Annotated in this window: 49 protein-coding genes, 1 tRNA gene and 1 pseudogene (1 of these 51 running past the window's edge); 18 read left to right on the top strand and 33 right to left on the bottom strand. The window is 56.1% G+C overall.

Going from position 1 to position 57,671, the window contains the following annotated elements:
• The 4 genes from pilB to IPM21_04535 form a co-directional block, all read right to left on the bottom strand.
• On the bottom strand, positions 1-547 hold the 5' end (the start) of the coding sequence (pilB, locus tag IPM21_04520; protein MBK9163166.1) for a type IV-A pilus assembly ATPase PilB. The gene continues 1,286 nt to the left of window position 1, outside the view; 547 of the gene's 1,833 nt are visible here — the first part of the coding sequence; it begins with the start codon at positions 545-547; its stop codon lies off the left edge, out of view.
• 195 nt (positions 548-742) lie between these two features.
• Positions 743-1,699: a tetratricopeptide repeat protein gene (locus tag IPM21_04525; protein ID MBK9163167.1), complete on the bottom strand. Its 957-nt coding sequence runs from the start codon at positions 1,697-1,699 to the stop codon at positions 743-745.
• The gene (locus IPM21_04530; GenBank protein MBK9163168.1) at positions 1,674-3,062 is read right to left on the bottom strand and encodes a DUF389 domain-containing protein; all 1,389 of its coding nucleotides are present in this window, start codon (positions 3,060-3,062) and stop codon (positions 1,674-1,676) included. Before IPM21_04530 ends, IPM21_04525 begins: the two co-directional genes overlap by 26 nt.
• A 16-nt stretch (positions 3,063-3,078) precedes the next feature.
• Entirely contained in the window at positions 3,079-4,320 is a 1,242-nt protein-coding gene (locus tag IPM21_04535; GenBank protein ID MBK9163169.1) for a cation:proton antiporter, read from the bottom strand.
• A 136-nt stretch (positions 4,321-4,456) separates the two neighbouring features.
• Between IPM21_04535 and IPM21_04540 the strand changes: the two genes are divergently transcribed.
• Positions 4,457-4,533 (top strand) — tRNA-Met (locus IPM21_04540).
• A gap of 807 nt (positions 4,534-5,340) precedes the next feature.
• On the opposite strand, the gene IPM21_04545 is transcribed toward IPM21_04540, so the two are convergent.
• Positions 5,341-6,528, bottom strand: coding sequence for a serine hydrolase (locus IPM21_04545; protein MBK9163170.1), 1,188 nt, complete (start codon positions 6,526-6,528; stop codon positions 5,341-5,343).
• A 48-nt stretch (positions 6,529-6,576) separates the two neighbouring features.
• Positions 6,577-7,317, bottom strand: coding sequence for a YebC/PmpR family DNA-binding transcriptional regulator (locus tag IPM21_04550; GenBank protein ID MBK9163171.1), 741 nt, complete (start codon positions 7,315-7,317; stop codon positions 6,577-6,579).
• A gap of 148 nt (positions 7,318-7,465) precedes the next feature.
• Here IPM21_04550 and IPM21_04555 point away from each other — a divergent pair, with 148 nt between their 5' ends.
• Positions 7,466-7,711 carry a hypothetical protein gene (locus IPM21_04555; protein ID MBK9163172.1) on the top strand — a complete coding sequence of 82 codons (246 nt, stop codon included), beginning with the start codon at positions 7,466-7,468 and terminating at the stop codon, positions 7,709-7,711.
• Here the strand turns inward: IPM21_04555 and IPM21_04560 are convergent.
• Genes IPM21_04560 through thrC form a run of 5 tightly spaced genes read right to left on the bottom strand, consistent with a single transcriptional unit; the run spans position 7,674 to position 13,031 of the window.
• Positions 7,674-7,961: a DUF167 domain-containing protein gene (locus tag IPM21_04560; protein ID MBK9163173.1), complete on the bottom strand. Its 288-nt coding sequence runs from the start codon at positions 7,959-7,961 to the stop codon at positions 7,674-7,676. The genes IPM21_04555 and IPM21_04560 overlap by 38 nt on opposite strands.
• Positions 7,958-8,548 carry a YggT family protein gene (locus tag IPM21_04565; protein MBK9163174.1) on the bottom strand — a complete coding sequence of 197 codons (591 nt, stop codon included), beginning with the start codon at positions 8,546-8,548 and terminating at the stop codon, positions 7,958-7,960. The genes IPM21_04560 and IPM21_04565 overlap by 4 nt, the downstream gene beginning before the upstream one ends.
• Positions 8,549-8,565: 17 nt before the next feature.
• Complete coding sequence (locus tag IPM21_04570; GenBank protein ID MBK9163175.1) at positions 8,566-9,264, bottom strand: YggS family pyridoxal phosphate-dependent enzyme; 699 nt, start codon at positions 9,262-9,264, stop codon at positions 8,566-8,568.
• Positions 9,265-9,297: 33 nt separating this feature from the next.
• A complete protein-coding gene (thrA, locus tag IPM21_04575; GenBank protein ID MBK9163176.1) occupies positions 9,298-11,742 on the bottom strand; it encodes a bifunctional aspartate kinase/homoserine dehydrogenase I in 2,445 nt (814 codons plus the stop codon).
• A complete protein-coding gene (gene thrC, locus IPM21_04580) occupies positions 11,739-13,031 on the bottom strand; it encodes a threonine synthase (protein MBK9163177.1) in 1,293 nt (430 codons plus the stop codon). Before thrC ends, thrA begins: the two co-directional genes overlap by 4 nt.
• A gap of 66 nt (positions 13,032-13,097) precedes the next feature.
• On the opposite strand from thrC, the gene IPM21_04585 reads away from it, so the two are divergent.
• Both IPM21_04585 and clpA read left to right on the top strand, forming a co-directional pair.
• A complete protein-coding gene (locus IPM21_04585) occupies positions 13,098-14,015 on the top strand; it encodes a homoserine kinase (GenBank protein ID MBK9163178.1) in 918 nt (305 codons plus the stop codon).
• A gap of 65 nt (positions 14,016-14,080) precedes the next feature.
• Positions 14,081-16,339 (top strand): annotated as a pseudogene (gene clpA / locus IPM21_04590) (ATP-dependent Clp protease ATP-binding subunit ClpA).
• Positions 16,340-16,424: 85 nt separating this feature from the next.
• Here clpA and IPM21_04595 read toward each other — a convergent pair.
• Both IPM21_04595 and IPM21_04600 read right to left on the bottom strand, forming a co-directional pair.
• Entirely contained in the window at positions 16,425-16,784 is a 360-nt protein-coding gene (locus tag IPM21_04595; protein MBK9163179.1) for a hypothetical protein, read from the bottom strand.
• A gap of 217 nt (positions 16,785-17,001) precedes the next feature.
• Positions 17,002-18,405, bottom strand: coding sequence for a beta-lactamase family protein (locus IPM21_04600; protein MBK9163180.1), 1,404 nt, complete (start codon positions 18,403-18,405; stop codon positions 17,002-17,004).
• Positions 18,406-18,478: 73 nt separating this feature from the next.
• Here IPM21_04600 and IPM21_04605 point away from each other — a divergent pair, with 73 nt between their 5' ends.
• Positions 18,479-19,012, top strand: coding sequence for a hypothetical protein (locus IPM21_04605; protein MBK9163181.1), 534 nt, complete (start codon positions 18,479-18,481; stop codon positions 19,010-19,012).
• A 9-nt stretch (positions 19,013-19,021) separates the two neighbouring features.
• Complete coding sequence (locus IPM21_04610; protein ID MBK9163182.1) at positions 19,022-19,816, top strand: ZIP family metal transporter; 795 nt, start codon at positions 19,022-19,024, stop codon at positions 19,814-19,816.
• 2 nt (positions 19,817-19,818) lie between these two features.
• Here IPM21_04610 and IPM21_04615 read toward each other — a convergent pair whose 3' ends face one another.
• Both IPM21_04615 and IPM21_04620 read right to left on the bottom strand, forming a co-directional pair.
• The gene (locus IPM21_04615; GenBank protein ID MBK9163183.1) at positions 19,819-21,222 is read right to left on the bottom strand and encodes a sigma-54-dependent Fis family transcriptional regulator; all 1,404 of its coding nucleotides are present in this window, start codon (positions 21,220-21,222) and stop codon (positions 19,819-19,821) included.
• A gap of 59 nt (positions 21,223-21,281) precedes the next feature.
• Positions 21,282-22,937, bottom strand: coding sequence for a PAS domain-containing protein (locus IPM21_04620; protein ID MBK9163184.1), 1,656 nt, complete (start codon positions 22,935-22,937; stop codon positions 21,282-21,284).
• A 193-nt stretch (positions 22,938-23,130) separates the two neighbouring features.
• On the opposite strand from IPM21_04620, the gene IPM21_04625 reads away from it, so the two are divergent.
• Together IPM21_04625 and IPM21_04630 are read left to right on the top strand one after the other, a co-directional pair.
• Entirely contained in the window at positions 23,131-23,817 is a 687-nt protein-coding gene (locus tag IPM21_04625) for a hypothetical protein (GenBank protein ID MBK9163185.1), read from the top strand.
• Positions 23,818-23,873: 56 nt separating this feature from the next.
• Positions 23,874-27,596, top strand: a complete 3,723-nt coding sequence (locus tag IPM21_04630; GenBank protein ID MBK9163186.1) for a VCBS repeat-containing protein — start codon at positions 23,874-23,876, stop codon at positions 27,594-27,596.
• Between the two features lie 3 nt (positions 27,597-27,599).
• Here the strand turns inward: IPM21_04630 and IPM21_04635 are convergent, their stop codons facing one another.
• The 8 genes from IPM21_04635 to IPM21_04670 are packed head-to-tail and all read right to left on the bottom strand — an operon-like array spanning position 27,600 to position 34,592.
• Positions 27,600-28,208, bottom strand: a complete 609-nt coding sequence (locus IPM21_04635) for a bifunctional phosphoribosyl-AMP cyclohydrolase/phosphoribosyl-ATP diphosphatase HisIE (GenBank protein ID MBK9163187.1) — start codon at positions 28,206-28,208, stop codon at positions 27,600-27,602.
• A complete protein-coding gene (gene hisF / locus IPM21_04640; GenBank protein ID MBK9163188.1) occupies positions 28,205-28,960 on the bottom strand; it encodes an imidazole glycerol phosphate synthase subunit HisF in 756 nt (251 codons plus the stop codon). Before hisF ends, IPM21_04635 begins: the two co-directional genes overlap by 4 nt.
• Positions 28,950-29,672: a 1-(5-phosphoribosyl)-5-[(5-phosphoribosylamino)methylideneamino]imidazole-4-carboxamide isomerase gene (gene hisA, locus IPM21_04645; protein ID MBK9163189.1), complete on the bottom strand. Its 723-nt coding sequence runs from the start codon at positions 29,670-29,672 to the stop codon at positions 28,950-28,952. The genes hisF and hisA overlap by 11 nt, the downstream gene beginning before the upstream one ends.
• A complete protein-coding gene (gene hisH / locus IPM21_04650; GenBank protein ID MBK9163190.1) occupies positions 29,669-30,253 on the bottom strand; it encodes an imidazole glycerol phosphate synthase subunit HisH in 585 nt (194 codons plus the stop codon). The genes hisA and hisH overlap by 4 nt, the downstream gene beginning before the upstream one ends.
• Positions 30,250-31,353, bottom strand: a complete 1,104-nt coding sequence (hisB, locus tag IPM21_04655; protein MBK9163191.1) for a bifunctional histidinol-phosphatase/imidazoleglycerol-phosphate dehydratase HisB — start codon at positions 31,351-31,353, stop codon at positions 30,250-30,252. The genes hisH and hisB overlap by 4 nt, the downstream gene beginning before the upstream one ends.
• Positions 31,350-32,444 carry a histidinol-phosphate transaminase gene (gene hisC, locus IPM21_04660; protein MBK9163192.1) on the bottom strand — a complete coding sequence of 365 codons (1,095 nt, stop codon included), beginning with the start codon at positions 32,442-32,444 and terminating at the stop codon, positions 31,350-31,352. Before hisC ends, hisB begins: the two co-directional genes overlap by 4 nt.
• Positions 32,437-33,732 (bottom strand): histidinol dehydrogenase, encoded by a 1,296-nt coding sequence (hisD, locus tag IPM21_04665; protein ID MBK9163193.1) that lies wholly within the window; start codon positions 33,730-33,732, stop codon positions 32,437-32,439. The genes hisC and hisD overlap by 8 nt, the downstream gene beginning before the upstream one ends.
• Before the next feature lie 5 nt (positions 33,733-33,737).
• Complete coding sequence (locus IPM21_04670; protein ID MBK9163194.1) at positions 33,738-34,592, bottom strand: ATP phosphoribosyltransferase; 855 nt, start codon at positions 34,590-34,592, stop codon at positions 33,738-33,740.
• A gap of 249 nt (positions 34,593-34,841) precedes the next feature.
• On the opposite strand from IPM21_04670, the gene IPM21_04675 reads away from it, so the two are divergent.
• From IPM21_04675 to IPM21_04690, 4 genes are all read left to right on the top strand, one after another.
• Positions 34,842-35,069, top strand: coding sequence for a hypothetical protein (locus tag IPM21_04675; GenBank protein ID MBK9163195.1), 228 nt, complete (start codon positions 34,842-34,844; stop codon positions 35,067-35,069).
• Positions 35,070-35,085: 16 nt separating this feature from the next.
• Complete coding sequence (locus IPM21_04680) at positions 35,086-36,669, top strand: FHA domain-containing protein (GenBank protein ID MBK9163196.1); 1,584 nt, start codon at positions 35,086-35,088, stop codon at positions 36,667-36,669.
• 61 nt (positions 36,670-36,730) lie between these two features.
• Positions 36,731-39,865: a VWA domain-containing protein gene (locus IPM21_04685; protein MBK9163197.1), complete on the top strand. Its 3,135-nt coding sequence runs from the start codon at positions 36,731-36,733 to the stop codon at positions 39,863-39,865.
• Between the two features lie 6 nt (positions 39,866-39,871).
• A complete protein-coding gene (locus IPM21_04690; protein MBK9163198.1) occupies positions 39,872-40,591 on the top strand; it encodes a spermidine synthase in 720 nt (239 codons plus the stop codon).
• Here the strand turns inward: IPM21_04690 and IPM21_04695 are convergent.
• From IPM21_04695 to IPM21_04730, 8 genes are all read right to left on the bottom strand, one after another.
• A complete protein-coding gene (locus IPM21_04695) occupies positions 40,588-41,310 on the bottom strand; it encodes a VIT1/CCC1 transporter family protein (protein MBK9163199.1) in 723 nt (240 codons plus the stop codon). The genes IPM21_04690 and IPM21_04695 overlap by 4 nt on opposite strands.
• A gap of 45 nt (positions 41,311-41,355) precedes the next feature.
• Positions 41,356-41,751, bottom strand: coding sequence for a DUF302 domain-containing protein (locus IPM21_04700; GenBank protein ID MBK9163200.1), 396 nt, complete (start codon positions 41,749-41,751; stop codon positions 41,356-41,358).
• Positions 41,752-41,938: 187 nt separating this feature from the next.
• Positions 41,939-42,745: a sulfite exporter TauE/SafE family protein gene (locus IPM21_04705; GenBank protein MBK9163201.1), complete on the bottom strand. Its 807-nt coding sequence runs from the start codon at positions 42,743-42,745 to the stop codon at positions 41,939-41,941.
• Positions 42,745-43,137 carry a DUF2202 domain-containing protein gene (locus IPM21_04710; protein ID MBK9163202.1) on the bottom strand — a complete coding sequence of 131 codons (393 nt, stop codon included), beginning with the start codon at positions 43,135-43,137 and terminating at the stop codon, positions 42,745-42,747. The genes IPM21_04705 and IPM21_04710 overlap by 1 nt, the downstream gene beginning before the upstream one ends.
• Before the next feature lie 307 nt (positions 43,138-43,444).
• On the bottom strand, positions 43,445-44,824 hold the full coding sequence (locus tag IPM21_04715) for an MBL fold metallo-hydrolase (GenBank protein ID MBK9163203.1): 1,380 nt from the start codon (positions 44,822-44,824) through the stop codon (positions 43,445-43,447).
• A 25-nt stretch (positions 44,825-44,849) separates the two neighbouring features.
• Positions 44,850-45,368 (bottom strand): rhodanese-like domain-containing protein, encoded by a 519-nt coding sequence (locus IPM21_04720; GenBank protein ID MBK9163204.1) that lies wholly within the window; start codon positions 45,366-45,368, stop codon positions 44,850-44,852.
• 28 nt (positions 45,369-45,396) lie between these two features.
• A complete protein-coding gene (locus IPM21_04725) occupies positions 45,397-45,732 on the bottom strand; it encodes a winged helix-turn-helix transcriptional regulator (GenBank protein MBK9163205.1) in 336 nt (111 codons plus the stop codon).
• 943 nt (positions 45,733-46,675) lie between these two features.
• Positions 46,676-47,251, bottom strand: a complete 576-nt coding sequence (locus IPM21_04730) for a Spy/CpxP family protein refolding chaperone (GenBank protein ID MBK9163206.1) — start codon at positions 47,249-47,251, stop codon at positions 46,676-46,678.
• A gap of 219 nt (positions 47,252-47,470) precedes the next feature.
• Between IPM21_04730 and IPM21_04735 the strand changes: the two genes are divergently transcribed.
• From IPM21_04735 to IPM21_04755, 5 genes are all read left to right on the top strand, one after another.
• A complete protein-coding gene (locus IPM21_04735; protein ID MBK9163207.1) occupies positions 47,471-49,402 on the top strand; it encodes a 1-deoxy-D-xylulose-5-phosphate synthase in 1,932 nt (643 codons plus the stop codon).
• Between the two features lie 22 nt (positions 49,403-49,424).
• On the top strand, positions 49,425-50,207 hold the full coding sequence (locus IPM21_04740; protein MBK9163208.1) for a thioredoxin domain-containing protein: 783 nt from the start codon (positions 49,425-49,427) through the stop codon (positions 50,205-50,207).
• 32 nt (positions 50,208-50,239) lie between these two features.
• Positions 50,240-50,674, top strand: coding sequence for a vitamin K epoxide reductase family protein (locus IPM21_04745; GenBank protein MBK9163209.1), 435 nt, complete (start codon positions 50,240-50,242; stop codon positions 50,672-50,674).
• Between the two features lie 125 nt (positions 50,675-50,799).
• Positions 50,800-51,360 (top strand): sigma-70 family RNA polymerase sigma factor, encoded by a 561-nt coding sequence (locus IPM21_04750; protein MBK9163210.1) that lies wholly within the window; start codon positions 50,800-50,802, stop codon positions 51,358-51,360.
• Positions 51,357-52,217: an anti-sigma factor gene (locus IPM21_04755; GenBank protein ID MBK9163211.1), complete on the top strand. Its 861-nt coding sequence runs from the start codon at positions 51,357-51,359 to the stop codon at positions 52,215-52,217. Before IPM21_04750 ends, IPM21_04755 begins: the two co-directional genes overlap by 4 nt.
• Before the next feature lie 70 nt (positions 52,218-52,287).
• Here IPM21_04755 and IPM21_04760 read toward each other — a convergent pair whose 3' ends face one another.
• Entirely contained in the window at positions 52,288-54,249 is a 1,962-nt protein-coding gene (locus IPM21_04760; GenBank protein ID MBK9163212.1) for a DUF3857 domain-containing protein, read from the bottom strand.
• Between the two features lie 58 nt (positions 54,250-54,307).
• Complete coding sequence (locus tag IPM21_04765; protein ID MBK9163213.1) at positions 54,308-56,152, bottom strand: DUF3857 and transglutaminase domain-containing protein; 1,845 nt, start codon at positions 56,150-56,152, stop codon at positions 54,308-54,310.
• Between the two features lie 414 nt (positions 56,153-56,566).
• On the opposite strand from IPM21_04765, the gene IPM21_04770 reads away from it, so the two are divergent.
• A complete protein-coding gene (locus IPM21_04770) occupies positions 56,567-57,643 on the top strand; it encodes a class I fructose-bisphosphate aldolase (protein MBK9163214.1) in 1,077 nt (358 codons plus the stop codon).
• Positions 57,644-57,671: the final 28 nt, after the last annotated feature.

The raw sequence follows: 57,671 nt of genomic DNA on the forward strand, positions 1-57,671 counted from the left end.
CATCGGAGATCCGCTCGCTGCTTTTACCTTTCTTGGCTGTCTTTGAACTACCGTTCTTGCCGTTGCGGCTTCCAGGTGTAAAGCTCTCGGCAAATGCGGCGTCGAAGACATCGATGTCCATCGTGCCGCTATAATATTTGCCGATCGACATCTGGATCGAGGCCTCAGATGCGATCACCGGCTCGACGTTCAGCCCCGTCATGAACTTGATATCGTCCATGGCGAAGACGTTCGTCGGGTCGGCCATCGCGAGCGTTAGCGTCGCCCCAACCTTTGAGATCGGCAGAACTGTGTATTTGAGAGCGACCTCCTGCGAGATGAGTTTGATAACGTCCGTCTCGATATGAAAGAGATCGAGATTGATGGAGGGCACGCCGTATTGGCGTGAAAGTACGGCCGTTATTACGTCATCGGAGATCATCCCGAGCTTGACTAGGCTGGACCCCAAGCGGCCGCCGTTGGTGCGCTGATAGTCGAGCGCTTCGCGGAGCTGCTGAGGCGTCAAGAGGTTCTCGCGGACAAGGATTTCCCCAAGTTTAGCTGACATTTATTTGCGTCGGGTACCTGAAAAAGGGAACCGGATCAAGGGTAGAAGTGAAGAGTCTTTCTTTGACCAATTCAAATGAAGAGACGGCGTTACAACAGTGGTAAACACCGTTGTAAAATGATAATACGCATTTATTCTGACCGTGTCAAGGCACTTTTTTGACACAAAACAGGTCAAATTGAAATGTGGCGTTCTTTATTGCTGGCGCTCGAGCTGTTCAATGAAGGAGCGGACAGCCGTCGCCTCAACGCTATCGGGAAAGATCTGAAGAAATTTTCGGTAAAGCGCGATGGCCTCGTCGGCCTTGCCCTGCCGCTCGAGAAGGCGGCCAAGATATTGGAGAACGACCTTTGCATCCGGAGCTCCGGCAAGCTGCTCGGCCGCCATTCGCAAGTTCTTCTCTGCAAGTGTGTAGAATTCGAGGGTCGCCGCCAGCGTATCTTCCTCACGCGGAGTTTCGCCGCGGTCGGCGTAGAGCATTCCGAGCCCCGTCAGAGCTTCGGGCTGAAAACCTTTGCCTTCGATGATCGAGCGCTTGAACGCGGCCTCCGCTCTTGCAAAGTCGCCTTCCTCGCGATAGATCCGTCCGGCGATCGCCGAGATCTCCGGATTCGACGGCTCAAGCTTGCGTGCCGCGGCGAGCGATCGCTCGGCCTCAAAAGGATCGATGATCTCGATCAGCATCCGGGCACGGGCAAGATGAGCCTCAGTGAAAGTCGGTCGAAGTTCGATCGCTTTTTCATACAGCTTTATCGCCTCGCGGCGGTCGATCAGCGACTGCCGTTCGGCATCCTGAAATGCGAGTTCGGCGGCATCTTCAGTCGGCTTGAGAACTACATTTACGGTTCGCGACGTTCCGGCCTTCACCACGGCCGGTGCAAATCCCGCTGCCCTCGCACGCACCTCGATCGGCGGCTTGGGCGGAAGCTTGATCGTAAGCTCGCCATTCTCGCCGGCCGTCCCGAAATAGATATTGTTGAGCCAGATCTTCGCACCCGGTTCGGTTTTGACCGTCAAAGCCGCCGTTGGAGCCGAAGCGGTTCGCTGGGCGAAGCCGATGCCCGCAAACGCGCACGCGATCAGCCCGAGAGCGAGAAGCCGCGCCGCTCCCGCCAAGATGGATATGCTACTTTTCAGGTTCGGTAACCGCATTCTCCTGCTTCTCTTCAACCGCCGAAAGCCCCCGCTTTGGCCAACGTTCCGTAAGTGTCCGGGTGATCGAACGCAGGTCGCGGACGCGCTCGGCCTCGGCAGCCTCGGGCCGAAACTTCACCGAGAGCACCGTCTTTTCAGTTGATGCCTCAGCTTCCTCCGAGGTTGTCGGCGGCCGCCACAGCGCGGTCTCAACTGTCGAGTATCTGTCGGTGACCTCCATCGCAAACGCCTCGAGCGGGTCCGTCTTTTTCGTCAGGTCAGCAAGTGCATTCCGAAGCTCTTCGAGCTCTTTGGAGCGGTTCTGGTCAACCTCACTAAGCGCTCGCAGGCCATCGACAAGGCTTGCTTCAAATTCGCCGGTAATATTCTTGAATTCCGAAGGTGACACGTTCATCTTATAGATCTTCAGATCTAAAGCTGAGAGTCCGAATTCATTCTTGACTTGCCGGAGCCGCTGCTCTTCTGCGATCGATATTGGAGCACCGAACGTGTAGATCTTCAGCAGCGTGCGGCCATCCTCGTTTACGATCGACCAGCGGAAAGCCTGCCGGTCGTCCTTTCGAAACTCTGCGGTGATCAGGTTTCGAATACCCCGCTCGACCCTCAGACGATCTAAGACGCCCCACATTATCAATGCACTTGGGATCGAGACAATTACGGCAAAGGCGATGACGGATTGTCGAACGCGCGCTCCGTGTTCTTCGTCGAGTTTGGCTTTTTTCGGAAATTTCAGCCATAGGGCAAGCAGGTATGTTGCGAGCGAAATAAAGAACGCATTAATAAAGAAGAGATAGAAGGCACCGAGAAAGGTGGTCCAATCTCCGGTCGCCAGCCCGAACCCGGCCGTGCATACCGGCGGCATCAATGCGGTTGCGATAGCGACGCCGGGAATGGCATTTGTCTTTCGCTTACGTGAGCCAGCAACGACCCCCGCCACTCCGCCGAAAAAGGCCACCCCGATGTCCAAAATGGTCGGTGTTGTCCGTGCGCTTAATTCGGACGTTATTTCTGCGAACGGCGAGATGAGAAAGTAGAGCAGGCTGGTCAAAAGCGAGACAAATGTCGCGATTCCAAGACTTCCGAGCGAGGTCTTCAGTAACTGCCTGTCGAGCGTTGCAACACCGAGGCCGACGCCGAGGATCGGCGACATAAGCGGCGAGATCAGCATTGCGCCGATGATAACGGCGGTCGAGTTTAGATCAAGGCCGATCGAGGCCAGCAGTGCCGAGCAGACAAGCAACCAGGTGTTTGCCCCACGAAGCCTTACATTCTCGCAGATCTCCTCGATCGTGCCTTCGACGTCTGTCCCGCCGCGGATCGAGAGCAGAAAGCGCAGATAGCGGAACCACCGTGTCAGCATCCCCGGTTCCTTCCTCTTATCCGATTCTTGTGAACTCTCCTGAAACATCCTGTTCTTCAAATGTATCCGGGACTCCATCCTTATCCTTGTCCTCCGTAAAAGCCCACTTGATCAGCGGTGGAGCGATGAGCGTCGTCGCGACCGCCATAAAGAGCACGGCGGCAAAAAACTTCTCTGTTATAACCGCAAGACTGAGCCCGATCTGTGCAACGACGATACCGACCTCGCCGCGGGGTATCATACCGACACCGACCTGTGCCATCTCTCGCCGCGAGAGCCCCCAAGCCCCGAGCCCGCAGCCCACGAATTTAGTGATGCATGCGAATAGCGTAACCACGCCGGCAAGTGCGACGACCTCCCATTCCCTGAAAACGGAAAGATTGAGCTGCATTCCGATATTGACCAAAAAGAACGGCACCAGAAACTCCGTGACGCCCGCAGTCAACTTGTGCATACCGTGGTTCTCTTCGGTTGGTTCGGCAAGGGCCATACCGGCAAGAAAAGCTCCGATGATCGCCGCCACCCCGACATATATGGAGGCGACCGAAAGCCCGAGGCATAGTATAAGCCCGGTGTTGAAAAACGGTTTGTTGATCTTTAGGGCTGCGATCCGCGGTGCGAGCCGCTTCATCGCACCGGTGCCAAGCGTTGCTACCAGCGCAGTAAATCCGATCGCGAGCACGGCGGTCTTGCCAAGCTCCAGAAAGTTCACGTCGCCCGTGCTGACCGCCGAGACTATGGAAAGTATGATCAATCCGAGAATATCGTCGATAACCGCCGCACCGAGAATGATTTTTGACGTTTCGCGGTCAAGCAACCCGAGCCCGCCGAGCACGCGGGCGGTTATCCCGACCGAGGTCGCAACCAGCGCGGCCCCAATGAACATCGCCTCGACAAACGACCCGTCCCAGGCCATCGCGATGAAGTAACCGGCGACGAAGGGCAAGATCACGCCTAGCGTCCCAACAAGGAATGCCTTTTTCCCGACGCGAAGTATAGACTGCGGCTTGGTCTCAAGCCCGACCATGAAGAGCAGAAAGATAACGCCGACCTCGGCCACGATGCCGATTATCTCGCTTGGCTGTACCCAACCGAGAATACTTGGGCCGATGATCACACCCGCAAGTATCTCTCCAACGACGGCTGGCTGACGGAGACGCTCAAAGATCTCCGCCATCACCTTCGCGGCGGCGATCATCACAAAAAGCGCAAGCAAGACCTGCGCGTGCTCAACGGCTGCTCCCAAGACAAGAGGCATGTTCTGGTAGTCTACTCCCGGACGAAACTCAAATCGGAATTCTAACAGTCTCGGGCATTATGCAATACCCGCCGCCGCAGCGACCAGCCAAATTCGCTTGATTTTTTTTCAGCGACATTTATACTCTTTACTTTCAGGCTGGGTAGCTCAGATGGTTAGAGCGTGGGATTCATAACCCCAAGGTCGGGAGTTCGATCCTCCCCCCCGCCACCACTTTTAGAAACAACGGGCCCGAACTCGGGCCCTTTCTGCGTTCATAGGCGGAACCATCCGTTCCAGAGCCGGCTAAAGCCGGGACTCCGAACTTCGCAACTTCGAAACCTCGCAACTTCGCAACTGCGAAAGACCTTCCATATCATCCATATCTTTCATATCTAACGGATCACCATACCCTTTCTGCAGTAGAGAAAAGAAAATGGAAAGCGGAGGAAAGAACAGTTGGCAGACGCCGGTCGTCAGTCGCCATCCGTCGGAAAAAGGTCGAAGACCAAAGCCTCCTCAATTACCAATTAGAAACCAGCCAATTATCAATTAACAATGGAGAGAAATGCAGAGATCGGACGAACACATGGACCTGAGACGCAAGGTGTCAACTTTTTTCAGGACGACACACGTTGTTCACGATGTTCGCGATGTTCACGGTGTTTTCGCGAACGCGCGATGCCCGAAAAAACAGAACACCACGAAATTCAGAATCCGGAATGTCGTGTCGGAGGCCCGCGCGTCAGCAAGGGCTCATCGTCGAATTCGGAATCTGGTATTTGGAATCCGGAATTCGACCGAGCCGGGACTCAAAACCCAAAGCCGATTCACGCGTTTCAGGAGTTTCAGGCGTTTCATTCCTTTCATCCGTTTCAACCGTTTCAGCAACACATGGTCTCTCCAAAAAATGAAACAAAAGAGGTCCGATATGGGGAATCTCGACCAGCTTTCCGTAAGGTGACGATGGGTGCCGAAGCGCATTTCGGAAGTTCGGGGCGTGCGGGCAGGACGCCCATTTACGCCGGCGGCGACCGCACCCTACGGTTGACGGCGAGCGAGGTAGATCTTTTCAAGGAACTCGTTGATCTTTCCGTTCTCTATCCAGCGGGCGACGATGACGAGGTCGCTATCGGGGTCAACGTAGATCAGGTTCGTGCCGTTGCCGATGTGGGCAAAGGCCGAGGCCGGTGCCGCGGGGTAGAACTTGCGGTCCGTGTTGAGGAACCAATTCATAAAGCCATAGTTCGGTTGGGCGACAGTCGGCGTGCGGGCCTGGCGGACGAACTCCTCGGAGAGAAGTCGCCGCTCGCCCCAGCGGCCGCCGCGGGCGGTCAGCAGGCCAAAGCGGGCCATGTCGTAGGCGTTGATGAACATCCCGCCGCCCCAATGGCCGCCTCCGCTGACCGATTGGACAATGCGGCCATCAAGCACGACGAAAGAGTTCTCGTAACCGAACCAACGCCAGGTATTCGAAGCTCCTATCGGATCCATCAGGTTCTCACGCAGAACCTCGGGCAGTGGCCGCCGCCAGACGTTCAGCGCCGCAAGGGCAAGGACGTTGACACGGACGTCGTTGTATTCATAGACCGCACCGGGCTCGTTCCGCTTGCGCGTAAGCCAGGTGGTCGCGTCGCGGTCCGGCCGGTCGGCCCAATCGGGCTTGCCCCAGAGCGTTCCTTCCCAGTCGCTGGTCTGGCGGAGAAGGTGCTCCCAGGTGATCTTACTGTTGTGCGGGCCGGCAAAGAGATCGATGTACTGCTGTTTGCCAAAGTCTTCAGCCCGGTCGAAGCGTTGGCCGGGAACATAAGGCAGCGTGATCGTCGAGTAGTCGGCCGTGCGGTCTTGCAGCGAGCGGATCAGCTTGCGGTCAAATGCGATGCCGACGACCGACGAAAGAAAGCTCTTCGTCACACTGTGCGACATATCGACGCGGTCCAGCGAGCCCCATTCGGCGACGATGCGCCCGCCGCTGATGATCAGCCCGGACGCGTCGCCGCGATCTTTGAAAAGCCCGATGCCCTCGCCAAAAGGCTCGCGGCCAAAGGTCTGCGCCTGCCCGAGCTCCTGGCTCCGCGGAGCCTTTGCCTCATTGGCAATCGCGAAATCGACCGCTTCTTTAAGCTTCGCAGCGTCAAATCCGCTCTGCTCCGGAGAGCGGCGTTCCCAAGCCCCGGCGGGCGGAAAGTAGGCGCTCTGCGGGAATGCAAAACCGGCCTGAAAAAGCATCAAGGCCGGCAGCAGAAAAAAGATCGGAGTGATTCGTTGTCGCTTCATCTATTCCATCTCGCTTTCGTCGATGTCAAAATTCGCGTAAACCTTTTGCACGTCATCATTGTCGTCGAGAGCGTCGTAGAGTTTCATCATCTGCTTGGCATCAGCGCCCTCAAGCTTGATGTAGTTCTGCGGGATCATCGACACCTCGGCGGCCTGCGGCTCGATCCCGGCGGATTTTACCGCCTCGAGCACGCCATCGAAAGCATCGGGAGCGCTAAAGATCTCGAAGACCTCGCCATCGTCCTGCATGTCGTCGGCACCTGCTTCGATGGCGATCTCGAAAAGCTCTTCCTCGGTCTTCGGGGCCTTATCGACAACGATGTAGCCCTTCTTGTCGAACATCCAGGCGACCGAACCGGCCTCGCCAAGGTTGCCGCCGTTCTTCGAAAAAATATGCCGGATCTCGGCGACCGTCCGGTTGCGGTTGTCGGTCATTGTCTCGATCAAGACGGCAACGCCATTCGGGCCGTAGCCCTCGTAGGTGATCTCGTCGTAGTTGACGCCCTCGAGTTCGCCGGTGCCGCGCTTGATCGCACGGTCGATGGTGTCGTTGGGCATGTTCTGCCCTTTGGCGTCCTGAACCGCCTTGCGAAGCCGGGCGTTGGTATCGATGTCGCCGCTGCCGCCGGTGCGTGCCGCGACCGTGATCTCCTTGATTAGCTTGGTGAAGATCTTGCCGCGTTTTGCGTCGAGCGCACCCTTCTTATGCTTGATTGTGTGCCACTTGGAATGTCCTGACATAACTGATCTTTGAAGGCCCTTGGGCCAAATAACGAAAAAAGAACTATATCACGCGGAAATTTTCGGCAACAAACGGGCCGCAGATTTCAAAATGATTTCACTTCGCGGTCACAGCGAATTCATACCGCCGTTGTGAAATAGGAGGCGTATGAAAAGAAACACTACGGTGCTTTTTCTCTGCGGTCTGTTCATCGTTGCCGATGTGATCATTTTTCGGCAAACGATGGCACTCCGATCGGAACTGAGTTGGGCGTTTCTTTCTTCGGTGCTTTTTATGGAGACGCTGGCCGCACTGCTGCTCGTGTGGCTTGGTTATATCGTCTTTCGTAAGAGCTACCGAAGACAGAAAAAGCCAGTTAGCTCAAGAGAGCGTCTTGCAGTCGCTCGGCCGTAACGCCGCTGACCCGAACGAGCTTGGTCCTCGAAGCGGCACCCGTGACTATCTCGACCGCCGACCTGGCAACCAACAGCCGTTTAGCGATCAGCCGAATAAGTTCATCATTTGCCGCTCCGTCCACCGGCGGTGAGGAAACTCTCACCCTCACCGCCCCGCCCATCTCACCCGCAAATTCGGTCCGCGATGCTCGAGGAACGACCTTGACCGAAAAGGTCACTACGCCATCGGATTCGGTTACTTCGATCATCGGACAAAGACCGCCATCACGACCGCCTGCAGTAGGAAGATCAGGATAAGAACGACCATCGGCGAGATGTCGAACATACCGATCGGCGGGATCAACCGCTGAACCGGCAGCATTATCGGGTCCGTCACCCGGCGGGCGAAGGCAAAGAGCGTGTTGCTCGTGTAGACAAACCACTGCGAAACGAACCGCAGCACGATCATCAACACGAATAAACTGAGCAGGCCATAAAGGATATAGCCGATGGTCGCCTTTACGTTTCCGCCGACGATGGAGGCAGAAAGCCCGTCGATGACGAAGAACGCATTGCCGATGATCTGCGTGCTCAAGTATGTAAGGACGAGAGCGATGAAGATAACGACGAGCGGTGCGAGCTTTATGTCAACGCGATAATTCGCCAGCAAGCGAGCCGCAGGATATACAAACCGCTCGGTGATCTTGCGGATCTTGAAGCTAAATCTGCCAACCGTGCCAAACGGGTTCGGATCGGCATAGTTAAAGATAAGTCGGAGGATCAGCAGGGCCAGAAAAAGGAGAAACGCTCCCCAGATGACAAGCCGAACGATAGGATAAACGGTCAATGAAAGCATCGCGTTACTCAAAATACTCAATTTCTTTCGCCGAAGATCGCAGTTCCGACGCGAACCATGGTCGCACCCTCTTCGATCGCGACCTCAAGATCGTGGGTCATTCCCATCGAGAGTTCGCCATCGCCGGCGGTGAACGCTCCTTCGTCCCGCAGACGGTCGCGAATTGCTCGAAGCCTTTGGAAGAACGGGCGCGCATCTTCTGGATCATCAAAGAACGGAGGCAAGACCATCAAGCCAATAAATCGCAGATGTTCGCACCGCTTCAAAACCTCGACCAAGAGCTGAAGCTGAGTTTCTGCAACGCCGGACTTTGTCTCTTCGCCTGCAAGATCGACCTGAATAAGAACGTCGAGCGACCGCTTGCCCTCCTCGCCACAGATGCGTTCGAGACGATGGACAAGCTCGGGCGAATCGATGGAATGAATGACGTCGAAAAGCTGAACCGCAGAACGGGCCTTATTTTTCTGCAGATGGCCGACGAGGTGCCATTCGGCGTCCTCGTGGCCGATCTCGGCGATCTTTGCTTCCGCCTCCTGCACCTTATTCTCGCCAAAGGCGTGGCAGCGAGCGGCGAGCGCGTCACGCACCGCAGCGGCAGGTTTGGTTTTGCTTACGGCAATCAGCTTGACCTCGGCGGGGTCGCGTCCGGCACGTTTGGCCGCAAGCGTAATACGCCTTCGCACCTGAGTCAGATTTCTTGCAATATCGGTCGTCACGGTTACATCTTAGCAAAAACTCACGCTGAGCATTCAGGTCCGGGCCGCGCGGATGATATCGGCAAAAACGCCCGCGGCCGTGACGTCGGCACCCGCACCGGCACCTTTGACGACCAAGGGTTGCTCGGAATATCGCGAGGTATAGAACAGAACCGCGTTGTCTTTTCCAGAAAGGCGGGCGAAGTCGTGCTCGGGGCCGATCGCACGCAACCCGATCGACGCTCTGCCGCCATCGAGCGAGGCGATGAACTTGAGCATCTTTCCCTCGGAAGCGGCCGATTCGAAAAGCCCCTTGAAAACACTTTCTTGCTTGAGCATTTCGGAATAAAAATCTTCGACCGAGCCGGAAAGGCAAGTTTCGGGGAGAAAGCCATCGATCGCGACGTCTTCCATCTCGATGCTGTTGCCGGACTCACGGGCGAGTATCAGGATCTTTCGGGCGACGTCTGTTCCGCTCAGGTCAAGCCGCGGGTCGGGCTCGGTGTAGCCCTCGGCCTGCGCTCGCCGGACGACATCGGCGAACGGTTCGCTGCCGTCGTAATTGTTGAAGACAAAGTTCAAGGTGCCGGAGAGAACTGCCTCGATGCGATGGATACGGTCGCCGCTCCTTATAAGGTCATTGAGAGTGTTGATGACCGGCAGACCGGCACCAACGTTCGTCTCGAACAGAAAGTTGGAATTGAACTCGGAGGCGAGCGACTTAAGTTCGCGGTAGCGCTCAAAGCCGGAGGAACAGGCGATCTTATTGCAGGCAACGACCGAGATGCTCTTTGCGAGCAAACGCGAATAAACGGCTACAACATCTTCGCTCGCGGTTACGTCGACAAAGACAGAGTTGCGAAGATTCAGGCCGATTATTTCATCGGCAAACTCCGAGATCGACATCTCGCCGGCATTCTCGATTCGCGAAGTGACGTCCTCGAGCTCGATGCCTTCATCGGCGACCACTGCCCGGTTGCTCCGAGCGATGCCGACAACGCGTATGTTGAGCCGAAGCGTTTCCGAAAGATGCTCGGTCTGCTGCCTGATCTGGCCGATCAACCGGCTGCCAACGGTTCCGACGCCTGCAATGAAAACATTCACCTGCTTGCGGCCATCGGAGAAGAACTCTTCGTGGAGGGAGTTGACTGCCTTGCGGACGTCGGATGTTGCGATGACGGCGGAAATGTTTCGCTCCGAGGAACCCTGCGCAATTGCGTGTATGTTGATGCCGTTATGGCCGAGCGTCATGAACATCCGGCCGCTGACGCCGGTGTGTTCTTTCATATTGTCGCCGACGATGGCGAGGATGGAAAAACCGCTCTCGACCCGCAGCGGATCGATCTTGCCGAAGCTGATCTCGCCCTCGAACTCAGTGTCGACAACCTCCTTCGCGAGCGTGGCGAATCGCTCTTCGACCGCAACGCAGATCGAGTGTTCGGAAGAGCTTTGAGTGATGAGAACCACGTTTATGCCGGCCCGGGAGAGAGCGTCGAAGAGCCGCTTCGAGAACCCCGGAACGCCGACCATTCCGCTGCCTTCGAGGCTCAGGACGGTAATGCCGTCGATACTGCTGATGCCGCGGATAATGTCGTTTCGGTCAGTGGAAACTGCTTCTACGAGCGTCCCTGGATCGGCGGGCTGAAAGGTGTTCTTGATCCGGAGCGGAATGCCCTTCGCCATCACGGGCTGGATCGTAGGCGGATAGAGAACCTTCGCGCCGAAATGCGAGAGTTCCATTGCCTCGAGATAGTTGATGCTTGGGATCTGGCGGACGTTTCGCACGTAGCGCGGGTCGGCAGACATCATTCCGCTGACGTCGGTCCATATCTCAAGAAGATCGGCATCAACCGCAGCGGCGACGAGAGCGGCCGTATAATCCGAACCGCCTCGGCCGAGCGTCGTGGTCGAGCCGTCCGCGGCGGAACCGATGAAGCCCGGAAAGATCAGGATACGGGATTCCGATGATGCAATATGCTCTTGTAGATTTGAATAGGTACGGTTGATGTCGACCACGGCCGAACCATACCGCTTATCCGTCCGGATCATCTTGCGCGAATCGACCCATTCAACGCTGAGGTGTTCGTTCGTGAGCCTTTCATAAAGAATGCGTGACGAGACAAGTTCGCCAAAGCTGAGGATGCGGTCGAGCGTCCGGCCCGAAAGTTCGCCGACGCGGCGGACACCCTCGCATATGCTTTCGACCTCATCAACGGCATGGTCTATGAATTCGCTTAGCTCGACCGGCACAAACGCGGGAAACAGCGTCGAAACCGCGGTTTCGGTTTGCGATGCGATCTCATGAATCTTCTCAAGGTACCCGTCGTCGCCGGATTCCGCGAGCCGGCCGGCCTCGATGAGCCGGTCGGTCGTTCCCTGCAAAGCCGAAAGCACGACGGCGATCCTGTCTGTTTCGGAAGCCGCTTTGACCAGCGTGGCTACATTAGAGATACGCTCGGCCCCGGCGACCGACGATCCGCCAAACTTTAGCACTTTCATAGCGACTCCTTGATCATTTCGACCATTTCTTCGTAACTGCTGGTGATCTCAACCGCCCTTCGCTCGAGCATCTCGAGTTTTGCAACAGACTCGGGCACTGAAATGTTATTACCAAGTATGTCCGCGACTGAATCGAACTTGACCGGATGAGCGGTTGAAAGAACAACGCCAACCTCATCTCGGGCCCGAGTGTGCGATCTCGTTAGGGCTCGGTAAGCAACGGCAGTGTGCGGATCCATCGTGTAACCGCAAACTTCGTGCACTTTTTTGATGGTCGCAGCCGTCTCTTCGTCCGAAATGCTGACCGCCGCCATATTCTCCCGAATACGGCCGATGTCATTGCCAAAAAGCTCACAAATCCTCGCGAGATTGCTGGGATCGCCCACATCCATCGCATTTGAGAGCGTCCTTCGGGAGGGCTCGGCATTGTAGTCGCCGGTCAAGAGATACCTCGGCACGACATCATTCGCATTGCACGCCGCGATGAAAGACTTCGCCTCCAACCCCGAGCTTTGTGCAAGCAAACCCGCGGCTATGTTGCCAAAATTGCCGCTCGGGACCGAAAAAACGACCCTTTTGCCTGCCAATTGCCGGATAGTCGTAAAATAATAGGTCTGCTGGGGCAGCCATCGGGCAATGTTCATCGAGTTTGCTGAGGTCAGGAAGTAATTGTGGCGGAGTGTCGGGTCCGCAAGAGCGGTTTTAGCGAGTTTTTGGCAGTCGTCAAACGAGCCCTGTACCTCCATTGTAATTACATTCGAAGCAGTTCGCGTTAACTGGAGCTCTTGAACGCGGCTTACCCGTCCTTTCGGGTACAAGATGACCACCGAAACACCCTCAACGCCAGCAAATCCGTGGGCCACGGCCCCGCCCGTATCTCCTGAGGTTGCGACGATGACTACCGCCCGTTTACCGATCGAATGGGAAAAATGGCCTAAGCACCTGCTCATGAACCGAGCGCCGACGTCCTTAAACGCAAGTGTTGGCCCATGAAAAAGCTCAAGAACGAAAACGCCGGGTGTTATCTCAACCAGCGGGAAAGGAAAATTGATCGCTTCCCCGCAAATGGCCCCAAGATCGGCATCAGGGATCTCTCCGCCAACATAGGGGTGCATCAGACGAAATACGGTCTCGGCTTCGCTGCCGGGCGACCAAGCCGACCCGGAGAGTTCGGAGAGATCCGGAATTTGCGAGGGAAAATATAGTCCGCCGTCCTCCGGCTGGCCCATAAGTAGTGCTTCCCGGAAACCGACGACGGCCGCTCGGCCGTTTGTGCTAAAGTATTGCATTCAAAAATGAGTGGGTGGCGTCTGCTCCGGAACAATGATATTACGAACATCGGGGAATAAGGAAATATGAAAGAAGTAACGGTGCGAGCCCCGGCGACGGTCTCAAATGTTGTCTGCGGATTTGACTGCCTCGGCTTTGCGATCGACGAACCGTTCGATGAGGTGACGGTCCGCAGGAGGGACGAGCCGGGCATAGCGATCGTTCACAAAGACGAATTTGGGTTGCCGACCGATCCGCGAGAGAACGTAGCCGGAGTTGCCGTCGAGGCGATGCTGGCAGAGGCGGGTGCGGACTTTGGGGTTGAGATCGAGATCGAAAAAGCGATCAAGCCGGGAAGCGGTATCGGATCAAGCGGGGCAAGCTCTTGCGGAGCGGTGGTGGCGACGAACTGGCTGCTGGAAGAACAATTCCCAGCGGTGAAGTTGATCGAATTCGCGATGGAAGGCGAGCGGCTCGCCTCTGGTGCTCGCCACGCGGACAACGTTGCGCCGTGTATACTCGGCGGCTTTGTCTTGGTGCGTTCGATCGACCCGATCGATGTTGTTCGGCTCGATTTTCCGCCGCTGTTTGCGACCGTCATCCATCCGCAGATCGAGGTCAAGACCGCCGAGGCACGAGCTGTCCTGCCCGACCTAGTGCCGCTCAGGTCGGCGGTCAGGAACTGGAGCAATCTCGGGGCTCTTGTTGCGGCGCTTGAGAAGGGTGATTACGAACTCATCGGCCGCAGCCTTGTGGACGAAATCGTCGAACCGGCCCGGCGAGGGTTGATACCGCATTTTGACGAAGCAAAAGCTGCCGGGCTCGCGGCCGGGGCGATCGGCGGCGGCATCTCGGGTTCAGGGCCTTCGATATTCATGCTCAGCAAGACACGCGAGCGGGCGGAGATAGTCCGGACGGCAATGGGTGAGGCGTACGAATCAACGGGAATTCCGTTCAATACCTACCTCTCCGAGATCGGTCCGCAAGGGGCTTCGCTCCGGTAAAATGACAGCGGTCGATTTTTCCCGTGATGATCGTGAGCGGAATTGGTAGACTATAGCTATAAGACATGTTGACGAAAGAACTCGAAAACACGCTCAGCTTCGCGGTCGATCAAGCGGTTACACATCGCCACGAATTTGTTACGCTTGAGCACTTGCTTTACGCACTGCTTCACGACGGTGCTGCTCAAGAAATACTTTTCAATTGCGGCGCTCGGACCGACGAGATCGCAAATGCCCTGGAAGAGTATTTCGAGGGCGTGTTGGAAAAGCTGCCCGAGGGCGTAAAGGTACTGCCCGAGCTCACCGGAACTTTTCAATCAACGATAAATTACGCGATCCTTCAGGCCGAAGGTAGCGGCCAAAGAGCGGTAGATGCGGGAAATGTTCTCGCCGCTTTTTATCAGGCCGAGCAGAGCTACGCCGTATATCTTCTCTTGCAACAGGGTATAACCCGACTCGACATTCTCAACTACATCTCGCACGGCATCTCGAAGGTCGATACGTTTCGGGCCGATGGATGACGAACCGGATTTTGACGACGATGACGACGAAAATCCGTTTGGTCCGCGGCGGCAAAAGCAGGCGAACCCGATCGAGAGCTTTACGGTTGAGCTCGTGGCGAAAGCAAAAGAGGGTGCGATCGATCCGATCGTCGGCCGCGACGCAGAGATCGAGCGCACGATCCAGGTGCTCTGCCGCAGGAAAAAGAACAACCCGCTTTACGTTGGCGAACCCGGAGTTGGAAAGACGGCACTGGCCGAAGGCCTCGCACTAAAGATCGCAAACGGAGACGTGCCCGAGGTCTTGGCAGACGCAAAAATATTCGCCCTGGACATGGGAGCGGTCGTTGCCGGGACGCGCTACCGCGGGGACTTTGAACAGAGGTTCAAGGCGATCATCACCGAGCTCAAGAAACAAGAGAACGCCATCCTTTTTATTGACGAGATCCACACGATCGTCGGAGCCGGAGCGGTTTCGGGCGGAGCGATGGATGCCTCGAATATTCTGAAACCGGCCCTTGCAGCGGGCGAACTTCGCTGCATTGGCTCGACGACTTTCGCTGAGTATAAAGCGGCATTTGACCGCGATCGAGCGCTTGCTCGCAGATTTCAAAAGATCGATATCGGTGAACCTACGATCGAGGAGACCTACAAGATACTCAAGGGCCTCAAGCGATTTTACGAAGAGCACCACGGCGTAAAGTATCCGAACGCGACCCTTCGGACGGCGTCTGAACTTGCAGGCAAATATATCAACGACCGCTTTCTTCCTGACAAGGCGATCGATGTTATCGACGAGGTCGGTGCTGCCGTCAAGCTTTTGCCCGAGAGCCGAAGGCCAAAGCGCGTCTCCGTGCAGATGGTGGAGAACACCGTCGCACGAATGGCGAAAATACCGCCGAAGACCGTAGTGGGCGATGAGAAGGAGCGGCTGAAGACGCTTCGCGAGGATCTCAGGCGACATATTTTTGGCCAGGACGCGGCGATCGACCGTGTGGTCGATGCGATCCAGATCTCGCGTGCGGGGCTCGGCCATGAGACGAAGCCGGTCGGCTCATTCCTTTTCTCGGGTCCGACCGGTGTCGGCAAGACAGAGCTTTCGAAGCAGCTCGCCGAGCAACTCGGCATCGAGTTCCTACGGTTCGACATGAGTGAGTATGCCGAACCGCATACGATCTCGCGATTGATCGGCGCGCCGCCGGGGTACGTCGGGTTTGATCAGGGCGGTTTGCTGACCGAGGCGATCATGCGGACGCCGCACGCCGTGCTGGTGCTAGATGAGATCGAAAAAGCACACCCGAACCTTTTCAACCTTTTGCTCCAGGTGATGGACAACGCGACGCTTACCGACAACAACGGCAAGAAGGCGGACTTCCGAAACGTTATCCTGATAATGACGACCAACGCCGGTGCTCGCGAGCTTTCTAGCGGTGGCATGGGTTTTAGGAATCAATCCGAAACGAAAGGACAGGGAAAGGGAGCGATCGAGCGGACCTTTACACCGGAGTTCCGCAATCGGCTCGATGCCTGGGTAGCTTTCAAGCCGCTGGATCTCGAGGTCATCAAGTCGATCGTTGATAAGTTCATCAAGGAACTGAATGGCCAACTTGCTGAGAAACGCGTTGTTGTAAAGCTTGATGATGCGGCTCGTGAATGGCTTGCTAAAAACGGCTTTGATGGCCGCTATGGGGCGCGTCCGATGGCACGGCTGATACATGAAAAATAAAGCAGCCGCTCGCGAACGAGATCCTGTTCGGAAAGCTTACCGAAGGCGGGAGCGTGATGGTCGGAGAAGAGGGCGGCGAACTGTTACTTACATTCTGATCGACGCCTGAAGTAAAAATAAGAATGCCCGGCGAAGTCCATCGTTCGTCGGGCATTTGTGTTTTCCTTGGGGTGAAGTAGCGAGCTACTTTTTCTTTGCGGCCGGCTTCTTGGCCGGAGCTGCCTTCTTAGCAGGTGCTGCCTTCTTCGGAGCCGCTGCCTTTTTGGCAGGAGCTGCTTTCTTAGCAGGTGCTGCCTTCTTCGGAGCCGCTGCCTTTTTAGCCGGAGCTGCTTTCTTAGCAGGTGCTGCCTTTTTGGCCGGAGCTGCTTTCTTAGCAGGTGCTGCCTTCTTCGGAGCCGCTGCCTTTTTGGCCGGAGCCGCTTTCTTAGCAGGTGCTGCCTTCTTCGGAGCTGCGGCCTTTTTAGCCGGAGCTGCTGCCTTCTTCGGAGCTGCGGCTTTCTTTGCCGGAGCTTTCTTTGCTGCTGGTTTTTTTGTTGCTGCCATATTTTCTTCTCAAGTCAAAGTTTGGATTAGGGTAAAGCAAAAACGGAACACGTATAACGTAACATAAATTTATTCTTTTGTGTAAAGTTTTTCTTTAAGTTTTAACCCGTATGTATAACTAAAAACGTGAGGTTACGTCGCAGGCGTCTTCGTTTCATCTGTTGCGCGTCGGTCTTCTGTGCTATCACAATCTGATATCGTCCGAATCCGTCCGTTTTCATTCGTCTTCCTCGAGTGTCATCTCACTTATCCGGCCATCGCTATCAAGAGAAAAACGCCAAAGCATAAGCCGTCTATCGGCATCGGCAACGTACCGGTAAATACTTTTATTTTCAACGGTTTCCGTCCCTATGAACCGCAGTTTCCGAACCTCGCCAAACTTCGCGATACGATCGTTTGCGGCCTTGGCCCGCGGCGAGGTGATCGCCCGCAAGATCTCGGGCGTTAACATCGAAGCATCCGGCCGGTTCGCAATTCGCGCTCGCAGTGCTTCAAGAAGAAACGCATTTCGCTTTTCATCGTCGCCATTTGCCAAGCGAATATTTTTTAGTGAAAGTGTTGGAATAAAATCTTTCGCGATCGATGTTGCGATCAAACTTCCCATTCCGAGTTCGCCGAGATTGGTAAGAACGATGACCGTTATGTTCGAATCAACGTAACGAAAAATGGCGGCACCGAAGCCGGCCGTTTGACCGGTGTGTCCGATCAGCTTGTGTCCGCGAACGTCGCTAATGCGCCAGCCAAGACCATAGGCCGACCGCTCGCCGTTGTTGAAGGTGAACGGTGTCCACATCTCGCGTTTTGTTTCCGGCCGGAGGAACGCATCGCCGCGAAGCGCACGTTCCCATTTGATCATGTCCTCGATGGTTGATGTGATCGAACCGGCACCCATCAGGTCCGTGAGGTTTCCGTCGCGTCCGGTATAACGGTCGATGCGCCACTCGTATCCCGAAGCCCGCAACGGAATGATGAACTGCGGATCGCGTTCGCCGGTCCGGTTCATCCCAAGCGGGCGAAAGATTCGCTCCCGCATGAAGTCCAGGTACTTCTTTCCGCTTTGCCTTTCGATTATATGGGCGAGGAGGTTGTACCCACTATTGCTGTAGGTGTATCGCTCGCCGGACTCGAACTCCAGAGGGAGCGGCGAAAGCTGCGCTATGAACTGCTCAGCCGATAGTCGGCGGGAAAGCTCAAAGCCGGAAAGCCCCGTGTAATTTTTAATGCCGGATGTATGCGAGAGGAGATGCCGAACGGTGACACTTTTCCAAGACTCGGGAGTTCCAGGAAGATATACTGATATCTTTTCATCGAGCCCGACCTTTCCGTCTTGAACGAGCAAGAGAATCCCCGCGGCGGTCATTTGCTTTGAGACAGAACCGATCTCAAAGACCGAGTCGGGCGAAACAGGCGCCTGAAATTCAAGGCTTGCGAGCCCATAGCCTTTCACCTTCTCTACCTTTCCATTGCGTATAACGGCGACAGCCGCTCCGGGGATATTCCTCTCCTGCATTCGTTCGCGAACGATGCGATCGACCGCGTCCGCATTTACGCTTGCCGAAGCCAGCAACAAAAGGAATAATGCTCGAAGAACTGTCCCGGTTTTGATTTTGTTCGATACCATAATTGCATACAAGGATAAGGATTTTTCGGGCACCTACAAAGCACCCGCTGCGGTACCGTTCCTATAAACAAACATGAAAAGACTGACCTCACTCACATTTTTGTCTCTTGCGTTCGCCGCTTTCGCGTCCGTTGCCATTGCTCAGCCGGCATTTACCGACGGCAAAGCGGCAGGACTCACCTCGGAGCAGATAGCGGAACTGAAAGGGCTGAATGCCGCAGTCGGCGTTCCGACCTACATTCCGGCGGGCTTCAAACTTGACGCCGTTGTGATCGAAGAACCTCCGGCACCGGAGATCGTCGGTTACACTCTGACCTACCGCAATACAAAGGGTCGTTCGTTTATGATCCAATCGATCAACGACGGTCTCGGAGACGTCAGCACGCCGCAGGTCTATGGACGGAATTCTTATTTCGACGGACGGATCCAAGCAGGCTATTCGATGGACGATGAGAAGAGCCTTTTCGTTTCCTGGGTCGGCTCGCTTGAACGCTATCAGCCGAAGAACACACTTCAGCAATGGTATTCGCTTGTTGCTGACCGCGGTGACATCACGCTTCGCGAGGCAGTGAAGGTAATGGCGTCTCTCAGGTACTTGAAACGCTAAAAAGGCAGAATGCAGTTCACATCCGAGCCATTTTTCAATGCGATCATTGCAACGCTCATCGCCGGGCTCGGAGCGACCGCGCTTGGCGCGGTCCCGGCACTTTTTCTCCGGAAACTGAATGAGCGGTTGAACAACAACCTTCTTAGCTTCGCAGCGGGAGTAATGCTTGCAGCGACAATATTCTCGCTACTTCTGCCGAGCATCGACGGTTTGCGAAACGCGGGTTCTGAAACAACGAGCGCGGTAACGCAGGCGATCGCCTTCCTATTTATCGGCGGCTTCGCTCTCTGGCTGGTCAACGAACTTGTACCGCACGAACACTTTGGAAAGGGACCGGAAGGGCCAACGGACGCCGGCCGACTGAGAAAGATCTGGCTATTTGTGATCGCTATCGCAATACACAATTTTCCCGAGGGAATGGCGGTCGGGGTCGCAAACGCTACCGACAATGTCGGGACCGGATTCGGGGCAATGATGGGTATCGGCCTGCAGAATCTGCCGGAAGGACTTTCGGTCGCCGTTGCGCTGCAATCGCAAGGTTACTCGAAGCTCTATGCCTTCATCGCAACCGCACTTACTGGAGCGATAGAAGTAATAGGAGGCGCGATGGGAGGCTCGGTCGTGCTTATTTCGGCCGGGTTGCTCCCTTGGGCCTTGGCGTTTTCGGCCGGTGCGATGCTCTTTATCGTCAGCGACGAGATCATTCCGGAGACACACCGGCCGGGATTCGAGAACGGCGCGACGCTCTCGCTATTTATCGGCTTCGGACTGATGATGTTCCTTGATGCCGCTCTCGCGACCTAACCCTACCGGCGAATTTCGAGATCATATTCACGAAGCCTGCGATAAAGTGTCGAAGGCGAGATGCCGAGTATTTCCGCCGTCTTGCCGCGGTGCCAACCCGTGCGTTCGAGAGCGCTAAGGATCTGCTGTCGCTCGGAGTCGCGAAGGTTGACCGGGCTTGTGTATGTGAATGCATTCGCCTGTGCCCCGTTCGAGCCGTTTGAGCCGTTGTAGTTGACCGAGATCTGTTGACGCTCAACTCCGTGAGCGACCTCCGGGGGCAACTCCTTAAGCGTGACCCGGCCGTTATCAGAGAGTAACGAAGCACGCTCGAGTGCGTTGCGGAGATGGCGAACGTTTCCTGACCAACTGAAGCGTTTAAGTGCGTCGAGCACGGGTTCGGTAAGGATCGGAGGATTTGCTCCACCGATCTCCCTCATGAGATGAACGGCGAGCGGTTCGACATCTTCGCTTCTTTCGCGAAGAGGAGCGATCGGTATCTCGAAACTATTCACCCTATATAAGAGGTCTGAGCGAAAGACGCCGTCCGCTACTGCCTGAAGCGGATCGCGATTGGTTGCCGCGACGACGCGAACATCGACCTCGACCTTTTTCACACCGCCAACGCGAAAGAAGGTTCGCGTTTCAAGAGCTCGTAGAAGCTTCGACTGAAGCTGCGCGGGCATCTCCATTATCTCATCGAGGAAAAGCGTGCCGCCATGGGCGAGTTCAAAGAGTCCAAGCTTGCGGGTTCGCGCTCCGGAGAACGCACCGGGCTCATAACCGAAGAGTTCGGATTCGAGAAGCGTATCCTGGATCGCCGCGCAGTTGAGATCGATGAACGGCTTATCAGCCCGCTGGCTGAGGCGGTGGATCGCTTGCGCTACGAGTTCCTTACCGGTACCGGATTCGCCCGTGATCAGCACTGACGTATCTGAAGGAGCGACGCGGCGAACAAGGCGCAGAACTTCTTTCATCTGCGGAGATTCGGCGATGATCTCGGGCATCGGGCCCTTGGCGTGTTCTATTTGCGCCCGAAGCCGCTGGTTATCCGCCCGCAGATCGCGCTTCTCGGTGGCGTTCTTGACCAGGGCGGCGAGCTCGGCGATCCGGTACGGTTTGGTCAGGTAATCGTACGCCCCGAGCTTCATCGCGGTGATAGCGGTTTCGACCGTACCCTGTCCTGTGAGCATTATTATCTCGGGCGGGCTAGGACTCTTTTCGCGGATGCGCTTTAAGAGGCCGATGCCGTCAAGCCGAGGCATATTGATATCGCAAAGCACGACGTCAAACTCTTCGGCCTCGAGTTTTTCCCATGCGGCCTCGCCGTCTTCAGCGGTTTCGGCCTTATGCCCATGACGGCCCATTTCTTTTTGAATGACCGTTCTTAGATTTTTTTCGTCGTCGACGATGAGGAGGTTAGCCATGTTTTCTACCTAGGGGGAGCGGGAGTTGTTTGCGGGCCGACGTCCGGCCCGGCATTCGATCAAGCCAGTTCTTTCACGACCGGGAGAGCGATCGTGAATGTTGTTCCTTTACCGACATTCGAACGGACAGAAAGACGTCCGCCATGGTCGGTGATAATTCCGTAACAGACCGCGAGGCCGAGGCCGGTTCCTTTCCCGACGTCCTTCGTGGTGAAGAACGGTTCGAAGATCTTAGACATATCCTCGGCGGGAATACCGATGCCCGTATCGCTGATCTCTACCGAGACGCGCCGATTTCCGGCGAACGCACGAAACGTAAGCGTGCCGCCCTCGGGCATCGCGTCGATAGCGTTTGTCGCAAGTGCGATCACCGCTTGCTGTATCTGGCCGCCATCGGCATTGACCGGAGGGAGACCGTCTTCAATGTCGATGTCGATCGCAATGTTGTCCCCGCGACGCTGGTGTGAGATCAGGTTGACCGACGAGCGAAGGATCTCGCCAAGATCGATCGGCGACCTTTCACCGGTCCGCATCCGGCTGAAGTCAAGCAAGCCGGTTGTTATCGATTTGCAGCGGAAAGCTTCGCTCTTTATGAGCTCAAGATATTCGTGCAGATCAACGATCGCATCGCTGCCTGCGAAGGAACCGTCGTCTGCGCGGTGCTCGAGAGCTTCGGCACAGGCGGCGATCGTCGCCAGCGGATTGTTTATCTCGTGTACAACGCCGGCCGCAAGCCGGCCGACCGCTGCGAGCTTTTCTGCACGGCCAACGGCGTGAATGGCCTCAACGCGCATCGTCACATCCTCTCCGACCGTGATCACGTGCGTGACCTCATCGGTATCGGGGTTCCGCATGGGTATCTTGCTTACCATCCAGTGCTTCGTTGATCCGTCTTCGGCGGTGGTTTGTTGCTCGATCCGCTGGATATCTCCGGTGCGGAATACCTCTTCAAATTCGTGTCGTACGCGGCCTTCCGGGTAGCGGGCAAGCACTGTGAATACATTCCGGCCGATGGCTTCGTCACGAGGTATGCCCTGCAAGCCGACCTCACGTTGGCGGTTCCAGGTGACGATGCGGTAATCGCGATCGATGACATAGATCGAAACCGGAAGCGAATCGAGGATCGCTTCGGTAAACCGGCGATGCTCTTCTTTCGCCCGCGTTATAGAGGTATTGATCGCGGCCTCATAATGGGCCGAGAGGTTGATGCTCATGGCCGCCATTCGGGTTGCGGCTTCGATGAGATTGGCCTTTACGTCGTCAAAGTCGGCGGTATCGTTAAAGCCGACCGCTATCAAGCCCTTTACCTTTCCGTTGATATGCAGCGGCGAAACGTATTCGACCGAATGCTCGATGCTGTCGATCATGAACTCCGCCCGGTCGTCCTCCGGATGCCCAACCTGCGGCGGAAGGAGCTCAAGCCATCGCTCAAATCTTGGGCGGTGGAAAAAGCTGGTCAGCAATTCTCCGCGGCGATCAACACCGAAACTGACGACCCCAATATTCTCCAACTCCGAAAGAAATACGCACGCCTCTGCATCAAGCCGCTGCCTGAGCGCAACGGCAACGCGAGCCGCGACCTTCTTCGGATGAACCATGAAGAGAAGGCTCCGCCCAAGCTCCGAGATGAACTTGAGCTCGTCTGACGCTTCGGACCCGCGGCGCACTTGTTCCGCTCTGGGTACAGTTCGCTTTCTTGCAGATGTTTGAGCCATTTAAGCCATAAGACCAATCGCAAATTGCCCGACAGGAAAGATGAAAGGGGCGGGAACGAAAAGATGAGGCTCGAAGGTACAAATTGCCTCACTTTGATATTAAAGAATGTTTTAACATTTTTGTCAATTGTTTATTCCCATCGCAATTTGCTTGACCTTGGGCCGGGGTAGGATAAAGTATTAAGAATACTGAATGAGAGTTTTTTTCACACAGATCAGGGTCTTCCTCATTGGCTTGGTGCTTGTCATCGGCATCGGACCTGCAGTTTTGGGCCAGCAGGTGGTCGATAAGACCGTAGCGACGGTTGGCGACGGGATACGAACCGAGTTGATCACACTATCCGGCCTGAAATGGCAACTGGCACTTCAACCGGGCGTTCCGCTCTCTCCTCCAAGTTCCGAAGACCTTAATCAGGCGCTGCAAACGCAGATCGATCAACGGCTTTTTGCTCTCGAGGCTGAACGGCTTCCGAGCCGCCCGCCAACCGAGAAAGATGTAGCGGACAAGATACAAGAGATCCTTGGCTATTTCCCTTCTTCTGCGGATTTCGAGTCGCGGCTTCGCGCGGTCGGCTTTACCTCGATTCGGGACGACAATTTCGAGCGGATGATCTTTCAGCGGCTCGCGATCGAACGCTATCTCGATTTTCGTTTTCGGTCGTTTGTTGTTGTAACTCCCGAAGACGAAGAGAACTACTATCGCGAGGTCTTTGTGCCGGATTTTCGTCGTCGTTTTCCTGGTCTCCTAATGCCAACCCTCGACGAGAAACGTGAAGAGATACGCACCGAGCTTACCGAAGACCGTGTCGCCGCCGAGATCGAAGCATTTCTGGACGACGCACGCCGCAGAGTGGAGATAACTATCCTTCTCCCGGTCTGATCCAACAGGAATTCGCTGGAATCTCTCGGTTCTCTGATAAAATCGAGCTTTCAATCATGTCTTTTCGAACGGTAGTTTGTTCGCTTTTGGTGCTGCTGAGTATCTCGGTGGTTAGTGCACAGCGCCCTAGCGATACCGAAGTTTCATCGCCGACGGCGATCACGGGGCCGGAGTGGCGGAGTGTGAATCGGTTTGCGATCGGGAGTTTGACGGCGGCGGCATTGACCGGGCCGAGCGTTCCCGCAGGAAAACGCGAGATCGTTTCGAAGGGTTTCGACCGATTCATGCGCGATGGCTTGTCACACGGATTGACGCCATCATTCGGCGACGATGTTGCGGAGCGTTCGCAGCTCTTTGGGCAAATGCCTCCGCCGTTGCTCTCTTTTGACGGCATCAACAACATCGACAACGGCCTCGCCTACAATCTGCTATTCATTCCGCCGGATATGGTCGGGGCGGTCGGGCCCGAACATTACGTTCAGGTCGTGAATGCTCTGATAAGGGTTTATGACAAGGCCGGCAATCCGCAAACACCGCCGGTGCGGCTCAATTCGCTATTCGCTCCCCTTCAGACCATTTGCTCGAACCGTTTCGATGGCCTTCCTAACATCATTTACGACCAATACGCTGATCGATGGCTGATCAGTCAGGTCTGCTCGGCCTTTCCGCCATTTAGGCAGATGATCGCGGTCTCGCGGACGGGCGACCCGGCGGGCGAATATTACTTGTACGAGTTCGTGATGCCGAATGTGAGGATCAATGACTTTCCTAAGTTCGGTTTGTGGCCATCGGCGTACATGATGACGACCGACGAGTTTCTCGGTTCCGACTACGTTGGTTCGGGGATGTTCGCGTTCGAGCGTGCAAAGCTGCTTGCCGGTGACGCATCGGCCAAATACGTCTACTTTAACTCGCCTGTATCGGTACAGCCTCGAAGGCGGGGAATGCTTCCCGCGGATAGCGATGGGCTTCGTCTTCCGCCGGCGAATGCTCCGGCTCTGTTCGCTAGTTACACAGCGACGGAATATGGCGATGCATCAGATTCGCTTCGGCTCTTCGCGTTCGCTCCGGACTTCATCGAGCCCGGAAACTCGACCTTTTCCGAACTATCAGAAAGCCCGGTTTTGCTCGAACCTTTCGACCCAACGAGCCCCGATGGCCGCACCGACATCGCCCAACCGCCGCCGGGAGAATTCCTTGATTCGCAGAGCGACCGGCTCAACAATCGGTTGACTTATCGAAATTCGGGAACTCACGAATCGCTTGTTGTTGCAAAGACTGTTCGGATGACGCCCGCGTCGCAAACGTACCGGGCGGGTGTGCGTGTGACAGAACTTCGAAGAGCTTCGGCGGGATTTTCTCCGGCGGTTCAAGCGACGCTTGGCGACACGACGAGCTCGCGTTGGATAAGTTCCGCAGCCCTTGACCACGGAGGGAATTTAGCCGTTCAGTACAATTTTGTCAGCGAAGAGAAGAAGCCCTCGATCCTTTACTCGGGCCGGCTTGTTAATGACCCGCCGAATACACTCCGCAGCGAGGGGCAGCTTGTCGAAGGCACGGGAGTACAACGGACGTTCGGATTTCGGTGGGGCGATTACGCCTCGATGACGCCGGACCCGGCGGACGACTGCACTTTTTGGTTCACAGGTGAGTATTATTCGCAGGCAAGCCAAGACCAGAGCGAGCTCGGATGGTTGACGCGGATAGGCGCGTTCAAGTTTGATGAATGCACCGCGGCGCCGCGAGCGGCGATCTCCGGCGGTGTAACAGACAAATCAACCGGACTCCCGATCGCGAATGCGCGCGTCATGGCGGGCGATTATTCCCGAGCAACGAACGCAGCCGGCAGCTACGGTAGCCTGACCGTTCTCCCGGGTAGCTACGAACTTCGTGCGGAGGCGAGCGGCTATAGGGCCGAAACGGGGCAGATCACTCTTTCATCCGGACAGGTGGAGCCGAGGAGCTTTTCACTCGAACCGATTGCCGAGTTTCAGATCGAATCTACTGAATTGATCAACGATTCGTGCCCGACCTCGCCGGCACCTCGGCCAGGCGACAACGTCACTCTGCGACTGACTCTGCGGAACACCGGTGCCCGAGATTCGCTTTCGGTCACGGCGGTCGTCGTCGCGGATGATATTGTCATTCAGCCCGGCCCTCCGCAGGTGCTTGGGGTGGTTCCGCGGAACGCGGTCGTCACTGCCGACTTCACATTTGCGGTGCTGAGCGGATCAAAATGCGGTGTCGCGATAACCCCGACGATCACGCTGACCGAAGGCACAGAGCCGCTTGGGGAACTGAGCGTTCCGCATCGAGCGGGCGGCGAGCGAATCGCGTTTAGCGAAAGCTTTGACGAAGTGACAGCACCTCAGCTACCGGCCGGATGGACCACCTCGACGACCGAAAACCATCAGCTTTGGCGAACGTCGTCTGCTAGAAACGAATCTGCTCCGAACGCGCTTTTCTCACCGGCTCCGATACAACGCGGCGTAAACGCGGTGACCTCGCCGGCATTTCAAGTGAGCACGGTCGCTGCCGAAGTTCGCTTCCGGCTGTGGTATGAACTTGAGACGACTTTCCTCCGCAACCGCTTGTATGACGGTGCCGTGTTTGAGGTGAGTATCGCGGGCGGCGACTGGCAGGATATTCTTGCCGCCGGAGGGACGTTCCTCGCAGGCGGTTACGATGGGACCATCGACGGCTGTTGTCAGAATCCGCTCGCCGGCCGGCTCGGATGGTCAGGCCGGAGCGGTGTCAACCAAACGCCCGAATGGATAGACAGCGTCGTCCGTTTGCCGGCAGCCGCGGCCGGCCAAAGCGTAAGTCTTCGTTGGCGGGTCGGAACAGATATTGGCACCTTTCGGGAGGGAATCTACATTGACGACCTTAAGGTCGTCGATGGCTTCATTTGCGATTGTCCGCCCGCAACTCCGAACGCAGCACCCTTCGATTTCGATGGCGATGGCCGGACCGATATCGCCGCCTATTCGTTTACGGACGAAGCGGGAATTGCTGACATAAGACTGATCGAAAGTGGCTCGGGGAATGTAGTAGGTGTCAGTTTTGGCTCGGCGGGTGACCGTTCAGCCGCGGCCGATTATGACGGCGACGGGCGAACGGACATAGCCGTCTACCGTCCCGCGACCGGCGTTTGGTACATATTGCGGAGCAGCGACAGTGTGGTCGAAATTCGACAATTCGGCATCAGCGAGGATGTTCCGATTCCGGCAGATCTTGACGGAGATGGAAAGGCCGATGTCGCGGTTGTTCGTCCGTCCACCGGAGTATGGTTTGCGGTCAGGAGTTCGGACTCGCAGGTCGTAATAGTCCAGTTCGGCATTACGGGCGATATTCCTACGCCGGGTGACTACGATGGCGATGGCCGGTCTGATTTTGCGGTCTTTCGGCCCTCGAACGGTTTTTGGTACGTTCTGCGGTCCGGTGACGGCGGCGTGACCTTCACGCAGTTTGGCCAAAGCGGTGACATTCCGGTCGCGGCTGATCTCGACGGTGACGGCAAAACGGACAATGCGGTCTATCGTCCGACGAACGGCGTTTGGTACATTCTTGGGTCGCAGGCGGGTTTCTCTGCGGTGGCTTTTGGAACATCTGAAGACGTGCCGCTGCGTGCCGACCTTGACGGGGACGGACGCGCAGACATCGCTGTCTTTCGGCCCTCAACGCGAGTGTGGTACGCGATCCGGAGTAGCGACAGTCAGGTGGCAATTACCGAATTTGGCCAACCGGGTGATCAGCCGATACCTGCGGCCGTTAGATAGCCTTTACTTTTTGTGGCGCTCGGCGAGAGTATCGGCGATCTCGCCAAGCGTTACACCTTTTTCGTTTAGCAAGATCATCAGGTGAAAGAGCAGATCAGCTGCCTCACGCTTAAATGCTTCGATGTCCGTATCCTTTGCGGCAATGACCGTTTCAACGGCCTCCTCGCCGACCTTTTGGGCGATGCGGTTGATGCCTTCTTCGAAAAGCGAAGCAACGTAAGAACCTTCGGATGGTTTCGCTCGCCGGTCGGCGATGACCGCCTCAAGCTCAGTAAGAAAAGCGATCTCGGTCGCGCCGTCGCCGACTTCATCTCCGAAGCATGTCACCATTCCCGTGTGACAGGTCGGGCCATGCGGCTTTGCCTGAACGAGCAGCGTGTCGTTGTCACAATCCGGCGTGATGCTTAAAAGTTCAAGATAGTTACCGCTCGTTTCGCCTTTGGTCCAAAGCCCCTGCTTCGAACGCGAATAGAACGTGACCCTTCCGCTCGCCTGGGTTGCGGCAAGCGCTTCACTGTTCATAAAGCCGAGCATCAGGACCCGGCCACTCGCGGCATCTTGGACGATGGCCGGGATAAGGCCATCGGCGTATTTCTGGAAATCGAGATTCATATACGTACCGCGATGCCTCGCATCTGAAGAAATAATTTGAGCTCCGGAATGGCGATCTCGCCAAAGTGAAAGACACTGGCCGCAAGGGCCGCATCCGCATGCCCGGCGACGAAAACGTCGGCGAAGTCATCCATTGAACCGGCCCCGCCGGACGCGATCACCGGGATGCCAGCCGACGTCGATATCTGACGCGTCAGGCCATTTTCAAAACCGGCCTTTGTTCCATCAGCATTCATCGAGGTCAGCAGGATCTCGCCAGCCCCGAGCTCCTCGCCTCGCTTCGCCCATTCTGTAGCATCAAGGTCGGTCGCAATGCGGCCGCCATTAAGGAAAACGCGCCAACCTGCTTCGGTCTGCTTTGCATCGATCGCGAGGACGACGCACTGCGAACCGAAGTTCTCGGCCGCCCGCGTAAGGAGATTCGGGTCGCGGACCGCGGAAGTATTGATCGAGACCTTGTCGGCCCCGGCGTCAAGCATTGCCGCGATATCATCGACCTCCGAGATGCCGCCGCCGACGGTAAAAGGGATATTGATCTCTTTCCCAACACGGCGGACCAGATCGACGAGCGTCTTGCGTTTGTCGTTGGTCGCGGTGATATCAAGAAAGACGAGTTCGTCGGCACCCTCATCGCTGTAACGTGTAGCAAGTTCTACCGGGTCGCCGGCATCGCGAAGGCCAACAAAGTTCGTGCCCTTCACTGTACGGCCATCCTTGACGTCAAGACAGGGGATGATGCGTTTAGCCAGCATATTTTGCAAGCTCCTCGATCGGGATACGGCCCTCGTAGATCGCTTTGCCGATAATCACGCCGCTGCAACCCGCCGCTTCTAACCTTTCGATATCTTCGATCTCAGCGACGCCGCCGCTTGCTATCAGCTTGAGCTCGGGCAACTCGGCGGTGATCTTTTCGTATAGTTCGAGCCCCGGGCCTGCGAGTCCGCCGTCCTTACCTATATCTGTCACAAATGCTTGCGTGATGCCTTCGTCCATCCATGCTCTCAGAAACGAGATAACCTCAAGTTCGGTCTCGGTCTGCCAGCCGTCTATGGCGACGCGGTCATCGCGGGCGTCCGCGCCGAGGAGGATGCGTTCACCTTCGTACTCGGCAAGCCAACGCAAAAATGTCTCTGGTGACCTCGCCGCAACGCTCCCGATGCTTGCCATTGCAGCACCGGCCTCAAAAACGGCTTTGATGTCCTCGTCGTTTTTGATACCGCCGCCGAAGTCGACAGTAAGTCCCGTCGCAGAGGCGATCAGTTCGAGCACGGTCAAGTTGGCAGGATGCCCGACCTTTGCGCCGTCGAGGTCAACGATGTGCAGTCGGGTGACCCCTGAATCCTCGAACCGCTTCGCCATGTCGAGCGGGCTCGCGTCGTAGATCTTCATCGACCTGAAATCGCCTTCCGTCAGTCGCACACAGCGACCGCCAATGATGTCGATAGCCGGAATTACTTCGATCATATGTTCAAAAAGTTCCTCAAGATCTGTTCGCCAATGGCACCCGATCTTTCTGGGTGAAACTGAACAGCGAAAAAGTTCTCGTGCTCAAGGGCAGCGGCAAACTCGACGCCATAATGTGAAAGAGCAATCGCCGAGCTCCCGCTCTCAACATAATATCCGTGAACGAAGTAGACGTAAGAGCCATCGCTTACGCCATCAAAGAGTTTGCCCTTAAGGTCGCCGATCGTGTTCCAGCCCATGTGCGGCACCTTAAGCTCGCCCGCAGGGAATCGCCGAACGCGGAGAGGTACGATCCCAAGACACTCCGTATCATTCTCTTCGGACGAAGAACACAGAAGCTGCATCCCGAGGCAAATGCCCAATACCGGCACGCTAAGCGAGCGGAGAACTTCGTCGAGTCTCCGTTCCTTTAAATAGCGCATTGCAGACGAGGCCTCGCCGACGCCCGGGAAGATCACCTTGTCGGCAGAGGCGAGTTCCTCCGCCGAATCCGTGATCAAGGGCTCGACGCCGAGACGGCCGAGAGCATTCACAACCGACGCCGTGTTGCCGGCATTGTAACGGACGATGGCGACTCTCACAGCACTCCTTTCGTCGACGGAAGCTCACTGCCCTCGCGTCTTACGGCCATCTTGATCGCCCTCGCAAATGCCTTAAAGATCGATTCGATCTTGTGATGTTCGATCGTACCTTCCGCCTTTATGTTGAGGTTGCACCGGGCACCATCGGCAAAGGATTTGAAGAAGTGGAAAAACATCTCGGTCGGCATTTCGCCGATCCTTTCGCGTTTGAACTCCGCGTCCCATTCCGTCCAACTGCGGCCGCCGAAATCGACCGCGACCTGTGCGAGGCAATCGTCCATCGGAAGACAGAAGCCGTATCGTTCGATCCCGCGTTTGTCGCCGAGTGCCTCGGCAAATGCCTCGCCGAGCGTTATAGCAACGTCTTCGATAGTGTGGTGTTCGTCAACCTGCAGGTCGCCGCTAGCTCGAATGTCGAGATCGACCGAACCGTGCTTCGCTATCTGCTCGAGCATGTGGTCGAAGAATGCGATGCCGGTATTCATATCCGCGCGCCCCGAACCATCGAGGTCGAGGGTGACCGTGATGTCCGTCTCCTTCGTCTTACGCGATTTGGAGACACGCCGCGGACGCGAGCGGAGTAGATCGTAGATCTGCTTCCATGTAACGACTGTTTCGGCATTACCTCCAAGCTCCTCAGGCAACGGAAAGTTTTCGTTCTTTATATAGATCGCCTTCGAGCCGAGGTTCTTGGCTAGCTCGACATCCGTCGGCCGGTCGCCGATAACGAAAGAATATGCGAGGTCGTAATCACCCTCGATGTATTTTTTCAGCATCGCGGTGCCCGGCTTTCGCGTCGGGGCGTTTTCGTGCGGGAAAGTGCGATCCACATAAACGTCCGCAAACTCGATGCCCTCACCCGCAAGTGTTTCGAGCATGAAATTTTGGGCGGGCCAGAACGCGGATTCGGGAAAGCTCTCGGTGCCCATGCCATCTTGGTTGGTAACGAGCACAAGGATGAAATCAGTCTCGCGGGCGATCTTTGATAGGTACGTGATCGCTCCCGGAATGAACCGGAGCTTGTCTAGAACATCTACCTGAAAATCTTCAGGCTCGCGGATGATAGTCCCGTCGCGGTCGATAAAAAGAACTCGTTTCATAATCCTCCGAGCAAAATTGGCACGACTTCGTCTGCCGATGCCGCGGCCTCGATCGAGCGAAGAGCATTCATCAGCCGGTCGTTCTCCTCAGGCGTTCCGACCGTGATGCGTAGGCATCCTTCGCATAGCAGGACGCGACTCCGGTCTCGGACGACGATGCCCGAGCTAAGCAATTCACGATAGATCTGTGTCATATCGGTCGTCCGGACAAGCAAAAAGTTGGCATCCGAGGGATAAATGGTTTCTACAATTGAAAGCCGAGAAAGCTCATCCGCAAGCCTTGCGCGTTCGCGGACGGTTTCGGTTACCCAGCTTGCGATCTGGTCAGCCGATGCAAGAGCATTGAGCACGGCTCGCTGAGCGATGCCGCTGACGTTGTATGGCGGCTTGACACGATTCATGAGTTCGATGATCGCCGCGTCGGCAAAGGCCATTCCGACACGCAGTCCCGCCATTCCCCAAGCCTTCGAAAATGTCCGCAACACGACAACGTTCGGCTGCCTTGAGATCTCTGAGATCAGCGATTCCGCATCAGCGAACTCGGCATAAGCTTCATCGACGACGACGATGCCATTGAAACTCTTCGCGATGCGGACAATGTCGTCGCGGTCCACTAGGTTGCCGGTCGGGTTGTTCGGCGAGCAGATGAAGATCAGCTTCGCCCGTGGCCCGACCGAGCCGATTACGGCATCTGCATCCAGCGAGAAATCTCCCCGTAGCGGGACTTCACTTATAGCAACGTCGTTGATCTCCGCCGAGACCCGGTACATTCCATAGGTCGGCGGGCAGATGATGCACTTGTCGCGGCCGGGCTCGCAGAATACTCGAAAAAGCAGATCGATCGCTTCATCGCTGCCGTTGCCGATAAAGATATTCTCCAGCCGGACGGTACGCATCTCGGCAACTCTCTCCTTCAACTCCCTTTGGAGCGGATCGGGATAGCGGTTATATCCCTGGCCGGCGGGCGAGCCGAACGCGTTCTCGTTGGCATCGAGAAATATCTCCGCCTCGCCTTCAAACTCGGACCGCGCCGACGAATACGGCTTGAGCCTGGCGATGTTCGGACGAACTATCTGGTTCAGGTCAAACATCTTTCGCCTCCACGCTCTTACGCCTGACGGCTGCCGCAAAACGGTGTGCCTCAAGCCCCTCGGCGGCCGCCATCGTCTCAACTACCGGAGCGAGATTTTTGATGCCGTCGGCGTCGAGCCGCTGATACGTGATCGTTTTTGTAAAGCTCGCTGTCGAAACCCCGCTGAACGCTCGGGCTGCACCGCCGGTCGGAAGCGTGTGGTTCGTGCCCGAGGCGTAGTCACCCGCGCTTTCGCACGAGTAGTTGCCGATAAAGACCGAGCCCGCATTTGTAATTTGGTGTGCGACATCTTCCGCATCGCGGACGGCGAGGATCAGGTGCTCGGCTGCGTATTCGTTGAGGATCTCAACGCCGGTCTGGATCGAATCGACCAGGATCGCCTTGGAGTTCTCGATCGCCCGCGAGGCGGCCTCTTTTCTAGGAAGCCGGTCGAGCTGTTCGCCTAGCTGTGCGATAGCATCGTCTATCACTTTCCGCGAGATCGAGACGAGAATGACCTGGCTGTCCGGCCCGTGCTCCGCCTGCGAGAGCAGATCTGCGGCGACGAATTTGGGAATGCAAGAATCATCGGCGAACACGGCGACCTCGGACGGGCCGGCCGGCATGTCTATGGCGACGCCGGCTCGCATTACCTGCAACTTTGCTTCGGTCACGAACTGGTTTCCCGGCCCGAAGATTTTGTATACGGCCGGGACTGTTGCTGTGCCATATGCCATTGCACCGATCGCTTGTGCCCCGCCGATCTTGAAAACGCGCCGAACGCCGCAGAGCCGGGCTGCATAGAGCGTCGCAGGGTCTATCTTACCCGACGCATTCGGCGGCGAGCACATTATCACCTCGCCGCAGCCCGCGATCGCCGCCGGGATTGCGAGCATCAGGACTGTTGAGAAAAGCGGCGCACTTCCGGCGGGAACGTAGAGCCCGACCTTATCAATCGGCAGCGTTCGTTTCCAGCATAGGACACCGGGCATCATCTCGATCGGCTGGCTGTCGTCAAAAGCGACCGCATGAAACTTCTCGATATTAGCCTTCGCCGCGGCGATCGCTTTCTTTAAGTCGGCGGAAACGGTCGTTTCGGCTTCGGCAAATTCTTCCTCGGTTACTTCGAATTCCGTTACAGGATACGGATCGAACTGCCGCGAACAGTGGCGGAGAGCTTCATCGCCGCCGCCCCGGACGTCGGCTAAAATATTCGCGACGGTACGCTCAAGAAACTTGGTGTCCATCACTGGCCGTCTAAGAAGTTCGGCCCATTCGTCTCGCTTTGGATATTCAACGATCTTCATAACGTTCACTTGATCATTTGATCGATCGAGAGCACAAGGATGCCCTCCGCTCCGGCCGCCTTCAGGTTCTCCACTACTTCCCAAAAATCGTGCTCGCCTATAACGGAATGCAGCGAGACCCAGCCGGGCTCGGCGAGCGGCATAACGGTCGGGCTTTTTATGCCCGGTAGCAGCGAAGCGATCTCCGCCACTTTCTCATTTGGTGCATTAAGAAGAATATATTTGTTTCGCTCGGCGGCAAGAACGCTTCGTATTCGAAACAGCAACTGATCAAGAAGTGCTGCTTCATCGCCGCCAATACCGCGGCGGGAGATGAGCACCGCCTCCGATCTCATGACGGTCTCGATCTCCCGGAGCCCGTTCGAAAATAGCGTGCTGCCGGAGCTGACAAGGTCGCAGACGGCATCTGCTAGTCCGATCGACGGTGCTATCTCAACCGAGCCGCTGATCTCGTGGATCTCCGCCGTTACAGAATGGGTCGAGAGAAACTCAATGAGAATTCGCGGATAGCTTGTGGCAATACGAAGTCCGCTGAGGTCCGCCGCATCTCTGTATTCGAACGCCTTTGGAACGGCGATCGAAAGACGGCAGCGGCCGAACCCGAGTTTCTCAACAACATCGACCGGCTTGGGACTCTCGGCAAGAATGTTTTCACCGACAATGCCGAGATCTGCGACGCCGTCAGCGACGTAATCCGGGATATCGTCATCCCGCAGGAAGAAAAGCTCGAGCGGGAAGTCTTCCGCTTCGGCACGCAGCTTACCTTGGCCGTTCGAGAAACCGATCCCGCACTTCTTGAGCAGAGCGGTCGAGCCCTCAGCCAATTTGCCTTGTTTTTGTATTGCGATCTTTAATTTCATGATTACAAAATAAAAAACGACGCCTCGGAAATTCCAGTTGAATTTCGCGTCGTCGATATGAAGGTTTAGTTTCGTTACTGAGCTAAAACGAGATTCACATCACGCGCAAATGGTGCACATGATGGTGATGGTTGACGTGGATGTTGGGGCTCGAAAGCTGCATCGCTTTCACTATAAAAGCGCATCCGTCGCCCGAACGCAAGCAGAGGCGAGGGCAGCGTTGTGATAAAATCTTCCGAGTTTATGACGATGGAAAGCGAAGAAGAAAAGGAGCTTATGCAAGCAGTTGGCAAGCGTATTCAGCGGTGCTACGGATGCTTCATAGCCTATCATTTGAAGGATATGTACCTCGGTGAGGACGCGACGTTCTTTTGCGAAAACTGCAAGGACGAGACAATGTTCCACTTTGACGACTTTGCGAAACTAATGGATGCCGCGAAGCTCCGCGAGGCTCAAGAGGAAGGCCATCATCATTGATATTGACTAAAGAATAGTGGACGTAACTCTACACATTACCGCGCCCTATGACAGCCGGTCGGTCGCGGTCGAGAATGAGGTCTCGATCGGCCGGACGGAGCTTGCCGATGTTGTAATTGACGACACCGGACTCTCAAAAAAGAACACGACGTTTTTCGTTGATGATGGCGAGCTCTGGGTTGCGGATGAGGGCTCGACCAACGGCACGTTCGTTAACGGAGCAAAGGTCGAAGGGCGGCCTCGTGTTGTTCGGAGCGGCGACGAGGTGACGCTCGGGAGCGGCACAACGATCCGCGTCGAGATCGCAGGTGCGGCCATTTCTGCCGTGAGTCCGGCTGCCGAGGTGCGACAAACGCCGCCTGCCGAACCGGTCTTTCAGGAATCAGGGTCTCCGCCGTCTGCCCCGCCGGCCAAGAGCGGTGTACCGATGATGCTCGTAGCTTCGGGCATTTTCACTTTTATCATCTTACTTTTTGGCGGGGCCGCCTTACTTTTTATAGCGCCGTGGGAAGAACCGGGCCCGACACGTCCGGGAGGCGGTTCGCGTGTAACGGCATCGGCCCTTATTCCGGTCCGCGTCATCGATCCGCTTGGCGGCGAGGACGAGAACGATCTCGACGATCTGATCTCTTCTTGGGAGGTTGCCGAGGACGAACTTGTTGCTTCAGACGTTTCGGACATCAAGGTCGTATCCCCTGAAGCTGAAGAAGCTGAGCTGAACGTTTCGGCTACGTTTCTGGCCGACCGTCAGCGGCTTGCGCTTGAGGGCCGCCCGCCCGTCAATATCAATCCGCCTGGGCTCAATGTGCCGAAAGAGCTTAGAGGCGACGGTGTGATAAAGCAGAAGCGAAAGCTGGCGGAAATGAGAAGCGGTGGCTACCGCCAGCCACTGGATTTTGCCGATCTTGCCGAAAAGCGCATGAGCCGCGAGTTTTTAGAGATGCCGATGGCGAAGGAAAGTTATTACCTCGATGTAGGTGGTTCGGCCCAGGACAAGCAGTTCTCATCTTTCAGCTTCAGCGAAGGAGTTTCGGAAATAGTCCCCGGCCATCCGAAATATGAAACGCTCAAACGGCTCGCGGACAACTTTGCCGGACAGAAATACGACCTCAACATTGCGGGCGATAGAAAACAGATTCGGCGGCGACTCCTCCGAATGTTTCAGCCGCCCGCAAAGCCGATCCTGGAAGAGCTTGCCCTTGCGTATTTTCAACAGTACAAACGTCCTCTTCGCGTGACCTCGCTCACGCGCTCGATGGATTATCAGATCCTTTTGAATCAGGGAAACGCCAATTCTTTTGTGGTTCGTGGCGAGGGATCGCTCCCGCCGCACACTTCGGGAGCCGCCTTCGACCTCGCCCGCAAGCATATGCCTGTGGACGAACAGAATTTCCTGATGCAGAAGATGGCCGAGATGGAGCAAGCGGGACGACTCGATGCCCTGATCGAATACGGCGTCAATTCCTGCTTCCACGTCTTCATTTATCATGACGGGAAGCCGCCTAATGCGCTGAACCTTTACGAGAATCAGTACGAGAACTTTCCATTCCTGACCTCGCTCCGCCGAACCGGCCGTGACGAGGATGAGCACATCCATTAACACGACCCGCGTTGAATATGCCGCAAGCACTTCATAAACTGAATGTGTGGCAGAACCGAGTTTGGACAACAAGCAGACGCTGACCGACCTTGCGAAGCATCTCTCGCGGCTTCCGGCCGATAAGCGTCGGGCGGCGGTTGAGGTCAGTGCTGCGCTTGCGGGCGTTAGCCTTCGCGTCAGCCGTGATTTTGTCGAAGCGGTTCCCAAAGCGGCGAAGCTGCTATCGGCGGAAGACCTCAGAGCCTGGGGCGAGCTCGGCCGCCGCGTTGCGATGGGCAATGCGGATCTCGGGTCAAAGTTTTTTGAAATGGGAGTCGAACGGCTGTCGGCAGTGCCCGCCGCCTCTCGCCAAAACGTTTTTCAGATCTGCACTCGGCAGTTGGTTCTTTCAAGCTCGGTCGCCCTCGAGACCTACAACTTCATTCCGGAGCTCGCCGAGCAGATAAAAGATTCGGACTTTCTTTCCGCAGTGTTGACGCTCGCCGTAGATATTGCAAACCGGTCGGCAAAGCACAGTGCGGAGTTTCTAAAGAGTTCACCTGCGGTCGCGCAAGCGGTCGCAGAGATCGGCAATCGATCCAAGTCGCTCGATAAGGAGATAACCGATGCGATCATCTCGCTTGCCTCGACCTTTGCGGCGCGCACCGGCGGAATGGCTGCCGACCTTTGGGCTCATCTGCCGGATGCACTCGAGGGGCTCGATCGTGACGCAGCTGTTCGGCTCGCAACTCAGGCCGCGAAGATGCTGGAGCACGGCGGGAGCGTAACGCTGCATTTTCTTACGGCCGGAAGCACCGTTTTGAGGACAGATGCCAGGGTATTCGACGATTGGTGCTCGGTGCTCAAGCGGATCGCGCCGCAGGGAAACGCCGTCCATATCGCATTTCTCCGTGCCACGCCGAAATTCTTTTCACAGATCGCCGCCGTCAAGCTCGAGGGCGCCGATGACGGCAGCATCAAGACCGCCGCACTTCGGCGAGTTCTGGGCCGTATCGGCGAGATAGCAGAGACGGATGCCGAGAGCGCTCTCGCTGCATTTCGTTCGTCCGCCGCGACGCTTCGAACGGTTTCTTTGGATCAATTTGAAGAGTGGATCGAAAACGGCCTCGTTCAGTTTCGTGACGAAAGTGTAAAGGCACGGCGAAGCTACTTCGCTCTCGAAACCCGACAATCCAACGACCAGCTTCAGCAGACCCGGTCGGGCCTTCATCTTGAGGCGGTTCAGCACGTGCTGCGGCTATATATCGAGGCGCTTACGGGCCGCGAGGTCGAGATAGCACCGCAATCGGCAATGCCGCAGGAGTCGCGAATCGGCGACGGCAAGACCATTTATCTGCCGAACGCAATAGCAGAATTTGATACAGAGGAAAAAGACTTCCGGCTCTACAAGGTGCTCGCGGCCTATGGTGCCGGGCAGATCGAGTTTGGCACATTTGCAAAGGACACTACCGAACTAAAGGCAGCTTTCACCGACCTAGCCGATCTTTACTCCGCGACCGCTGAACAGATAGACGCATTTTCGCTTGCTGGTTATATCGAGGACGTCCAGAAGGGCGAACGGGCACTGACTGATGAGGAGATAAGCGCTGAGATAAAACGCAAACGGACTGCCCTCCCGAAAAATTCAGACTACCGAGCGGTGCTGAACATTTTTCCCGAGCCGCGGCTCGCACGCAGGGTCTTTACGACGATGGAGAACGCGCGGATCGACGGATTGCTTCGGCGAAACTACCGCGGGCTGAGGAAAGACCTTGACCTGATGCAGGCGTTTCTGCAAAAGAGCCGGCCCTTCATCTTCGACGTGCCCTATCCTCAGGTACCGTTCGAGTTGTTGTTTCAGATAACGCTCTGCGGCGGGGCGACCGATGATGCCCGGAGCTTTTACGGGCAGATCGTATCAGAGATAGAAACCGTGGTGGAGAGCTATGTCCGCGGGACGCATGCAAAAGACGCAAAACCTCCGACGGTCGCTGATTCGCTTTTTGCGACTAGCCGCGTTTATAACCTTTTCCAGAACATTACACCCGAGCAGGTGCAGGAAGCGGAAAGCGAAGAACCGGACGAAAAGAGCGACTTTGCCTATGAAGACAAGCTCGCTGAAGAGGCGATCACCGAGGATAAGGCGAAGCGCGACGAGCGGCCGCAGACGATGCAGGACCTTCGCGACCTTTTCAACGCATGGAACAGCGACGAGGAGGACGGAGAGCCCGACGACCTTCAGGGCTCAGAGGCGTGGTCAAGCAATGAAATGCCGGAGATTCCGCTCGAACCGGGCGACGAGGCGTTTGCCTATGACGAATGGGACCGCGAGCTAAGTGATTATCGCGTCGGGTGGAGCCGTGTTATCGAAAAGCGGGTAAAGCAGGGCGATCGCACATTCGTCGAGCTCGCCCGGTCGCGATATCGCGGAGTGATATCATCCATCAGGCATCAGTTTCAGTTGATGAAACCGGAGAACCTTACGAAGATCAATCGCGAGCTTGATGGCGAAGATTATGACCTTAACGCATTGGTCGATTTTGTCATCGACCGAAAAGCTGACGGTCGGCAGTCCGAAAACATCTATACAAAGCGGCTCCGGCGTCAGCGTGATGTCGCGGTCTCGCTCTTGCTTGACCAATCATCATCGACCGCCCGGACGATCACGCGAAATCCGCTGCAGCCTTACACCTATCCTGGACGCCGGATCATCGAGATAGAAAAAGAGGGCCTTGTGCTCATGAGCGAAGCGCTTGAGGCGGTCGGCGATGTTTACTCGATCAATGGATTTACTAGCGAGGGCCGGCGAAACGTTAAGTTCTATGTAGTCAAGGACTTTGACGAGAAATACTCTGCCGAAACCGAGCGACGTATCGGCGGGATCACTTTTCAAAACAATACTCGACTTGGGGCCGCGATCCGCCACGCCGCACATAAACTGCTCCGGCAGGAGAATCGCACGAAGCTGCTTTTGATCCTTACCGACGGCCGGCCCTACGACCATGACTACGGCGATGCCCGCTACGCCCGCGAGGACGTCCGCGAGGCTCTGATCGAGGCGAAAACGAACGGCATCACGCCCTTTTGCATCACCATCGACCGCGAGTCCGAGGCCGAACTCCGCGACCTCTACGGTGACGTCGGCTACACCATTATCGACGACGTTCTCTCGCTCCCAGAGCGGATGCCGAATATCTACCGGCGGCTGACGAGTTGAAACAGAATGAGCGTTAAAGAACTCGGATTCCAGCAGACACCTCTCGGCGAGCTAACGCTTCGCCAAAGGGCCGAACCGCGATTGGGTGGTTTGGAAGTGTTTGAGGTCAAGCTTGGCGATGAATACTTGATGTCGAGCCTGTTCACCGAGAGCGAACGGCAGCTTGCGACGCTTGGACTCGCACCTCTCACCGGCGATCTCAATGTCGTAATCGGCGGCTTGGGGCTTGGCTATACAGCCGCCGAGGCCTTAAAGGACACGAATGTTTCCAGCCTGGTCGTCATCGATCTCTTTCAGGCCGTTATCGACTGGCACCACGCCGGCCTCGTTCCAAATGGAGAATTGCTCGCGGGTGATCCGCGATGCGAACTCCGCCAGGGTGACTTCTTTGAGCTGGCCCGCACCGGCTTTGATGCCTCGGCACCCGAGCGAAAGTTTGACGCTGTCTTGCTCGACATCGACCATTCCCCTGAGCATCATCTCGACCGCGGCAACGCGTCTCTCTATACCTTTGAGGGGCTTACCTCTGTCAAAGATCAACTAAAACCCAACGGCACCTTTGCCTTTTGGTCAAACGACCGTGCCAGCATTGCCTTCACCGAAAGACTCCGCGAAGTGTTCGCCACCGCTGAGGCCCACGATGTCGAATTCCCAAATCCCTACACCGGAGCAACCTCGGTGAATTCTGTTTACGTCGCCCAAAAGAATGGCCCGCTGAAAAGCTAACCAGCGATGCCTTTCAGCAGCACTCCGACGCCATACGCAAGGCTTGCTGCTAAGGCTCCGACGAAAAGTGTTTCGAGCCCCGAGCGGTACCACGAGTGGGTCGACCAACGGCTCTTGAAAGATCCGATCAGAAAGAATGTAACTCCCGTCATCACACAGGCGACCAAGAACGACGATCCCCACCCGAGAAGATACGGGACGAGCGGAACGAGGCCGCAGACGACGAACGCACTGAACGTGCTCCCGGCGGCGAGCCAGGGCGAGCGTATCTCTGCCGGCAGGCCGTATTCCTCGGTCATCATCGTCTTCACCCAGCGGTTCTTATCGGAGGTGATGAGCTCGACCGCCGTTTCGAGCTCGGTGCCTTCAAAGCCTTTCGCTCGGTAGATCTCGCGGACCTCTTCGCGTTCGCCTTCCGGCTCGAGCTCGATGTGCCGATGCTCGATCTCCTCGATCCGGTGGTAGTCATCTATCTCTGCACGCGTGCCGAGAAAGTTGCTCGCGGCCATCGAAAAGCCGTCCGCAACCAGATTCGCAAATCCGAGGATCAGCACGATCTTGGTCGAAAGCTCGGCACCGGCCACTCCGGAGACAACAGCAAAGGTCGTCACGGCCCCGTCAACTCCGCCATAGATAAAATCCCGGACGTAGTTGTGGCTCGCGCCGGCAATCCGGGCCGCGATCGCCTCTCGGGTGTGTTCGTGTTCCAGGTTCGTCACGTCGCGATGATATTACTCCTTTACCGGCTATCAAAGCCGCTTGGGTCAGATGCTCTCGATCGCACGCCGAAGCATCGCGTTCACATCACCGGCGAATTCATCGAGCTCGTTGCGGCCGGTAACGGACAACATCTTCTTTGCGTCGATGGCCGCAACAACGGTAGCACCGTTTTCCTCATAAACGACAACATTACACGGAAGCAAGAGCCCGAGATCCATATCTTTTCCCAGAGCTTCAAACGCGTACTTTGGATTGCAGGCTCCAAGGATAATGTAATTGCCGAACTCTTTCTCAAGCTTTTCTTTGAACTTGGCCTTAAGGTCGATCTCAGTCAGCACTCCAAAGCCTTCAGTTTTAAGAGCATCTTTTGTTTTTTCCAGAGCCTCGTCAAAGGTAAGTGCGAGCTCGCGTTTAATTCCGTATTCGCTATTGTTGGTCATTACTATCTCCTGTTCCCGCGGGCGCGTAGGCAGCGGCATCCCTTTCATTGTCCTTACGTCGAGACCCGACGTCGCATGCCCCGCGAAGTCAGGTATTGAAGCCGAGTCTCGGCAAAATGACGAGCTGAAGCAGCAGCCACGCCGAGATAAATATTACGATAATTACGAGTCCTTCCATTTCAGTTCACTACGCGAAGATCGTCTCGCGGACGATCATGTAAATGCCCATCACAAGTACGAACCACCCAAATGCGGTCTTGAGCCGGTGTCCGGCGATATACTTGTTGAGCCACGACCCGATGAAAATGCCGGAGACCGACGCAGCTGTAAAGCCGAGCAAGAACGGCCACTCTATCGGCATGCCGGCCTGCAGGTCGCCGGTAAAGCCAAGCAGCGACTTCATCGCTATGATAAAGAGCGACGTTCCGACCGCCCTCTTCATATCCAGCTTGGCAAAAAGCACCAAAGCCGGGATGATCAGAAAACCGCCGCCCGCACCGACAAGGCCGGTCAGCGTTCCGACCCCAGCCCCTTCCGCCAAGATGAGGCCGAAGTGGTGTGATCCATCCGGTTCGATCGCACCTTCAACTGCCGGAGCTTCAACTCCGCCGCGGATCATCGACCACGATGTGGCGATCATGAGCAAGGCGAAGAGCAATAGAAGCCCCGTACCTTTAGAAACACCAAAGTCTGCCGAGCCGATCGTGTCCGGAATAGCCGGCATGATCCAAGCCCTGGTCACATAGACCGCAATGATCGACGGGATGCCGAACAGGAATGCGATCTTAAAATCGACCAGTTTACGGATCGAGTTCTGGATGCCCCCGACGAGGGCGGTCGAACCCACAACGAACAGCGAATACGCTGTCGCAAGAACAGGGTCAACTCCGGCAAGATAAACCAGGACCGGAACGGTTAGAATGCTGCCGCCCGCTCCGATCAATCCGAGCGAAATGCCGATCACGGCCGCGAATATGTAAGCGAGGATGTCCATTATCCGTTTCCGCGTGGGCCTCGTCCCATCCCCGGGCCACGTCCGCCACCTCCACCGCCGCATCGTTGAAACGCCGGCAGGTGGTTTTCCTCGGAAGCCCGCTGCAGCGCCCGATATGTGTCGAGAATGTCCTGCCGTTCGGTCGTCTTGAATAGTCGCGTATAAAGATCACGGTTCAAGATCTCGGCTTCAACGCCCGCTTTGCATGCCTCGGCTACCGACTTGTAGGTCGGCACATTGCCCGGCCACGGGTTCTCCGGTATCTCCATACCGTATTTCGTGAATAGTGCCTTTAGCATATCGGCATGCCTCATCTCGGCCCGGACGATGTTGACGAACGGCCGCGGGTCGTTGAACTCGCGGTTGACCTGTTGATAGATGGCAATTGCCATGTATTCGTCGTTCAACGCAAGCAAGAGTCTCTCGATCTCGGCCTTCTTCAAATCGCCTTTGTAAGCAGCAAAATCAAAGTCACAGATCTTGCATTCCGTTGGTTGTTCTTTCTGCACCTCGTTTTGGGTCGCTGCTGCTATTGGCTCCGGCGAGGCAGCTGCGGCGTTGTTCGAGATCGCCGTGCCGCAAGCGGCGGTTGCGAACATGAATAGGGCGAATAGGCCCGTTGTTAATATCACTCTCATTTCTTTACTCCTAAAGAGCGGCGGCCGCGAATTTCTCGGCGGCCGCTCGTCAATGTGTCTTTTATGAATTCGCACAGGCTGTTGCCAGAACATCGGTCGGAAATTCAGCCTCCATCCAAGCTTTCGTTCCGCCCGTTACGTTATAGATCTCCTTGAATCCGGCGTTCTCCAGGATGCTGGTCCCGAGGCTCGAGCGGTAGCCGCTCTGGCAAATAACGTAGGTCGGAAGATCGGGATTGAGCATGTCGATCTCACGTGCCAGCCGATCAAGCGGAAGATTGAGCGTGCCCGCGGCGTGGCCGTTGGCGTGCTCCGCCGGCCTGCGGACATCGACGAACTGAACATCGTCGGTGGCGACCGCTTCCTTGACCTTATCTACCGGGATCTGTTCGACCGTTTTCTTCTCTGCGGTGAAATCGCTGATGAGAATAAAGCCTTTCGTCGTCTCGATACCGACGCGAGCCAGCCGCATAAATGCCTCGTCCACTTGTTCTTGCGTTTCGGCGACGATCGCGACCGGCGTTCCGATCGGGATCAGCGTTCCTGCCCACGAGGCGAACTGGCCACCGAGCCCGATGTTGATCGAATTTGGCACATGGCCCGCACCGAATTCGGTGTTCTGCCGTACATCAACAACAATGCCGTCGAAATCGATGATCTCGTTGGTCGAGAGAGCCGCCGGTTTTGGCAGGTCGTCGAGCGATGCGGAACCTTTTAGATTCTGCGAAGCGCTGACCGGGAAATATGCCGGCACCTCGGGCTGGTCGGATGCGACCACCTTGATGAATTCTTCCTTGGTCATCGGCTTGAGGGCGTAGTTAAACTTTCGCTGCTCGCCGAGCGTTGACCACGTTTCCTTTGAGAGCGATTTGCCGCAGAGCGAGCCCGCTCCGTGGGCCGGATAGACCTCGGTCTCATCGGGCAGCGGAAGGATCTTTTCGTGGAGCGAATCGTAGAGCATCGCGCCCATCTGTTCGGCGGTGAAGCCCTTTGAGCCGATCAGGTCCGGCCGGCCAACGTCGCCGATAAAGAGAGTATCCCCGGTAAACATCTTTACTGGTGCCTCGGCATTTTCCGAGTTCTTTGCAAGTATCGTAATTCCCTCGGGCGTGTGGCCGGGTGTTTCAAGAAACTTGAGCTCGATCGCTCCAACGTTCAGCGTGTCGCCGTCCTTTACCTTGAGGGTTGGGAACTCTGTGTTTGCCCGCTGGCCGTAGATGATCTCAGCTCCGGTCTTGGCCGCAAGCTCCAGATGGCCGCTGACGAAGTCGGCGTGTGAGTGCGTTTCGATCACGTACTTTATCTTTTGTCCGTTGGCCTCTGCCTCGTCGATATACTGCTGGACGTCACGCTGCGGATCGATGATCGCGGCTTCCTCGCCCGAGCCGATGTAGTACGAAGCGTGTGCCAAACATCCCAAGTAAAACTGCTTGAATTTCATTTCCTTCTCCTCTCTCATTTCTTCCTTAAGCTACTCGTTTGTTCCACGGCATCCTTGCGATCAGCAAGCCCATGCCGCACCAGTCGATCACCGCCGTAAAGGCCAACCCAAACCCTACGAAGCCAGCAAGTGCAATGAACCATGGATGCACTAACAAGGTCAGCACCACGCCGGTGAAGACCAGAAGCCCCGCGGCAAACCGCACCTGGCGCTCGATCGACCACGGAGCGTGCTCATCGCGTTCGATCGGCAGATCTTCTTTCTTCCAGGCCTCGAGGCCGCCGACCACGTTGACGACGTTGGTGAACCCCATCGCCTTTAGCCTGGCTTGCGCTTCCGAAGACCGCCTGCCCGTCCGGCACATCACATAGATCGGCTTTGAGTGGTCAAGCTCCTGATGCCGTTCCTCGAGTTCGCCAAGCGGCAGAAGGCTCGCCCCCGAGACCCTTCCGCCCGCAAACTCTACCTGCTCGCGGACATCGACGAGGTGTATCTCGCCGTTCTCCAACTGTTCCTTAAGTCCCACTACAGTACATTCGCTCATTGCTTTGTTCCTTATTTCTCCTTTGTCCTTAAACTAGTGCCAAAAGTCTTGATTGAGTTTCCGCGCGGTCGCGGAGTGAGTTGCAGACCGTGTCGCACATCTCGAAGATGCTCGAATCGGCTACGGAGTAAAAATTGAAATTCTTCTCCTGCCGCCGCTTGAGCAAGCCCGATTCCTGCATCACCTTGAGGTGCTTTGAGACGTTCGGCTGGCTCGTTCCCGTGCCGGCCGCGATCTCGTTCACCGTTTTCTCGCCTTCGCCGATGAAGTGCAGTATCCGCAACCGAACCGGCTCGCCGAGCACCTTGAACCGCTCTGCGATCAAAACCATTAATTCGTCTGATAGAGGTTTCTCTTTCATCATCGCTATATTGCCATATACGCATATAGTGTGTCAACTGGAAAAATGACAGATCGAAACTTGTCCAAAGGCCCCGGGTGCCGGCCCATTTTGTTTCATTTCTTAATGAGACCGCACGTTTCATGAAACAGAGTGAAACACTGAAACAAGGTGAAATCGTGAAACAAGTGAAACGCCGTGGAGTTTTGAGCCCCGGCTTTGTCGAATTCCGGATTCCAAATTCCGGATTCCGAATTCGAAGATGAGCCCTTGCTGACGCGCGGGCCTCCGACACGACATTCCGACTTCCGACTTCCGAATTCCGCATTTCTTGGTGTTCTGTTTTTCTGTGGGCAATGCGCGTTCGCGAAAACATCGTGAACAACGCGAACGTTTGGGACACATGGGACGCCTGGGACATCTGGAACACGTGGCCGGGCTTGGGTCTTGGATCTTTGGTATTCGTTCGCATTGTCAATTGTTAATTGGACCATCGTTAATTGGTTGAAAATTGGGCTTTGGGCTTGGGTCTTGGGTCTTGGGCCTTTGGTTTTTGCTTTTCTACACTCGATCTTGGCATTCCGCTTAATTACTAATCATTAATTGGCGAGAATGAAGGACTTCGGTCTGTTCGAACACGGCTTACCGCTCACTGCTTACCGCTCACTTTCTCCAGCTGTCCATTTTCATTAACCGTTCGGCGAAAGTGAACGGCGATCCGTGAGATATGGAAGATATGGATGATATGAAAGGTGCGAGTTGTGAGTTACCGAGTTGCAGAGTTCGGAGAGTGAAATCCAGATGCCAGATTCGCCACTCGTCACTCGCCACAAAGGCGAGCCCTCGCTTACGGTCGGGCTACTGACACGAGCGGGGCATCGCGCAAAAGAAAAAACGGCCGGGAGGGTTGAACCTCTCGGCCGTTTTTTTAGGTGTTGGAGGGCACCTTTTGCAGGTAAAGTGTGGGCTAGTTTGCGGGCTTGGTTTCGCCGGCTTCTTTTTGCTTGAGGAACTCTTCGCGACGCTGCTGCCATCGCTGGCGGCGTTCTTCGCGACGCTGTTGTCGTTCAAGCCGGTTCTGTTCGATCTGCTGCTTCTGCTCAGGCGTCAGAACGGATTCGACCTGAGTCTTGACGAGTTCTGCACGCTGGCGGGCCTGCGTTCGGAGCTGCTCGGCACGCTGCTTTTGGTCTTCGGTGATGGTGCCGTCGCGTCGTGCCTGCATGATCGTCCGCATCTCTTCGCGAACGGTTTCATCAGGCCGGTTGGCCTGCATTATTCCGCGAATCTGCTCTTTCTGGGCATCGGTCAGGTCGATGCCGCGGAGCCCCATCATCGGGCCGCCACGCATTCCGCGCATGCCGCCCTTTCCGTGGCCGCCGCGCATACCCTTTCCAAGGCCGTCCTTACCGCCGCGGCGTTCATAACTGCGGCCTTCTTTCTTGCCACTGTCATCGGTCGTTTGGGCCGTGACCGCTCCGGCAAAACCCGTAACGAGCACGGCGCCGGCTGCCAGCGACATCAATTTGCTTCTCAATCTCATAATTTTACCTCTTCAGAAGAATTCGGATGATTTCCTTATCGTTTTTCTTACGACACCACCTTAGACGATAGACCTCGCCCTTTAGCCGAAAAATACCTGTAAAGATGTGTAAACTCGCCCGAGCGAAAACCGCCCGGGCTAAACAGGCGAATTGAACAATGCCGATATAAAAGGCTAAAATGCGGAGTTCACGGAAATATTGCAGAACCACGGAGCTAAATGCGTTTTTTGTCTGAGATCAATTCACCGGCCGACCTGCGGCAATTAAAGGTAGAAGACCTGCAAGAGGTCGCCGACGAGGTGCGCCAGTTCATAATCGACACATGTGCCCGCATCGGCGGCCACACCGGGGCCTCGCTCGGGGCGGTCGAGCTTGCCGTTGCGATGCACTATGTGTTCGATACGCCGAACGACCGGCTCGTCTGGGACGTCGGCCATCAGGCATACGCGCATAAGATATTGACCGGCCGCCGCGAGAGCTTTCACACCATTAAGCAATACGGCGGGCTCTCGGGCTTTCTCCGGCGGGACGAATCGGAATACGACACCTTCGGAGCGGGCCACGCCTCGACCTCGATCTCGGCGGCGCTCGGAATGGCCATCGCTCGCGACAAGCTCGGCGAGGATCACCACGTCTGCGCTTTGATCGGCGATTCGTCGCTCGCGGGCGGCATGGCGATGGAGGCGATAAACCAGGCCGGGCATTTGAAGTCGCGGCTGATCGTCCTCTTAAATGACAACGAGATGTCGATCGCTCCGGCCGTCGGTGCTCTGAACAGATATCTCAACCGCATCAAAGAGGCACAGAGCTACCAGCATTTGAAAGAAGAGATCGGCGACGCGCTCGAAAGCGTTCCCGGCTTTGGCCATAGCCTCCGCCGTGCGGCCAAGCACGTTAAGGATGCGATCGCCGCCGCAGTTCTGCCGGGTGCATTGGTCAACGAACTTGGCTTCAAATACATCGGCTATGTTGACGGCCACAATGTTCCGATGCTCGTCCGTGCGCTTGAGGAAGCGAAGAAGATCGACGACGGCCCGGTGATCGTCCACGCGCTGACGACCAAGGGCAAGGGCTTTCCGAATCCGGAAAGAAACTATTACGCATACCACGCGACCGGGCCCTTTGACCCAAAGACCGGCAAGGCCGTCAAGACCTCGGCGGCACCGGCTCCGACCTATACGAAGGTCTTTGGCGATACGCTTTCGGACCTGATGGACGCGGACGACAAGATCGTCGCTATCACGGCCGCAATGCCGGACGGCACGGGCATCGACATCGCGCTCGAACGCCACCCGGAACGCTCATTTGACGTCGGAATCGCTGAGCAGCACGCTGTCACCTTCGCGGCCGGAATGGCTTGCGAGGGAATGAAGCCGGTCGCGGCGATCTACTCGACGTTTCTCCAGCGCGGCTTTGACCAGCTTATCCATGACGTTTGTTTGCAGGACCTCAACGTTACATTCGGAATGGACCGTGCCGGCATCGTCGGTGCGGACGGCCCGACACACCACGGCCTGCTCGACATCGCGTATCTTCGCGGCTATCCGAATATCGTGCTGATGGCGCCGAAGGATGAAGGCGAGCTTCGGGATATGATGCACACGGCGATCGAGCATCCGGGCCCGGCGGCCATCCGCTATCCGCGGGGCAACGGCATCGGCGTGGATATTTCGGGCGAGCCGCAGCTAATAGAGATCGGCAAGGGCGAGATCGTCCGCGAGGGCGAGGACGTCGCGATCGTCGCTTACGGCTCGATGGTCATGCCGTCGCTCGACGCGGCAAGGTCGCTAGAGGCCGACGGCATTAATGCGACGGTCGTCAACGCGCGTTTCGTAAAGCCGCTCGATGAAGCTCTCTTGACCGAGATCGCCGAAACGCACCGGCTTGTTATCACGGTCGAAGAAGCGTATCTCGCCGGCGGATTCGGCTCAGCGGTGCTCGAGTTTTACGAGCACAAGAATCTGCTCGAAGGCCTTCGGGTCGTAAGAATGGGCGTGCCGGACCGGATCGTTACCCACGGCGATGCAAAGCTCCTGCTCGCAAAATATGGCCTCGACGCTGACGGCATCCGCGAAATGGCGACGAAAACGCTTACTGAGTTGCCCGCGTCAAAGAAGAACTTGCGGACGCGGCTTCGGGCGGTGAAATAATCATTAGATCTAACTTTCAGCAATGAAGAAACAAGAAAAACCAAAGAGCGGAATGCCGCTCCTCATCATCGGCCTCGTCTTTGTGGCCGCCGTTATCGGTGCCATCTATATTTATAACTCGGGGACGAGTTCGCCGGCGACGACCGCTTCTAGCAATTCGACCGCGGCCCGGCCGACGCCGAACATGGCCAACGCTCCGGCAGGTGCGCCGATCGGCGTGAATATGCTCGGTTCGCAGACGGCGGCCGTAACGGTAGAGGAATTTGCCGATTATCAATGCGGCGGCTGTGCAGCAGTGCATCCGGTGATGAAGGAACTTGCTTCGGCATATGCCGGCAACCGCAATTTCCGTTTCATTTATCGCCATTATCCGCTTGCCATCCCGGCCCACGACAAGTCGTATGAGGCATCAGCGGCGACCGAAGCCGCCGGGCTGCAGGGCAAATTTTGGCAGATGCAGGACCAGCTTTTCCGCAATCAGGCAGCCTGGACGGCAAACCCGAATTACCGCCAGATCTGGTCGGAATATGCAACGAACCTCGGAATGGATGTTCAGCGATTTCAGGCGGACCTCGCAGGTATTCAGACCAAGAACCGCGTTGATGCCGACATCCAACGCGGCCGGGCCTTGGGTGTAAGCTCGACCCCGACCGTTTTCGTCAACGGCAAGGCCGTGCCTTTCTCGGAGCTGAACAACATCGCGTCGCTTCGGCGGATAGTTGATGCCGAGATCGCAGCCGTCGCCGCCGCACAGCAGTCGAACTCAGCGAACTCCGCTCCTGCAGCCGCAAGCTCGAATCAATAAAAGTGGCCGAAGAGGAAGTAACAGAGAGAGAGATGCCCGGGCTGCGGAAGCTTCCGCTAGCTGCGGGCATCGTCGCCCTCGTCGGGCTGGCAGATTCCGTCTATCTTTCGGTCAAGCACTTCACCGCCGAGCCTGTGCCGTGCAGCCTGGTCGAAGGCTGTGAAAAAGTGCTGACGAGCCCCTATGCCGAGGTCGCCGGAGTTCCGATCGCGGCGGCAGGTGCTCTTGCGTATTTCGCGGCGTTTGCATTCGCCGTTCTCGCGGCCTATGGCGACGAGCGGATGTGGAAGCTCTTCGGTGGGCTTGCGACACTGATGGCCGGCTTTTCGCTTTGGCTGATCTATCTGCAGGCTTTCGTCATCGGGGCATTTTGCCAGTTCTGTCTTATATCGGCGGGGACCTCACTAACGCTGTTCGGTATCTTTATCGCCGCGGCCCTTACCCGCGAAAAAACATCCTTCGAATAGTTGAAACTGCTTTCCCGCTCCAAACGAAATCTACTGTGAAGGGGAGATGCCGCCCGGAAGGCATTTTCCAGTTGGCAAGACACTTTGAAATAGGGTAGCTTTATAGTTTATATATTAACTTAGCAGTGGCAGAAGCTATCTTACAAAGAATTGCAGAAGGTGATCAGGATGCGGTTCAGGCCGCACTCAAGACCTATGGAGGTCTTGTCTGGTCTTTGGCGAAGCGTATGCTCCGTAATCAAGAAGATGCGGAAGATGCGGTTCAGGAAATTTTTCTTGATATTTGGAAGAACGCAGGAAGGTTTGACGCCTCACAATCGTCAGAAACCACGTTCGTAGCAATGATCGCCCGCCGGCGGTTGATCGACAGGTTGAGATTCAACCAGCGTCGTATCTCCGCTGACTCACTCGACGATATTCTGGCCGAACCGGCCGACCGCTCAGCCCAGAACGTTCAGACCGTGGTTGAAGCTCGCGAGGCGTTCAAAGCTTTAGACGTCCTGCGTCCGGAGCAGAAACAAGTCCTTCAGATGTCCATCATCCACGGGCTTTCGCATCAGGAGATAGCGGATGCAACGGGGATGCCGCTGGGAACGGTGAAAACACACGCCCGGCGAGGGCTGATCCAGGCGCGACAGCACCTTGGGGTCGGTTCGGCGGATTCGAAGAAGGAGGTAGCAGTATGAGCATAGAGCGCGAAGAGGCTTTGCTCGACCTCCTGGTAAAACAGGCTACCGTCGGTTTGACCGAGGAAGAGTCGAGAGAGTTGAAGCAATTAGATACACAAGGCATCGGCAGTATAGACGGCCCGGCTTTCGAGCTTGCGGCGGCGGCCTTGAGCATTGCCTCGCTGGACAAATTTGAACCGATGCCGCAGCACGTTGAGGCCCGGATCCTTTTGGATGCGGACCGCTTCTTTGCAGAGCAGAGTTCCCCGGTTGCGGCCGCTTCATCGGCTGCTGAGAAACGTCCGACGGCAGATGAGAATACCCAAGGCTGGTCGGTTTGGAATTGGCTGCCCTGGGGTATCGCGGCCGCGGCGAGCGTTGCTCTTGCAGTGAATGTGGCGACCGACAATCCGACACCGACTTTAGTCCAGCAGCCGACGCCGCAGGTCGAACAAAAGCTGACCCCGGCACAGGAACGTGATCAATTGCTCGCCTCGGCACGCGATGTCATCAAGGCCACGTGGGCACCGGGCAATGTGAAAGAGATAGTTCAGATCGGCGGTGAGGTAGTTTGGAGCGATGAGAAGCAGGCCGGTTATATGACCTTTAAGGGCCTCCCGGCAAACGACCCGAACAAAGAGACCTATCAGCTCTGGATCTTTGAAGAGAACCAGGGTGATAAGACCCCGATCGATGGTGGCGTGTTTGATGTGAATGCGAACGGCGAGGTCATCGTTCCGATAAGTGCGAAGCTCAAGGCGAAGAACCCGGCACTTTTCGCAATTACGATCGAGAAGCCCGGCGGTGTCGTCGTTTCAAAGCGTGAAAAGATCGCGGCCGCAGCCAAGATCGAAGCGCCTAAGACATCAGCCTAGATCGAAACGACGAAAATAAGAAAGGGCCGCGAGCAATGCTCCCGGCCCTTTTGCGTTTTTGAGGAAGTGATTATTTTCGGATCAGCACTACCGACGACTGTTCGGCATCAAGTATCTTCTTAAAGAACCCACGGACCTCATCGTATCTCTCGGTGCCCATTAGACTTCGCTTTATCTCGATCGAACGCGTGAATTGGAGCTTGTCGTCAAGAACCTCGAACGTTCCCTTGTAGGAGCCGAAATCGGATCTAAGGTCGACAGCCTCCGGGAGTTCGTCGACGGCGTACCCTTCCGGCAGGGAAAAGACGGTCGATTCCTTCATCAGAAGCGGTTCCAACCTGATCGGATTTTTCCGGCTCGGGTTTGAAAAGGAAAACGACTGGCGCCGTCCGACAACAACCGGGCGGAAGATCAAAAGACGGCCCTGCATCACTTGTCCGTAAGAGGGGGCCGAGAAGTTGACCTTTAGGTCAAACGCGGCATCGGCGTGCCTATCTTCGGCTTTTAGGTCAATAAGTTTGGCGCCGGTTGCTCCGCGGGTCAGCCAACCCTCGATCGCCTGCTTGTAGTCGCCGGCAGAAAGCTCGCGTACTTCTCGTCGGAAAACGCTCGAGCTTTGGCCATTGGCCATTTCGAGAATGGTCCCCGTCAATCCGCCCTGCCCGTCAAGCTTTGCCTCGATGCGGCGCTGCAAAAGATCCGTAATTGGCGGCGTCACGGGCATCTCGGACAACCCGCCTTTCTCGCCCGCGATGATAAGTCCCTTGCTGCCCTGCAAGTAGTCCGGCAGGTCGCCAACCGGCGTGAACGGATCGGTCGCATCAAATATCAGCAGCCTTCCGAGCGTCGCGTGTGTCATTACGGTTGCGGCTTTTGTTTCCTCCCCAACCCTTACTGCAATAATACAATGGTTGAATTGCCGCGGCGATGCCCATTCTGCACGAACGTACTCCGGATCACCGGAATAGATCGCGATCGGGTAGGCATCGATGCCGACAACCTTTAGCAACGCCCTCATCAGGTTTGCCTTATCTTTGCAGTCGCCGTATCCACGGTTCAGGACCAGGTTCGAGGGTCTCGGCTTGTATCCGTTCCCATGTCCGACGCCGATGTCGATCGAGATATACTGCAGGTTCTGAACGAATGTACCAATGGCTTGGATCTTTTCGAGCTCCGTCTTCGCTCCTGAAGTAAGTTCCCGGGCCTTTGCCTCAATACCTGCATCGATAATGACTTGCGGTTCGTACAGTGACGTTGCCCAGCGAGAAACATCCAGCCAGTCCGCAAACGCCTTGTTGACCGCATTGCTGCTGGCTTCAGGCTCGTAATTGACGGCGATCCGCGGAGCAAGATGGACCAACGACGGGCTCTGCGGCTCACTTTTGATCGGCGGAAGACTGTTCAACAGCCAAGTGTAGGTGGTTGAGGCACGTGACGGACTTAACTCTGTATGATTGAAGGTTCGAGACGTTGCCTTCCAGCCATCGGGAAGAGTGAGCTGATAACGCGACCTGAGCACAGGCAAACGCCCCTGAAAAATAAAGATGTCCTGATAGAAAAGCGGAGAATCCTCACTTTCGACCGAATAGGCGAACACATCTCCAGGAAGAGCGTCACGACTTGCGTTGGCGACCTTGACCCGCCCCTCGTTATAGATATCGTCCGGGTCAGCAATTACATCAACGATCGACTTTCTATCGAACTCCTTCGCAACCGCTCCGCCGCGGATAAGCCATGCCGCCATTTCATTGACCTTGCCGGAGCTTACAAGGTAATGCGCCTGCCCTACAGCATGGTCGCGACCCTCATTCGTTAAGAGCTTAACGGCGTACCTTTCCGTTGTTATCAGCTTTCCGTTCGAATTAAGTGTCACTGACTGTTCGTTCAGGAGCACGACGGCCGAAACATCGCTGGGATACGATGGAACCGGAGCCGACATTGCCTCCCGAACCCAACCGGGAACCTGAGCGAGGGCTCCGCCGGCCGTAACCAGAAAAAAAGCCAAGGTTATTGTGCGAACGAGTACTTTCATGTTGAGGCTCCTGGGAAATCATCGGCCCGGTACCTGCAGGTTCCGGGCCGGGCTTAGTTTATTGTGTCGGGCGAACGAGCACTGAATGCATATCGTTCTTGTGAAAGATATCGAAGAGCTGCTTGATCGCCGGGTAGGTTTCGGCTTTGAAGTAAACATTTCCCCCACCGCCAAAATGGAACTTCCGTCTGTATATCAAAATACCTTCCGCCGCGTTTATCTGCATTTTGACGGAATGCGAGCTGATGTTTGCAGGATCCCCGGCGTCGCCAGGTGCGTTTGCTTCTTCGAGTTGATGGCCTGGGGGAAGCTTGATCTCGATCTCATCCTCCTCTGACCAGCCGTAGGGGAAGTAAACACCGTATTGCCGCGTATCGGAAGAAAATACCGGCTTCGATCCGTATTCAAAGAAGCCCGGCTGAACCATCAACCTCCGACCGGCCTTTGCCGCATAACCGGGAATCGAGATATCGAACGCGTAAACAAGCGGTTTCGAGCTGTCATCAAAGTTCTCGACCACAACGTTGCTTACTTCGGCGGTGCTGATCCTGCTCTTTATCTCATCCTTTAGATTCTCGATCCGCTTCGATTCGGAATCGCGGTACTGATCCCGTCGGCGGCTGATCGCTTGATGTCCGGTATAGGCTATCGAAACCGAGCCCTTGAGCATACCATCAGCGCCTAGGTTCAACTTTGCCTTTCTTATCGCCTTGGAGAGCTCCGGCTCGGACGATGCGGTCGTGATCCACAAATAACCACCATCTCCGATGAACATCGAGCGTACGTTCTCCCGGTACCAGGGGGTCTCGCCAAAGCCAAGATAAGGCGTCCCGGGGCTATAAACCTTCCATTTTCCGCCGATCTTTACTCCGATTCCTGCGGGCTCGACAAAATTATTGAAAGGATATTTCTCCGGATTAAAGAAGTTCTCGCTGCGGTCTGACATCAAGGCGATCACGACCTCGTAATCGAGCGATCTGGCGAGCGAGGCAAATAGAAGATCGATGAATGCCGTGCTGCCCATCTTTCGCTTAAGCACGTCGTCCGCATCCTTGATCTTCAGATCCTCTCGCTGTTCATCCGTAAGCGATCTGTCATAGGTAATGTTCTTGATCTCGTTCTTACAATAGTCATATAGACGCCGCAGTTTCTCGTCCTCGGTCGTTGCACCGGCGGTCAATTGAGTTGCAAGAGCCTTGACCTCTTTCTTTGGCTTAGTAAGTTCCTTGAAAGCGAGATCCCAGACACGGGCCACTTGCGGCCATACCAATATAGCCCCGAGCGAGTTGTACGAAACATACGCCCATTGCCGGACCTCATCGTCTGGCGGCATATATGGTTCGTCCTTATATGCAGGGACATCATAGAGCGTCGCGACCTGATACCCCTTGTTCGCCGGGTCATCGCGGAACCGAGCCTCGGGAATGTTGTACCAGTTGTACTTAAGCGTTGATTTACCGAACGGCCGGATCAGATAGGTCACCTTCTGCATTGGTATATCGCGCTGGAAGATAAGCCGCTCACCGCCGACCGAATCGCCTTTGATCGTTTCCACATACTGGTACTCAACAATAACGCCCGGCTCGATCGCAGGAACGGCGAATGACTTAGCCATAAATCGGGCCTTTCCGACCTTGGCCACCTCCCGCTCAAAAATGTCTGTCGGGGCGAGGTTTACGATCGTCCCGTCCGGCTTGATCACCCTCGCTGCAACATCCTCGATCTTCTTGCCCTTGGTAAACGGTATATCCAATTTACTGAACTTTTCACGACCACGTTCGGTAAAGATCTTTAGCCGCACGTAGTGCGAAATGGTCAGCCGCGAAAGCTTTTTATCGTCCAGCCGCGTTTCCCAGAAAAGGGCCTCGGCGTCTGCTTCCTTATCGACTTTCGGTTCTTTCATCGCGAGTTCAGCCGGAGAAACGGGCCGCCACTCTTGGCCGAAAACCACAAAGGAAGGGACGAGGACGAACAAAAAGGCAAGCGGAAGCGAAAGACGCCTTTCGCAGGAGAAGTGTTTCAAAAACATCATTTCTTTTTTCTTATGAGGGGCCGCGGGCTTAGAGGGCTAAGCCATGATTCGCGGGAAAACCAATTTGGGAAACTGTATCGTTTCGGGTTCTGAAAATTTTAGGCGAGTTTGCCCAAGAAATCAATAACTTTTTTTTACAATCGGCCGAAATAAGACAAAGCGGGCCATCCGCGAGGCGGCTGGGCGGAGAGCAACGCACCGGCATAGAGACGGCGGAAGGGTTGTGGTATAATCCGCGTTTTATCAGTAACTCATACATAATAAACAACTTTCAGGAGCAAGATAATGGCACTTGACATCGCTAAGATACAGGAACTGCTTGGGAGCGAGGCGGAGACGCTGCTCTCGCATGAATCGAAGACAATTTCTAAGGACCATCTGCATTTGCCGGGCGGGGATTTTGTTGACCGGGTCGTTTCGCAATCGGACCGCAACCCGATGGTGATGCGGTCGATGCAGACGCTTTTTGGCACGGGCCGGCTCGCCGGTACGGGCTATCTTTCGATACTGCCGGTCGATCAGGGCATTGAGCACTCGGCCGGTGCGAGCTTTGCACCGAACCCGCAGTATTTCGACCCCTCAAATATCGTAGAGCTCGCTATTGAAGGCGGCTGCAATGGCGTCGCCTCGACCTTCGGCGTGCTCGGCTCGGTCGCACGGAAGTATGCACACAAGATCCCGTTCATCGTAAAGATCAACCACAACGAGCTGCTCACTTATCCGAACGCCTTTGATCAGGTGATGTTCGGCACCATCGAGCAGGCACGCAACATGGGCGCGGTCGCGGTCGGGGCGACGATCTACTTCGGCTCGGACAATGCGACGCGGCAGATCACCGAGGTCGCCGAGGCATTTGCCTACGCCCACGATCTCGGGATGGCGACCATCCTCTGGTGCTATCTCCGGAATTCGAAGTTCAAAACGGCCGAGGGTGATATGCATACGGCGGCCGACCTTACGGGACAGGCGAACCACCTCGGCGTCACCATCCAGGCAGACATCATCAAGCAGAAGCTGCCCGAGCGGAACGGCGGCTACAACGTCCTCAATACCGAGAGCAGCTACGGCAAAACCAACCCGAAGATCTATTCGGAGCTGACGACCGACAACCCGATCGACCTCGTCCGCTATCAGGTGGCCAATTGCTATATGGGCCGCTCCGGGCTGATCAACTCCGGCGGCGAATCAAAGGGCTCCGGCGACCTTGCCGATGCCGTCCGCACCGCGGTCGTCAACAAACGCGGCGGCGGAACCGGCCTCATCTCCGGCCGCAAAGCGTTCCAACGCCCAATGGCCGAAGGCGTCGAACTCCTCAACGCCATCCAGGACGTTTACCTCTGCAAAGACATAACCGTCGCATAGCCCGTTCAATACTTTCAACCCCATCAAA

The sequence above is a fragment of the Acidobacteriota bacterium genome (genome assembly GCA_016716435.1).
GTDB lineage: Bacteria > Acidobacteriota > Blastocatellia > Pyrinomonadales > Pyrinomonadaceae > OLB17.

Bases quoted from the DNA above. Each gene is read 5' to 3' on its own strand.
- IPM21_04525 (MBK9163167.1), bottom strand. From the start codon at position 1,699: ATGCGGTTACCGAACCTGAAAAGTAGCATATCCATCTTGGCGGGAGCG.
- IPM21_04530 (MBK9163168.1), bottom strand. From the start codon at position 3,062: ATGCTGACACGGTGGTTCCGCTATCTGCGCTTTCTGCTCTCGATCCGC.
- IPM21_04535 (MBK9163169.1), bottom strand. From the start codon at position 4,320: ATGCCTCTTGTCTTGGGAGCAGCCGTTGAGCACGCGCAGGTCTTGCTT.
- IPM21_04545 (MBK9163170.1), bottom strand. From the start codon at position 6,528: ATGCTTTTTCAGGCCGGTTTTGCATTCCCGCAGAGCGCCTACTTTCCG.
- IPM21_04550 (MBK9163171.1), bottom strand. From the start codon at position 7,317: ATGTCAGGACATTCCAAGTGGCACACAATCAAGCATAAGAAGGGTGCG.
- IPM21_04555 (MBK9163172.1), top strand. From the start codon at position 7,466: ATGAAAAGAAACACTACGGTGCTTTTTCTCTGCGGTCTGTTCATCGTT.
- IPM21_04560 (MBK9163173.1), bottom strand. From the start codon at position 7,961: ATGATCGAAGTAACCGAATCCGATGGCGTAGTGACCTTTTCGGTCAAG.
- IPM21_04565 (MBK9163174.1), bottom strand. From the start codon at position 8,548: ATGCTTTCATTGACCGTTTATCCTATCGTTCGGCTTGTCATCTGGGGA.
- thrA (MBK9163176.1), bottom strand. From the start codon at position 11,742: ATGAAAGTGCTAAAGTTTGGCGGATCGTCGGTCGCCGGGGCCGAGCGT.
- thrC (MBK9163177.1), bottom strand. From the start codon at position 13,031: ATGCAATACTTTAGCACAAACGGCCGAGCGGCCGTCGTCGGTTTCCGG.
- IPM21_04585 (MBK9163178.1), top strand. From the start codon at position 13,098: ATGAAAGAAGTAACGGTGCGAGCCCCGGCGACGGTCTCAAATGTTGTC.
- IPM21_04595 (MBK9163179.1), bottom strand. From the start codon at position 16,784: ATGGCAGCAACAAAAAAACCAGCAGCAAAGAAAGCTCCGGCAAAGAAA.
- IPM21_04600 (MBK9163180.1), bottom strand. From the start codon at position 18,405: ATGGTATCGAACAAAATCAAAACCGGGACAGTTCTTCGAGCATTATTC.
- IPM21_04605 (MBK9163181.1), top strand. From the start codon at position 18,479: ATGAAAAGACTGACCTCACTCACATTTTTGTCTCTTGCGTTCGCCGCT.
- IPM21_04610 (MBK9163182.1), top strand. From the start codon at position 19,022: ATGCAGTTCACATCCGAGCCATTTTTCAATGCGATCATTGCAACGCTC.
- IPM21_04615 (MBK9163183.1), bottom strand. From the start codon at position 21,222: ATGGCTAACCTCCTCATCGTCGACGACGAAAAAAATCTAAGAACGGTC.
- IPM21_04620 (MBK9163184.1), bottom strand. From the start codon at position 22,937: ATGGCTCAAACATCTGCAAGAAAGCGAACTGTACCCAGAGCGGAACAA.
- IPM21_04625 (MBK9163185.1), top strand. From the start codon at position 23,131: ATGAGAGTTTTTTTCACACAGATCAGGGTCTTCCTCATTGGCTTGGTG.
- IPM21_04630 (MBK9163186.1), top strand. From the start codon at position 23,874: ATGTCTTTTCGAACGGTAGTTTGTTCGCTTTTGGTGCTGCTGAGTATC.
- IPM21_04635 (MBK9163187.1), bottom strand. From the start codon at position 28,208: ATGAATCTCGATTTCCAGAAATACGCCGATGGCCTTATCCCGGCCATC.
- hisF (MBK9163188.1), bottom strand. From the start codon at position 28,960: ATGCTGGCTAAACGCATCATCCCCTGTCTTGACGTCAAGGATGGCCGT.
- hisA (MBK9163189.1), bottom strand. From the start codon at position 29,672: ATGATCGAAGTAATTCCGGCTATCGACATCATTGGCGGTCGCTGTGTG.
- hisB (MBK9163191.1), bottom strand. From the start codon at position 31,353: ATGAAACGAGTTCTTTTTATCGACCGCGACGGGACTATCATCCGCGAG.
- hisC (MBK9163192.1), bottom strand. From the start codon at position 32,444: ATGTTTGACCTGAACCAGATAGTTCGTCCGAACATCGCCAGGCTCAAG.
- hisD (MBK9163193.1), bottom strand. From the start codon at position 33,732: ATGAAGATCGTTGAATATCCAAAGCGAGACGAATGGGCCGAACTTCTT.
- IPM21_04670 (MBK9163194.1), bottom strand. From the start codon at position 34,592: ATGAAATTAAAGATCGCAATACAAAAACAAGGCAAATTGGCTGAGGGC.
- IPM21_04675 (MBK9163195.1), top strand. From the start codon at position 34,842: ATGGAAAGCGAAGAAGAAAAGGAGCTTATGCAAGCAGTTGGCAAGCGT.
- IPM21_04690 (MBK9163198.1), top strand. From the start codon at position 39,872: ATGAGCGTTAAAGAACTCGGATTCCAGCAGACACCTCTCGGCGAGCTA.
- IPM21_04700 (MBK9163200.1), bottom strand. From the start codon at position 41,751: ATGACCAACAATAGCGAATACGGAATTAAACGCGAGCTCGCACTTACC.
- IPM21_04705 (MBK9163201.1), bottom strand. From the start codon at position 42,745: ATGGACATCCTCGCTTACATATTCGCGGCCGTGATCGGCATTTCGCTC.
- IPM21_04710 (MBK9163202.1), bottom strand. From the start codon at position 43,137: ATGGCAATTGCCATCTATCAACAGGTCAACCGCGAGTTCAACGACCCG.
- IPM21_04715 (MBK9163203.1), bottom strand. From the start codon at position 44,824: ATGAAATTCAAGCAGTTTTACTTGGGATGTTTGGCACACGCTTCGTAC.
- IPM21_04720 (MBK9163204.1), bottom strand. From the start codon at position 45,368: ATGAGCGAATGTACTGTAGTGGGACTTAAGGAACAGTTGGAGAACGGC.
- IPM21_04725 (MBK9163205.1), bottom strand. From the start codon at position 45,732: ATGATGAAAGAGAAACCTCTATCAGACGAATTAATGGTTTTGATCGCA.
- IPM21_04730 (MBK9163206.1), bottom strand. From the start codon at position 47,251: ATGAGATTGAGAAGCAAATTGATGTCGCTGGCAGCCGGCGCCGTGCTC.
- IPM21_04735 (MBK9163207.1), top strand. From the start codon at position 47,471: ATGCGTTTTTTGTCTGAGATCAATTCACCGGCCGACCTGCGGCAATTA.
- IPM21_04740 (MBK9163208.1), top strand. From the start codon at position 49,425: ATGAAGAAACAAGAAAAACCAAAGAGCGGAATGCCGCTCCTCATCATC.
- IPM21_04745 (MBK9163209.1), top strand. From the start codon at position 50,240: ATGCCCGGGCTGCGGAAGCTTCCGCTAGCTGCGGGCATCGTCGCCCTC.
- IPM21_04755 (MBK9163211.1), top strand. From the start codon at position 51,357: ATGAGCATAGAGCGCGAAGAGGCTTTGCTCGACCTCCTGGTAAAACAG.
- IPM21_04760 (MBK9163212.1), bottom strand. From the start codon at position 54,249: ATGAAAGTACTCGTTCGCACAATAACCTTGGCTTTTTTTCTGGTTACG.
- IPM21_04765 (MBK9163213.1), bottom strand. From the start codon at position 56,152: ATGAAAGAACCGAAAGTCGATAAGGAAGCAGACGCCGAGGCCCTTTTC.
- IPM21_04770 (MBK9163214.1), top strand. From the start codon at position 56,567: ATGGCACTTGACATCGCTAAGATACAGGAACTGCTTGGGAGCGAGGCG.